48 protein-coding genes are annotated in these 54,213 nt (G+C 53.9%); 41 read left to right on the top strand and 7 right to left on the bottom strand.

Annotation, left to right across the window (positions count from 1 at the left end):
* Positions 1-398 precede the first annotated feature (398 nt).
* From ACLK1G_RS24835 to ACLK1G_RS24855, 5 genes are all read right to left on the bottom strand, one after another.
* The gene (locus tag ACLK1G_RS24835) at positions 399-1,325 is read right to left on the bottom strand and encodes a GGDEF domain-containing protein (protein WP_420767781.1); all 927 of its coding nucleotides are present in this window, start codon (positions 1,323-1,325) and stop codon (positions 399-401) included.
* A 359-nt stretch (positions 1,326-1,684) separates the two neighbouring features.
* Positions 1,685-2,425 carry a YciK family oxidoreductase gene (locus tag ACLK1G_RS24840; RefSeq protein ID WP_420767782.1) on the bottom strand — a complete coding sequence of 247 codons (741 nt, stop codon included), beginning with the start codon at positions 2,423-2,425 and terminating at the stop codon, positions 1,685-1,687.
* 172 nt (positions 2,426-2,597) lie between these two features.
* Positions 2,598-3,269, bottom strand: a complete 672-nt coding sequence (gene mupP, locus ACLK1G_RS24845) for an N-acetylmuramic acid 6-phosphate phosphatase MupP (RefSeq protein WP_420767783.1) — start codon at positions 3,267-3,269, stop codon at positions 2,598-2,600.
* A gap of 4 nt (positions 3,270-3,273) precedes the next feature.
* Positions 3,274-3,972, bottom strand: coding sequence for a bifunctional 2-polyprenyl-6-hydroxyphenol methylase/3-demethylubiquinol 3-O-methyltransferase UbiG (gene ubiG / locus ACLK1G_RS24850; RefSeq protein WP_039588851.1), 699 nt, complete (start codon positions 3,970-3,972; stop codon positions 3,274-3,276).
* 60 nt (positions 3,973-4,032) lie between these two features.
* Entirely contained in the window at positions 4,033-5,364 is a 1,332-nt protein-coding gene (locus ACLK1G_RS24855) for a TRZ/ATZ family hydrolase (protein ID WP_420767784.1), read from the bottom strand.
* 105 nt (positions 5,365-5,469) lie between these two features.
* Between ACLK1G_RS24855 and mtnA the strand changes: the two genes are divergently transcribed.
* From mtnA to ACLK1G_RS25055, 40 genes are all read left to right on the top strand, one after another.
* Positions 5,470-6,546 carry an S-methyl-5-thioribose-1-phosphate isomerase gene (gene mtnA / locus ACLK1G_RS24860; protein WP_420767785.1) on the top strand — a complete coding sequence of 359 codons (1,077 nt, stop codon included), beginning with the start codon at positions 5,470-5,472 and terminating at the stop codon, positions 6,544-6,546.
* 421 nt (positions 6,547-6,967) lie between these two features.
* The gene (gyrA, locus tag ACLK1G_RS24865; RefSeq protein ID WP_420767786.1) at positions 6,968-9,631 is read left to right on the top strand and encodes a DNA gyrase subunit A; all 2,664 of its coding nucleotides are present in this window, start codon (positions 6,968-6,970) and stop codon (positions 9,629-9,631) included.
* A gap of 319 nt (positions 9,632-9,950) precedes the next feature.
* On the top strand, positions 9,951-11,036 hold the full coding sequence (gene serC / locus ACLK1G_RS24870) for a 3-phosphoserine/phosphohydroxythreonine transaminase (RefSeq protein WP_420767787.1): 1,086 nt from the start codon (positions 9,951-9,953) through the stop codon (positions 11,034-11,036).
* The gene (gene pheA, locus ACLK1G_RS24875; RefSeq protein WP_420767788.1) at positions 11,036-12,130 is read left to right on the top strand and encodes a prephenate dehydratase; all 1,095 of its coding nucleotides are present in this window, start codon (positions 11,036-11,038) and stop codon (positions 12,128-12,130) included. The genes serC and pheA overlap by 1 nt, the downstream gene beginning before the upstream one ends.
* A 13-nt stretch (positions 12,131-12,143) precedes the next feature.
* Positions 12,144-13,256, top strand: a complete 1,113-nt coding sequence (gene hisC, locus ACLK1G_RS24880) for a histidinol-phosphate transaminase (RefSeq protein WP_420767789.1) — start codon at positions 12,144-12,146, stop codon at positions 13,254-13,256.
* 28 nt (positions 13,257-13,284) lie between these two features.
* Positions 13,285-15,492 carry a bifunctional prephenate dehydrogenase/3-phosphoshikimate 1-carboxyvinyltransferase gene (locus ACLK1G_RS24885; RefSeq protein ID WP_420767823.1) on the top strand — a complete coding sequence of 736 codons (2,208 nt, stop codon included), beginning with the start codon at positions 13,285-13,287 and terminating at the stop codon, positions 15,490-15,492.
* Positions 15,489-16,178 (top strand): (d)CMP kinase, encoded by a 690-nt coding sequence (cmk, locus tag ACLK1G_RS24890; protein WP_030141014.1) that lies wholly within the window; start codon positions 15,489-15,491, stop codon positions 16,176-16,178. The genes ACLK1G_RS24885 and cmk overlap by 4 nt, the downstream gene beginning before the upstream one ends.
* A 120-nt stretch (positions 16,179-16,298) precedes the next feature.
* Positions 16,299-17,990 (top strand): 30S ribosomal protein S1, encoded by a 1,692-nt coding sequence (rpsA, locus tag ACLK1G_RS24895; RefSeq protein WP_030141013.1) that lies wholly within the window; start codon positions 16,299-16,301, stop codon positions 17,988-17,990.
* 201 nt (positions 17,991-18,191) lie between these two features.
* Positions 18,192-18,470 carry a hypothetical protein gene (locus ACLK1G_RS24900; protein WP_420767790.1) on the top strand — a complete coding sequence of 93 codons (279 nt, stop codon included), beginning with the start codon at positions 18,192-18,194 and terminating at the stop codon, positions 18,468-18,470.
* Positions 18,471-18,615: 145 nt separating this feature from the next.
* Positions 18,616-18,912 carry an integration host factor subunit beta gene (ihfB, locus tag ACLK1G_RS24905; RefSeq protein WP_420767791.1) on the top strand — a complete coding sequence of 99 codons (297 nt, stop codon included), beginning with the start codon at positions 18,616-18,618 and terminating at the stop codon, positions 18,910-18,912.
* A 25-nt stretch (positions 18,913-18,937) separates the two neighbouring features.
* Entirely contained in the window at positions 18,938-19,162 is a 225-nt protein-coding gene (locus tag ACLK1G_RS24910; protein ID WP_420767792.1) for a lipopolysaccharide assembly protein LapA domain-containing protein, read from the top strand.
* A gap of 187 nt (positions 19,163-19,349) precedes the next feature.
* Positions 19,350-20,396 carry an LPS O-antigen chain length determinant protein WzzB gene (locus ACLK1G_RS24915; RefSeq protein WP_420767793.1) on the top strand — a complete coding sequence of 349 codons (1,047 nt, stop codon included), beginning with the start codon at positions 19,350-19,352 and terminating at the stop codon, positions 20,394-20,396.
* Positions 20,397-21,169: 773 nt separating this feature from the next.
* Positions 21,170-22,483 (top strand): UDP-N-acetyl-D-glucosamine 6-dehydrogenase, encoded by a 1,314-nt coding sequence (wbpA, locus tag ACLK1G_RS24920; RefSeq protein ID WP_420767794.1) that lies wholly within the window; start codon positions 21,170-21,172, stop codon positions 22,481-22,483.
* A 16-nt stretch (positions 22,484-22,499) separates the two neighbouring features.
* Positions 22,500-23,450: a Gfo/Idh/MocA family protein gene (locus ACLK1G_RS24925; protein WP_420767795.1), complete on the top strand. Its 951-nt coding sequence runs from the start codon at positions 22,500-22,502 to the stop codon at positions 23,448-23,450.
* Between the two features lie 5 nt (positions 23,451-23,455).
* Complete coding sequence (locus tag ACLK1G_RS24930) at positions 23,456-24,037, top strand: acyltransferase (RefSeq protein WP_420767796.1); 582 nt, start codon at positions 23,456-23,458, stop codon at positions 24,035-24,037.
* Positions 24,034-25,164 carry a DegT/DnrJ/EryC1/StrS family aminotransferase gene (locus ACLK1G_RS24935; protein WP_420767797.1) on the top strand — a complete coding sequence of 377 codons (1,131 nt, stop codon included), beginning with the start codon at positions 24,034-24,036 and terminating at the stop codon, positions 25,162-25,164. The genes ACLK1G_RS24930 and ACLK1G_RS24935 overlap by 4 nt, the downstream gene beginning before the upstream one ends.
* Entirely contained in the window at positions 25,161-26,459 is a 1,299-nt protein-coding gene (locus ACLK1G_RS24940; protein WP_420767798.1) for a lipopolysaccharide biosynthesis protein, read from the top strand. Before ACLK1G_RS24935 ends, ACLK1G_RS24940 begins: the two co-directional genes overlap by 4 nt.
* 130 nt (positions 26,460-26,589) lie before the next feature.
* On the top strand, positions 26,590-27,567 hold the full coding sequence (locus tag ACLK1G_RS24945; RefSeq protein ID WP_420767799.1) for an NAD-dependent 4,6-dehydratase LegB: 978 nt from the start codon (positions 26,590-26,592) through the stop codon (positions 27,565-27,567).
* A 9-nt stretch (positions 27,568-27,576) separates the two neighbouring features.
* Positions 27,577-28,728, top strand: coding sequence for a LegC family aminotransferase (locus ACLK1G_RS24950; RefSeq protein WP_420767800.1), 1,152 nt, complete (start codon positions 27,577-27,579; stop codon positions 28,726-28,728).
* Complete coding sequence (gene neuC / locus ACLK1G_RS24955) at positions 28,725-29,879, top strand: UDP-N-acetylglucosamine 2-epimerase (protein ID WP_420767801.1); 1,155 nt, start codon at positions 28,725-28,727, stop codon at positions 29,877-29,879. Before ACLK1G_RS24950 ends, neuC begins: the two co-directional genes overlap by 4 nt.
* 3 nt (positions 29,880-29,882) lie before the next feature.
* Positions 29,883-30,971, top strand: coding sequence for an N-acetylneuraminate synthase (neuB, locus tag ACLK1G_RS24960; protein ID WP_420767802.1), 1,089 nt, complete (start codon positions 29,883-29,885; stop codon positions 30,969-30,971).
* Positions 30,968-31,627, top strand: coding sequence for an acetyltransferase (locus tag ACLK1G_RS24965; RefSeq protein ID WP_420767803.1), 660 nt, complete (start codon positions 30,968-30,970; stop codon positions 31,625-31,627). Before neuB ends, ACLK1G_RS24965 begins: the two co-directional genes overlap by 4 nt.
* Before the next feature lie 8 nt (positions 31,628-31,635).
* Positions 31,636-32,691, top strand: coding sequence for a nucleotidyltransferase family protein (locus ACLK1G_RS24970; RefSeq protein ID WP_420767804.1), 1,056 nt, complete (start codon positions 31,636-31,638; stop codon positions 32,689-32,691).
* Positions 32,684-33,394 (top strand): acylneuraminate cytidylyltransferase family protein, encoded by a 711-nt coding sequence (locus ACLK1G_RS24975; RefSeq protein WP_420767805.1) that lies wholly within the window; start codon positions 32,684-32,686, stop codon positions 33,392-33,394. Before ACLK1G_RS24970 ends, ACLK1G_RS24975 begins: the two co-directional genes overlap by 8 nt.
* Positions 33,391-34,659, top strand: coding sequence for a hypothetical protein (locus ACLK1G_RS24980; protein WP_420767806.1), 1,269 nt, complete (start codon positions 33,391-33,393; stop codon positions 34,657-34,659). Before ACLK1G_RS24975 ends, ACLK1G_RS24980 begins: the two co-directional genes overlap by 4 nt.
* A complete protein-coding gene (hisH, locus tag ACLK1G_RS24985; protein ID WP_420767807.1) occupies positions 34,656-35,279 on the top strand; it encodes an imidazole glycerol phosphate synthase subunit HisH in 624 nt (207 codons plus the stop codon). The genes ACLK1G_RS24980 and hisH overlap by 4 nt, the downstream gene beginning before the upstream one ends.
* A gap of 16 nt (positions 35,280-35,295) precedes the next feature.
* A complete protein-coding gene (locus tag ACLK1G_RS24990; protein ID WP_420767808.1) occupies positions 35,296-36,054 on the top strand; it encodes an AglZ/HisF2 family acetamidino modification protein in 759 nt (252 codons plus the stop codon).
* On the top strand, positions 36,044-37,171 hold the full coding sequence (locus ACLK1G_RS24995; protein ID WP_420767809.1) for an N-acetyl sugar amidotransferase: 1,128 nt from the start codon (positions 36,044-36,046) through the stop codon (positions 37,169-37,171). Before ACLK1G_RS24990 ends, ACLK1G_RS24995 begins: the two co-directional genes overlap by 11 nt.
* A gap of 117 nt (positions 37,172-37,288) precedes the next feature.
* Positions 37,289-38,374, top strand: coding sequence for a hypothetical protein (locus ACLK1G_RS25000; RefSeq protein ID WP_420767810.1), 1,086 nt, complete (start codon positions 37,289-37,291; stop codon positions 38,372-38,374).
* 52 nt (positions 38,375-38,426) lie between these two features.
* Entirely contained in the window at positions 38,427-39,566 is a 1,140-nt protein-coding gene (locus tag ACLK1G_RS25005; RefSeq protein ID WP_420767811.1) for a glycosyltransferase family protein, read from the top strand.
* On the top strand, positions 39,563-40,687 hold the full coding sequence (gene gmd, locus ACLK1G_RS25010; protein WP_420767812.1) for a GDP-mannose 4,6-dehydratase: 1,125 nt from the start codon (positions 39,563-39,565) through the stop codon (positions 40,685-40,687). Before ACLK1G_RS25005 ends, gmd begins: the two co-directional genes overlap by 4 nt.
* Before the next feature lie 2 nt (positions 40,688-40,689).
* A complete protein-coding gene (fcl, locus tag ACLK1G_RS25015) occupies positions 40,690-41,664 on the top strand; it encodes a GDP-L-fucose synthase (protein WP_420767824.1) in 975 nt (324 codons plus the stop codon).
* Between the two features lie 86 nt (positions 41,665-41,750).
* On the top strand, positions 41,751-43,160 hold the full coding sequence (locus tag ACLK1G_RS25020) for a mannose-1-phosphate guanylyltransferase/mannose-6-phosphate isomerase (protein WP_420767813.1): 1,410 nt from the start codon (positions 41,751-41,753) through the stop codon (positions 43,158-43,160).
* Positions 43,161-43,162: 2 nt separating this feature from the next.
* Positions 43,163-43,912, top strand: a complete 750-nt coding sequence (locus ACLK1G_RS25025) for a glycosyltransferase family 2 protein (RefSeq protein ID WP_420767814.1) — start codon at positions 43,163-43,165, stop codon at positions 43,910-43,912.
* 8 nt (positions 43,913-43,920) lie between these two features.
* Entirely contained in the window at positions 43,921-44,871 is a 951-nt protein-coding gene (locus ACLK1G_RS25030) for an NAD-dependent epimerase/dehydratase family protein (protein WP_420767815.1), read from the top strand.
* A gap of 27 nt (positions 44,872-44,898) precedes the next feature.
* Positions 44,899-45,915 carry an MraY family glycosyltransferase gene (locus ACLK1G_RS25035; protein WP_420767816.1) on the top strand — a complete coding sequence of 339 codons (1,017 nt, stop codon included), beginning with the start codon at positions 44,899-44,901 and terminating at the stop codon, positions 45,913-45,915.
* A gap of 112 nt (positions 45,916-46,027) precedes the next feature.
* Positions 46,028-48,022: a polysaccharide biosynthesis protein gene (locus tag ACLK1G_RS25040; RefSeq protein WP_420767817.1), complete on the top strand. Its 1,995-nt coding sequence runs from the start codon at positions 46,028-46,030 to the stop codon at positions 48,020-48,022.
* Between the two features lie 112 nt (positions 48,023-48,134).
* Positions 48,135-48,470, top strand: coding sequence for a ComEA family DNA-binding protein (locus ACLK1G_RS25045; protein ID WP_420767818.1), 336 nt, complete (start codon positions 48,135-48,137; stop codon positions 48,468-48,470).
* Between the two features lie 149 nt (positions 48,471-48,619).
* Positions 48,620-49,273: a GntR family transcriptional regulator gene (locus tag ACLK1G_RS25050; protein WP_420767819.1), complete on the top strand. Its 654-nt coding sequence runs from the start codon at positions 48,620-48,622 to the stop codon at positions 49,271-49,273.
* A 16-nt stretch (positions 49,274-49,289) separates the two neighbouring features.
* Positions 49,290-50,141 carry an urea carboxylase-associated family protein gene (locus ACLK1G_RS25055; RefSeq protein WP_420767820.1) on the top strand — a complete coding sequence of 284 codons (852 nt, stop codon included), beginning with the start codon at positions 49,290-49,292 and terminating at the stop codon, positions 50,139-50,141.
* 167 nt (positions 50,142-50,308) lie between these two features.
* Here the strand turns inward: ACLK1G_RS25055 and ACLK1G_RS25060 are convergent, their stop codons facing one another.
* Positions 50,309-50,476, bottom strand: coding sequence for a DUF2897 family protein (locus ACLK1G_RS25060; RefSeq protein ID WP_003183831.1), 168 nt, complete (start codon positions 50,474-50,476; stop codon positions 50,309-50,311).
* A gap of 119 nt (positions 50,477-50,595) precedes the next feature.
* A complete protein-coding gene (gene eat / locus ACLK1G_RS25065) occupies positions 50,596-51,960 on the bottom strand; it encodes an ethanolamine permease (protein ID WP_420767821.1) in 1,365 nt (454 codons plus the stop codon).
* Positions 51,961-52,277: 317 nt separating this feature from the next.
* Here eat and ACLK1G_RS25070 point away from each other — a divergent pair.
* Positions 52,278-54,213, top strand: a 1,936-nt coding sequence (locus tag ACLK1G_RS25070) for a DUF6531 domain-containing protein (RefSeq protein ID WP_420767822.1), incomplete at its 3' end; no start/stop codon positions are given.

Genomic DNA, 54,213 nt, shown 5'->3' on the forward strand with positions numbered 1-54,213 from the left:
GGCGCCATCGCGAGCAAGCCCGCTCCCACAGTGGTTTTGTGGTGAGTGAAGATCTTATGTACACCGCCAATCCCTTGTGGGAGCGAGCTTGCTCGCGATGGCGGGCTGGCAGTTAACCTTGTGTTGGCAGGCCCGGCCCCTTCGCGAGCAAGCTCGCTCCCACAGTGGTTTTGTGGGGATCGAAAATCTGATGTACACCGCCAATCCCCTGTGGGAGCGACCTTGCTCGCGATGGCGGTCTGGCAGTTAACCTTGCGTTGGCAGACCCGGCCCCTTCGCGAGCAGGCTCGCTCCCACAGTAGCTTTGTGGTGAGTGAAGATCTTATGTACACCGCCAATCCCCTGTGGGAGCGAGCCTGCTCGCGATGGCGGTGTGTCGGCGTCAAGCAGTTGGGGCTTCAGCCCGCCATCGTCAACCGGTTTCTGCCCTCGCGCTTGGCTACATACAGCGCACTGTCGGCTCGGCGCAAGAGGCTTTCGGCCGACTCGCCCGGCAGCAATGTCGCGCAGCCGAGGCTGACGGTCAGTTCAATCCTTGTCCCGCCGGCGAAATAATCCTGGGTCTGGGCGGCATAACGCAGCCGTTCGCCGACCATGGCCGCGGCATCCCGGCTGGTGTTGGCCAGCAGGATCAGGAACTCTTCCCCGCCAAACCGGAACACCATGTCGACATTGCGCAGATGGCTCTTGATCGAGTCAGCGACGGCCCTGAGCACTTCATCGCCGACACCATGCCCATGGGTGTCGTTGATCCGCTTGAAATGATCGATGTCCAGCATCAACAGCGACAGTGGCTGCATGTGGCGCCGGGCCATGTCGATCTCACGTTCCAGCGTCTGGTCCATCGCGATGCGGTTGCCGGTGCCGGTCAGCGGATCGCGTAGGGCGCTTTGGGTGGCGGCGCGGTAGAGCAAGGCGTTGCGCAGCGGAAAAAACAGCGAAGACAGTGTCGATTCCAGGTCGCTCTGTTCCGACTCGGTAAAGCGCTGATTGCGGCGGAACACCAGCTCACCCAGATGTTCGCCCTCATGGCTGAGGTTGTAGCTGAGGTTGTGGTGTCCGCGTTGGCCGAATTCCATACGCAGGTCGCTGGGCTTGTGCTGATACGCCAGCGCGTCCAAGGGCACCAGCCGTTGCACTTCGCGGAAGAACAAGCCAAGGATCCGTTGCGGTTCCAGGCTGGTCTGCAACTGTTGACCAAGTTGTTGGCGTAGTTGGGACAGGCTGACGGGCCGCGCCACGAGTGGAGACGGCTGGGCCAGGCCCAGGCGCTGCAACTTGGCGCTATCAAAGTCGATCGCGTTGGTCTGTGTGGGCGTTTTCATATGGCGTGAGCCCCTGAACTTTATCGATCCTGACCGGCGGGGGTGAGGTGGCCCTAGGCTACGCGTCGTACTGATCCATCAGTCCCGAAGGACACTGAGTTGAGTTTAGTCCGCTTTATCTGGCAGGCATAAACCCTTCGCAATGTTCGCTACTCGCCGGACACGGCGTGTTTAAAAGGGTTAGAGCGAAACTCGTGCCATTCAGTTCACCTTGATAAAAACCACTATTGAATCAAGGCGTTGATGACTGACGGTGGTCGTAATGCGAGCAAGCGGCGGCGACGGCTTGGCGTTTCGGTTGGGTGGCGCATCGAGGAAGGGTGCGTCGCGACGGTAAACCGCCGCGACGCGGATGGCTGTCACTGCGCGTTGAGCGCCTGGCCATTGACGCCCTGGCTGTCAGGTCCCATGAGGTACAGGTAGACCGGCATGATTTCTTCGGGTGTCGGATTGTTGAGCGGATTTTCTCCCGGGTAGGCCTGGGCCCGCATGCTGGTGCGGGTGGCGCCGGGATTGATGCTGTTGGAACGCACTGGCGCTACGGTGTCGACTTCGTCAGCGAGAGTTTGCATCAGCCCCTCGGTGGCGAACTTGGACACGCCATAAGCGCCCCAATACGCCCGGCCTTTGCGTCCGACGCTGCTGGAAGTGAACACCACGGAGGCATCCCTGGACAATTTGAGCAGCGGCAACAACGTGCTGGTGAGCATGAACATGGCGTTGACGTTCACTTGCATCACGCGCATGAAATTCTCGCCGGAAAGCTGCTCCAGCGGCGTGCGCGGACCAATGATCGAGGCGTTGTGCAGCAGCCCGTCGAGGTGCCCGAACTCGGTCTCGATCATGGCGGCCAGCTCATCGTATTGATGGGGCAGGGCAGTTTCGAGGTTGAAGGGAATCACCGCTGGTTGCGGATGGCCGGCCGCTTCGATTTCGTCATAGACCTGGGTCAGGTTGGCCTCGGTCTTGCCCAGCAACAGCACGGTGGCGCCATGGGCGGCATAAGCCTTGGCGGCAGCGGCGCCGATCCCGCGGCCGGCGCCGGTGACGAGAATGATGCGGCCTTCGAGCAGGTCGGGGCGGGCGGAGTAATCAAACATAAAGAAACCTCAACAATTGAAAGCTGCGCGGAACCTGCGGCAAGTGAGCTGTTGTGGCGAGGGAGCTTGCTCCCGCTCGGTGACGAAGTCGCCGTCGATTGACTCAGGGGACCGCTTCGCGCTCCAGCGGGAGCAAGCTCCCTCGCCACAAGAGCAAGCTCGCCGAATCCATTCAGCAACTGCACAACGCGTTATCCAGCACTTCACGCAGGGCCAGGGGATGGTCGATCACCACATCCGCGCCCCAGTGCTTGGGATTGTCGTCTGGATGGATATAGCCATAAGTGACCGCACAGGTCTTGGTGCCAGCGCCGCGGCCCGACTCGATATCGCGTAGGTCATCCCCCACGAACAGCACGCTGGCCGGGTCCAGGTCAAGCATCTTGCAGGCCAGGGTCAACGGTTCGGGATCCGGCTTGCTGTTTTTCACATGGTCGGGGCAGATCAACACTTTCGAGCGCTCGGCCAGGCCCAGCTGCTGCATGATCGGCTCGGCAAAACGTACCGGTTTGTTGGTGACCACGCCCCAGATAAGGTTGGCCGCCTCGATGTCGGCCAGCACTTCGGCCATGCCGTCGAACAGGTGACTGTGGACGGCGCACCCTTTGAGGTAACGGTCGAGGAATTCCTGGCGCAGTTCTTCGAAGCCCGGCGATTCGGGGTCCATCGAGAACGTCGCCGCAACCATCGCCCGGGCACCGCCGGATATTTCGTCGCGGATGTGCTGGGTGTTCATCGGCGGCAAGCCACGGTCGGCGCGCATGGCCTGGCAGATGGCGATGAAGTCGGGCGCGGTGTCGAGCAGCGTGCCGTCCATGTCGAAGAGAACCGCTTTGAGACGCATCGACTTATTCCTCGCGCAGGGTCTGGATCATGTAGTTGACGTCAACGTCGGCGGCCAGCTTGTAGTGCTTGGTCAGCGGGTTGTAGGTCAGGCCGATGATGTCCTTGACGGTCAACCCGGCCATGCGGCTCCAGGCGCCGAGCTCGGAAGGACGGATGAATTTCTTGAAGTCGTGGGTGCCACGCGGCAGCAGTTTCATGATGTATTCGGCGCCGATGATGGCGAACAGGTAGGCCTTCGGGTTGCGGTTGATCGTCGAGAAGAACACCTGGCCGCCGGGCTTGACCATCTGGAAGCAGGCGCGGATGACCGACGAAGGGTCCGGCACGTGCTCGAGCATCTCCAGGCAGGTGACCACGTCGAACTGGCCGGGCATTTCCTCGGCCAGGGCTTCGGCGGTGATCTGCCGATATTCCACGCTGACGCCGGATTCAAGCTGATGCAATTGCGCAACCGCCAGCGGCGCCTCGCCCATGTCGATGCCCATGACAGTGGCGCCACGCAGGGCCATGGCTTCGCTGAGGATGCCGCCGCCACAACCGACGTCGAGGACTTTCTTGCCCGCGAGGCTGACGCGCTCGTCGATCCAGTTGACCCGCAGCGGGTTGATGTCGTGCAGCGGTTTGAATTCGCTCTCGCGGTCCCACCAGCGATGGGCCAGGGCTTCGAACTTGGCGATTTCGGCGTGGTCGACGTTGCTCATGTGAAGATCCTCGAAAAACTTGAAAAATCAGTGACCCCAAGCCTTGGCTCAAAGGGCGTGCTATTCGTCCTGGCCGCTCACCCGCCGGCCCCAGGCCTGGGCCGTGGCAGTCAGTTGCGACTCGTCCATGCGAGTCAGGCGACCTTCCTCCAGCAATTGTTTTCCGGCCACCCACAGGTGTTTGACGCAATGCCGGCCCGTGGCGTAGATCAACTGCGAAACCGGGTCGTAGATCGGTTGTTGCGCCAGCCCGGACAGGTCGAAGGCCACCAGGTCGGCGGCCTTACCGACTTCCAGTGAACCGACCGTCGCTTCGATGCCCAAAGCCCGGGCGCCGTTGAGCGTGGCCATGCGCAGCGCACGGTGGGCGTCCAGGGCGGTGGCCGAGCCCGCAACGGCCTTCGCCAGCAGGGCGGCGGTGCGGGTTTCGCCCAGCAGGTCCAGGTCATTGTTGCTCGCCGCACCGTCGGTGCCGACCGCGACGTTGACGCCAGCCTGCCACAGGCGCTCCACCGGGCAGAAGCCGCTGGCCAGCTTCAGATTGGACTCTGGGCAATGGATCACGCTGCAGTTGTGTTCTACCAGCAGGGCCTGGTCTTCGTCGCTGACCTGGGTCATGTGCACCGCCTGGAAGCGTGGCCCCAACAGGCCAAGCCGCGCCAGTCGGGCCATCGGCCGCTCGCCGGTATTATCCACAGCCTGCTGCACTTCGAAGGCGGTTTCGTGAACATGCATGTGGATGGCCGCGTCCAGTTCTTCGGCGATCACCCGGATTTTCTCCAGGTTGTCGTCGCCCACGGTGTATGGCGCATGCGGGCCGAATGCGACTTTGATCCTCGGGTGGTGCTTGAGGTCGCCGAATAATTCGATGCCCTGACGAATGGCGTCGTCGGCGCTGGCGGCGCCGGGGATCGGAAAGTCGAGGATGGGAATGGCTATTTGCGCGCGGATGCCGCTGTTATGGACGCGGTCGCTGGCGACCTTGGGGTAGAAGTACATGTCCGAAAAGCAGGTGATGCCGCCCTGGATCTGCTCGGCGATCGCCAGGTCGGTGCCGTCGCGGACGAAATCCTCATCGACCCATTTGCCCTCGGCGGGCCAGATGTGCTGTTCGAGCCAGGTCATCAGCGGCAGGTCATCGGCCAGGCCGCGGAACAGCGTCATCGCCGCGTGACCGTGGGCGTTGACCAGGCCTGGGCTGAGCAGCATGCCGGGCAATTCGCGGACTTCAGCGGCGTCGCACCTCATGGCTTCGGCCCGTGGCCCGATGAACACGATGCAACCGTCGCGAATCCCCAGACCATGATCCTTGAGCACGACACCGGCGGGTTCGACAGGCACCAACCAGGTCGGCAGCAATAATAAGTCGAGCGCAACGGCAGGCTTGGGCATCGTGGAACGGTTCCATGAGTTATAAAGGAGGCGAAGTATACCCGAGCGTCTTCGCGGAGGGATCGCTATAATCGGCGGCTTTTGTTTCTGAGTGCGGGGTGAAGGATGCGCAATCGACTGTTGGCTGCGGAGAAGGTGAAGGCCATCGATTGGCGTGATGGCGCTCTTTATCTGCTCGATCAGCGTGTTTTGCCGTTCGAGGAGAACTGGAACGGCTACACCAGTGCGGCCGGCGTGGCCGAGGCCATCCGTTCGATGGTAGTGCGCGGCGCGCCGGCCATCGGCATCAGTGCCGCCTATGGCGTGGTGCTGGCGGCGCGGGCGCGGTTGGCCGAGGGCGGTGACTGGCAAGATGCACTGGAAGCGGATTTCGCCTTGCTGGCCGATTCCCGGCCGACGGCGGTCAATCTGTTCTGGGCGCTTGACCGCATGCGCGACCGCTTGGCGCGCCTCAAGGAGCATGCCGATCCACTGGCGGCCCTGGAGGCCGAAGCCATGGCGATCCACGAAAGCGATCGGGAGGCCAACCTGACCATGGCCCAGCTCGGCGTCGACCTGATTCGCAAGCATCAGGGCAACGCCCAGGCCATCCTGACCCACTGCAACACCGGCGCCCTTGCCACCGGCGGCTTCGGTACTGCGCTCGGGGTGATTCGCGGTGCATTCCTTGAAGGCATGGTCGAGCGGGTCTACGCCGACGAAACCAGGCCATGGCTTCAGGGTTCTCGGTTGACCGCGTGGGAACTGGCGAACGAAGGCATTCCGGTGACCCTCAACGCCGACTCCGCTGCCGCCCACATCATGAAGACCAAAGGTGTGACCTGGGTGATCGTCGGCGCCGACCGCATCACCGCCAATGGCGACGTGGCGAACAAGATCGGCACCTATCAATTGGCAGTCTGCGCCATGCACCACGGTGTGCGCTTCATGGTGGTGGCGCCGAGCTCGACCATCGACATGAACCTGGCCAGCGGTGAAGACATTCCCATCGAAGAGCGTGACGGCCGCGAATTGCTGGAAGTTGGCGGCAAGCGGGTCGGGGCCGATGCCGACGCCTTCAATCCGGTTTTTGACGTGACCCCGGCAGACCTGATCGACGCTATCGTGACGGAGAAAGGCATTGTTGAGCGGCCAGATGCGGCGAAGATGGCCCAACTGATGTGTCGCAAGCGGTTGCACTAAGGGCTTCGGCGCCTGAGCTGGCCCCATCGCGAGCAGGCTCGCTCCCACATTGGACGGCGTACGTTGCCCTGTGGGAGCGAGCCTGCTCGCGATGGGGCCGGCAAAGCCTGAAAAAACAGCCAAATCCGGCCACGAATCGCCATTCCCAGCGCCTCTGAGCTTCTCTCGTCCCTTTTCAGCCTGTCATCGGTCAACTAACTACGCACCATGCGCATCTGGGGGATAGGTGCGTGGCGGCTCTTGTGATAACATCCGGCGGTTTCCAAGGCTGCCTCGCGAGGTGGCCTTTACTGCGCAGATCCATGGCATAACTCGTTGATTTGTCGTAAGTCGCTGCTCGGCATTTGTCCTGCAGCGGCGAGCTTCGTTCGTCCCATCTGGACGTGACGAGGTTTCACCAGAAAAAGGAATCAGGCTTCTCATGGGCGAACTGGCCAAAGAAATCCTCCCGGTCAATATCGAAGACGAGCTGAAACAGTCCTACCTCGACTACGCAATGAGCGTGATCGTCGGGCGGGCGCTGCCGGATGCGCGCGATGGCTTGAAGCCCGTGCACCGGCGCGTGCTGTTCGCGATGAGCGAGCTGGGCAACGACTTCAACAAGCCGTACAAGAAATCCGCCCGTGTCGTCGGCGACGTGATCGGTAAGTATCACCCCCACGGCGACACTGCCGTGTACGACACCATCGTGCGGATGGCGCAGCCGTTCTCCCTGCGCTACCTGCTGGTGGATGGCCAGGGCAACTTCGGTTCGGTGGACGGCGACAACGCCGCGGCCATGCGATACACCGAAGTGCGCATGACCAAGCTGGCCCACGAGCTGCTGGCCGACCTGCACAAGGAAACCGTGGACTGGGTGCCGAACTACGACGGCACCGAGATGATCCCGGCGGTCATGCCGACCCGTATCCCGAACCTGCTCGTCAACGGCTCCAGCGGTATCGCCGTGGGCATGGCGACCAACATCCCGCCGCACAACCTCGGCGAAGTCATCGACGGTTGCCTGGCCCTCATCGACAACCCGGAACTGTCCGTCGATGAGCTGATGCAGTACATCCCCGGCCCGGATTTCCCGACCGCCGCGATCATCAACGGTCGCGCCGGCATCATCGAGGCCTATCGCACCGGTCGTGGCCGCATCTACATGCGCGCCCGCTCCACCGTTGAAGATATCGACAAGGTCGGCGGTCGCCAGCAGATCGTCATCACCGAGCTGCCGTACCAACTGAACAAGGCTCGCCTGATCGAGAAGATCGCCGAGCTGGTGAAAGAGAAGAAACTCGAAGGCATCACCGAGCTGCGTGACGAGTCCGACAAGGACGGCATGCGCGTCGTGATCGAGCTGCGTCGTGGCGAAGTGCCCGAGGTGATCCTCAACAACCTCTACGCCCAGACCCAGCTGCAAAGCGTGTTCGGCATCAACATCGTCGCGTTGATCGACGGCCGTCCGCGGATCCTGAACCTCAAGGACCTGCTGGAAGCCTTCGTCCGTCACCGCCGCGAAGTGGTTACCCGCCGTACCGTATTCGAGCTGCGCAAGGCGCGCGAGCGCGGCCACATCCTCGAAGGCCAGGCCGTTGCCCTGTCGAACATCGACCCGGTGATCGCCTTGATCAAGGCCTCGCCAACGCCGTCGGAAGCCAAGGAAGCACTGGTCAGCACCCCTTGGGAATCCAGTGCGGTAGTGGCGATGGTCGAACGCGCCGGTGCCGATTCGTGCCGTCCGGAAAACCTAGATCCGCAATACGGCCTGCGCGAAGGCAAGTACTTCCTGTCCCCGGAGCAGGCGCAAGCCATCCTGGAACTGCGCCTGCACCGCCTGACCGGTCTGGAGCACGAGAAGCTGCTGGCCGAATACCAGGAAATCCTCAACCAGATCGGCGAGCTGATCCGCATCCTCAACAGCGCCACGCGCCTGATGGAAGTGATCCGCGAAGAACTGGAAGTGATCCGCGCCGAATACGGCGACGTGCGCCGCACCGAAATCCTCGATGCGCGCCTGGACCTGACCCTGGGGGACATGATCCCGGAAGAAGAGCGCGTGGTGACCATTTCCCACGGCGGCTATGCCAAGACCCAACCGTTGGCCGCCTACCAGGCCCAGCGTCGTGGCGGCAAAGGCAAATCGGCTACCGGCGTCAAGGACGAGGACTACATCGCACACCTGCTGGTCGCCAACAGCCACACCACGTTGCTGCTGTTCTCCAGCAAGGGCAAGGTGTACTGGCTCAAGACCTACGAAATTCCCGAAGCATCCCGCGCCGCCCGTGGTCGTCCGCTGGTCAACCTGTTGCCGCTGGACGACGGTGAATACATCACCACCATGCTGCCGGTGGAGGAATACACCGAAGGTCACTACATCTTCATGGCAACCGCCAACGGCACCGTGAAGAAGACTCCGCTGGAATCCTTCAGCCGCCAGCGCAGCGTCGGCCTGATCGCCCTGGAGCTGGACGAGGGCGATGTGCTGATTTCCGCCGCCATCACCGACGGCGAACGCGAAGTCATGCTGTTCTCCGACGGCGGCAAGGTCACGCGCTTCAAGGAATCCGATGTCCGCGCCATGGGCCGTACCGCCCGTGGTGTGCGCGGCATGCGTCTGCCGGAAGGGCAGAAGCTGATTTCCATGCTGATCCCCGAAGAAGGCAGCCAGATCCTCACCGCTTCCGAGCGTGGCTACGGCAAGCGTACCGCCATCAGCGAGTTCCCCGAATACAAGCGTGGCGGCCAGGGCGTGATTGCCATGGTCAGCAACGAGCGTAACGGTCGCCTGGTTGGCGCGGTCCAGGTGCTCGACGGCGAGGAGATCATGCTGATTTCCGACCAAGGCACGTTGGTGCGTACGCGGGTCGACGAAGTCTCCAGCCTGGGTCGTAACACCCAGGGCGTGACGCTGATCAAGCTGGCCAAAGACGAAAAACTGGTCGGCCTTGAGCGCGTCCAGGAGCCTTCGGAAGTCGAAGGCGAAGAGCTGGAAGGCGAGGACGGCGTGGCGTTCGATGGCGCCCTCGGTGCCGATGTTGACGACGTCGTCGGCGACCAACCGCTCGATGCTGCCGCAGACGAAGAAGAGCCGCAGGACTAAGCGGGCACGCAGGGGGCGGATGAAAATTCGCCCCCTTGTTGTTTGTTCCGTTTGAAAATTTGCGACACTGCGCAATCCCTATGGGGACTGCCCCTCTCTTGAGGCTTGTTTGATTCATTGTGGTGAGGGAGCTTGCTCCCGCTGGGCCGGCTGGCGCTCCAGTGCGCAGCGGCCCCTATTTTTTGTGAGCGCTTCGCACTCAAGCGGGAGCAAGCTCCCTCGCCACGGATTCATCCATGTCTTGATTAAGCGGTAGCCCTGTAGGGCGGTGTGCGGACCAAAAGATTTATGTGACCACCAGATCAGAGCGAGATTGGATGTGAGCAAGAGAGCCTATAACTTCTGTGCCGGCCCGGCGGCGCTTCCCGAAGCGGTCCTGAAGCGTGCCCAGGGCGAACTTCTCGACTGGCATGGCAAGGGCCTGTCGGTCATGGAGATGAGCCATCGCAGCGATGAATTCGTGTCCATCGCCACCAAGGCCGAGCAGGACCTGCGTGATCTGCTGAACATCCCGTCCAACTATAAAGTGCTGTTCCTGCAGGGCGGCGCCAGCCAGCAGTTCGCCCAGATTGCGCTGAACCTGCTGCCGGAAAACGGCTCGGCTGACTACATCGACACCGGTATCTGGTCGCAGAAGGCCATCGAAGAAGCGTCGCGCTACGGTCACGTCAACGTGGCGGCCACCGCCAAGCCCTACGACTATTTCGCGATACCCGGCCAGAACGAGTGGAAGCTGTCCAAGGACGCGGCGTACGTCCACTACGCGCCGAACGAAACCATTGGTGGCCTGGAATTCAACTGGGTCCCGGAAACCGGTGACGTGCCGCTGGTGGCCGACATGTCCTCGGACATCCTTTCGCGTCCAGTGGACATCTCCCGTTTCGGCATGATTTACGCCGGGGCCCAGAAGAACATCGGCCCGAGCGGCATTCTGGTCGCGATCATCCGCGAAGACCTGCTCGGTCGCGCCCGCTCTCTGTGCCCGACCATGCTCAACTACAAGGTCGCGGCGGACAACGGCTCGATGTACAACACCCCGCCGACCCTGGCCTGGTACCTGTCAGGCCTGGTCTTCGAGTGGCTGAAAGAGCAGGGCGGTGTCGAGGCTATCGGCAAGCTCAACGAAGTGAAGCAGCGCACGCTGTATGACTTCATCGATGCCAGCGGCCTCTACAGCAACCCGATCAACAAGTCTGATCGCTCCTGGATGAACGTGCCGTTCCGCCTGGCGGATGATCGTCTCGACAAGCCGTTCCTGGCCGGCGCCGACGAGCGCGGCCTGCTGAACCTCAAGGGCCACCGCTCGGTCGGCGGCATGCGCGCCTCCATCTACAACGCCGTGGACATCAACGCAGTCAACGCGCTGATTGCCTACATGGCGGAGTTCGAGAAGGAACACGGCTGATGTCTGAGCAAGAACTCAAGGCGCTGCGCCTGCGCATCGATGCCCTGGATGAGAAAGTCCTGGAGTTGATCAGCGAGCGCGCACGCTGTGCCCAGGAAGTTGCCCGGGTAAAAATGGCCTCCCTGGCCGAAGGCGAAGTGCCGGTGTTCTACCGGCCGGAGCGCGAAGCCCAAGTGCTCAAGCGTGTCATGGAACGCAACAAGGGGCCGTTGGGCAACGAAGAGATGGCGCGCTTGTTCCGCGAAATCATGTCCTCGTGCCTGGCTCTCGAACAGCCGCTGAAAGTCGCTTACCTGGGCCCGGAGGGCACCTTCACCCAGGCAGCGGCCATGAAGCATTTCGGTCACGCCGTGATCAGCAAGCCGATGGCGGCCATCGACGAAGTCTTCCGCGAAGTGGCGGCCGGTGCCGTGAATTTCGGCGTGGTGCCGGTGGAGAACTCCACCGAAGGTGCGGTCAACCACACGCTGGACAGCTTCCTCGAGCACGATATGGTGATCTGCGGCGAAGTCGAGCTGCGCATTCACCATCACCTGCTGGTGGGTGAGAACACCAAGACCGACAGCATCAGCCGGATCTACTCCCACGCACAGTCCCTGGCCCAGTGCCGCAAATGGCTGGACGCCCATTACCCGAACGTCGAGCGCGTGGCGGTATCGAGCAATGCCGAGGCGGCCAAGCGGGTCAAGGGTGAGTGGAACTCGGCGGCGATCGCCGGCGACATGGCGGCAGGCCTTTACGAGCTGACGCGCCTGGCCGAGAAAATCGAGGACCGTCCGGACAACTCCACCCGGTTCCTGATGATCGGTAACCAGGAAGTCCCGCCGACGGGCGACGACAAGACCTCGATCATTGTCTCCATGAGCAACAAGCCGGGGGCGCTCCATGAACTGTTGGTGCCGTTCCATGATAACGGCATCGATCTGACGCGGATCGAGACTCGCCCTTCGCGCAGTGGTAAATGGACCTACGTGTTCTTCATCGATTTCGTCGGCCACCACCGCGATCCGCTGGTGAAAGGTGTGCTGGAGAAAATCAGTCAGGAAGCAGTGGCACTCAAGGTGCTGGGTTCCTACCCCAAGGCAGTTCTTTAAGGGCGGATAGCAAATGAGTGGCAACTTCCTCGCCCTGGCCCAGCCAGGCGTGCAACAACTTTCGCCCTACGTTCCAGGCAAGCCTGTGGACGAACTGGCCCGCGAGCTGGATCTTGACCCGGCCAGCATCGTCAAGTTGGCGAGCAACGAAAATCCGCTGGGCGCGAGCCCCAAGGCACTCGCGGCAATTCGCGACGAACTGGCCGAGCTGACGCGCTACCCCGATGGCAACGGCTTCGCCTTGAAAAGCCTGCTGGCCGAGCGCTGCGGCGTCGAGCTGAACCAGGTGACCCTGGGTAACGGCTCCAACGACATTCTCGAGCTGGTCGCCCGCGCGTACCTGGCGCCGGGCCTCAATGCCGTGTTCAGTGAACATGCGTTCGCGGTCTACCCGATTGCCACCCAGGCCGTCGGTGCCGATGCCCGTGTCGTTCCAGCCAAGGCTTGGGGGCACGACCTGCCCGCCATGCTCGCCGCCATCGACGCCAATACCCGCGTAGTCTTCATCGCCAACCCGAACAACCCGACCGGCACCTGGTTCGACGCCCAAGCCCTGGACGACTTCCTGCAGGACGTGCCCGAGCACGTCCTGGTGGTGCTGGACGAGGCCTACATCGAATACGCCGAAGGCAGCGACTTGCCCGATGGGTTGGATTTCCTCGCCGCCTACCCGAACCTGCTGGTGTCGCGCACCTTCTCCAAGGCTTATGGCCTGGCGTCGCTTCGGGTTGGCTACGGCTTGTCCACTGCGGTGGTGGCCGATGTGCTGAACCGCGTGCGCCAACCATTCAACGTCAACAGCTTCGCCCTGGCTGCCGCTTGCGCCGCATTGCAGGACGAAGCCTACCTGGCGCAAAGCCGTCGCTTGAACGAAGCCGGCATGCAGCAATTGGAAGCGGGCTTGCGTGAGTTGGGTCTGGGCTGGATTCCTTCCAAGGGCAACTTCATTTGTGTGGACGTTGGACGCGTCGCGGCGCCGGTCTATCAAGGCTTGCTGCGCGAAGGCGTGATCGTGCGTCCGGTGGCCAACTACGGCATGCCGAATCACCTGCGGGTCACCGTTGGCCTGCCGGCGGAAAACAGCCGTTTCCTGGAGGCGCTGAGCAAGGTCCTGGCTCGTGGTTGATGTCACCTTGCTGCAACCTGCGACCCCTATGATCGGTCGCCTGGTGGTGGTCGGCCTGGGGTTGATTGGCGGTTCGTTCGCCAAGGGCCTGCGTGAAAGCGGGCTGTGCCAGGAAGTCGTGGGCGTCGATCTTGACCCGCATTCACGCAAGCTGGCGGTAGAGCTGGGCGTGGTGGACCGCTGTGAAGACGATTTGCAGGTCGCTTGCCAGGGCGCGGATGTGATCCAGCTGGCGGTGCCGATCCTGGCCATGGAGAAACTGCTGGCCCGATTGGCCGGCATGGAGCTCGGGCAAGCGATTCTCACCGACGTCGGCAGTGCCAAGGGCAATGTTGTGCGGGCGGCGACCGAGGCGTTTGGCGGCGTGCCGGCGCGTTTCGTGCCCGGTCACCCGATCGCCGGCTCCGAACAGAGCGGGGTGGAGGCTTCCAATGCCGAGCTGTTCCGTCGTCATAAAGTCATCCTGACGCCGTTGGATCAGACGGACCCGGCGGCGCTGGCGGTGGTGGATCGCCTGTGGCGCGAGTTGGGTGCCGATGTCGAGCACATGCAGGTCGAGCGACACGACGAAGTATTGGCCGCCACCAGCCATTTGCCGCATCTGCTGGCGTTCGGTCTGGTGGATTCATTGGCCAAACGCAATGAAAATCTTGAGATCTTCCGTTACGCTGCCGGCGGTTTCCGCGATTTCACGAGAATCGCGGGTAGCGACCCGGTCATGTGGCATGACATCTTCCTCGCCAACCGTGAAGCTGTCCTACGCACACTCGATACATTTCGCAGCGACCTCGACGCCTTGCGCGACGCGGTCGATGCAGGGGACGGGCACCAATTGCTGGGCGTTTTCACACGTGCCAGGGTGGCCCGCGAGCATTTCAGTAAAATCCTGGCCCGTCGGGCCTATGTGGACGCTATGAACTCCAACGATCTGATTTTCCTGGCACAACCTGGTGGCTCCCTCAGTGGGCGGATTCGTGTACCGGGCGATAAATCGATTTCCCACCGTTCGATCATGCTCGGCTCGCTGGCCGAGGGCGTGACCGAGGTGGAAGGTTTCCTCGAGGGTGAAGACGCTCTGGCGACGCTGCAAGCGTTTCGCGACATGGGCGTGGTCATCGAAGGTCCGCACCACGGCCGCGTGACGATTCATGGTGTCGGCCTGCACGGCCTCAAGCCTGCGCCGGGCCCGATCTACCTGGGCAACTCCGGCACCTCGATGCGCCTGTTGTCCGGCCTGCTGGTCGCCCAGGACTTCGACAGCACCCTGACCGGCGATGCCTCGCTGTCCAAGCGCCCGATGAACCGTGTTGCCAACCCGTTGCGGGAAATGGGCGCGGTGATCGAGACCGCCGCCGAGGGCCGTCCACCCATGACCATTCGTGGTGGCAACAAGCTCAAGGGCCTGACCTACACCATGCCGATGGCCAGTGCCCAGGTGAAATCCTGCCTGCTGCTGGCGGGCCTCTACGCCGAAGGCAAGACGACGGTCACCGAGCCGGCTCCGACCCGCGACCACACCGAACGCATGCTGCGTGGCTTCGGCTACCCGGTCACGGTCGACGGCGCCACGGCGTCTGTTGAATCCGGCAACAAACTGACCGCGACCCACATCGAAGTGCCAGGCGATATCTCCTCGTCGGCATTCTTCCTGGTGGCGGCCTCGATCGCCGAAGGCTCCGACCTGGTGCTGGAGCATGTCGGCATCAACCCGACCCGTACCGGCGTGATCGACATCCTGCGCCTCATGGGCGCCGACATCACCCTGGAGAACCAGCGTGAAGTGGGCGGCGAACCGGTTGCGGACTTGCGCGTACGAGCGGCTAAACTCAAGGGCATCGAGATTCCGGAAGCGCTGGTTCCCCTGGCGATCGACGAGTTCCCGGTGCTGTTCGTGGCGGCTGCCTGCGCGGAAGGCCGCACTGTGCTGACTGGCGCCGAAGAGCTGCGGGTCAAGGAATCGGATCGCATCCAGGTGATGGCGGACGGCCTGCTCGCGCTCGGCGTCAAATGTGAGCCGACGCCGGATGGCATTATCATCGACGGCGGCCAGATGGGTGGCGGCGAGGTCCATGGGCACGGTGATCACCGTATCGCCATGGCCTTCAGTGTTGCGTCCCTGCGCGCCAGCGCGCCGATCCGCATCCATGATTGCGCCAACGTCGCCACGTCGTTCCCGAACTTCCTGGCGTTGTGCGCGCAGGTCGGTATTCGAGTAGCACAAGAGGCACAGTCGTGAACATCAAGGCACCGGTCATCACCATCGATGGCCCAAGCGGATCGGGCAAGGGCACCATCGCCGGCATGCTGGCCAAGCAACTGGGCTGGAATCTGCTCGATTCCGGTGCCCTGTATCGCTTGCTGGCCTTCGCCGCGGCCAACCATGGCGTCGACCTGACCAACGAAGAGCTGCTCAAGGCCCTGGCCGCCCATCTGGACGTACAGTTCATCGCGGCCACCGATGGCCAGTTGCAGCGGATCATCCTCGAAGGTGATGAAGTCAGTGATGTCATCCGCACCGAAAGCGTTGGCGCCGGGGCTTCCCAGGTCGCCGCGCTGCCGGCGGTGCGCGAAGCGTTGCTGCAACGCCAGCGGGCTTTCCAGGAGCCGCCGGGGCTGGTGGCGGACGGCCGGGACATGGGCACGGTGGTGTTCACCGATGCGCCGCTGAAGATTTTCCTGACCGCCAGCGCGGAGGAGCGGGCTCGCCGCCGATATTTGCAGTTGAAGGGCAAAGGCGAGGATGTTAGTCTGTCGAGTCTGCTAGATGAGATCCGTGCACGCGACGAGCGTGATACCCAGCGCGCAGTGGCCCCGCTAAAGCCGGCGGCCGATGCGATACAGCTGGATTCCACGGAGTTGTCCATCGATCAGGTGTTGCAACGCATCATGAGTGAAATCGCGCTTCGCGATATCGCCGGGTGACCAGGAAGCTCCGCAGGGGACCAGTCATAGTCCTGCGGTGCTTCTTATATATGAAACTAACCCACATCGTCTGGGGTGTGGAGATGGGCGTTTACTTCGCCCTAATCAACAGGAATTAAAATGAGCGAAAGCTTTGCGGAACTCTTTGAAGAAAGCTTGAAAACCCTGAACCTTCAGGCAGGCTCCATCATCACCGGCGTTATCGTTGATATCGATTACCAGGCTCGCTGGGTAACCGTTCACGCTGGTCTGAAGTCTGAAGCGCTGATCCCGCTTGAGCAGTTCTACAACGACGCTGGCGAACTGAACATCAACGTTGGTGACGAAGTTCACGTAGCGTTGGATTCGGTTGAAGATGGCTTCGGTGAAACCAAGCTGTCCCGTGAAAAAGCCAAGCGTGCTGAATGCTGGATCGTTCTGGAAGCGGCCTTCGCAGCTGAGGAAGTGGTCAAGGGCGTTATCAACGGTAAGGTTAAAGGCGGCTTCACTGTCGACGTTAACGGCATCCGTGCGTTCCTGCCAGGTTCCCTGGTTGACGTTCGTCCAGTGCGCGACACCACGCACCTGGAAGGCAAAGAGCTGGAATTCAAGGTCATCAAGCTGGACCAGAAGCGCAACAACGTTGTCGTTTCCCGTCGCAGTGTCCTGGAAGCCGAGAACTCCGCCGAGCGTGAAGCTCTGCTGGAATCGCTGCAGGAAGGCCAGCAGGTCAAGGGTATCGTCAAAAACCTCACCGATTACGGCGCATTCGTCGATCTGGGTGGCGTCGATGGCCTGCTGCACATCACCGACATGGCCTGGAAGCGTATCAAGCATCCTTCGGAAATCGTCAACGTTGGCGACGAGATCGATGTCAAGGTTCTGAAGTACGATCGCGAGCGCAATCGTGTTTCCTTGGGCCTCAAGCAACTGGGTGAAGATCCATGGGTCGCTATCAAAGCCCGTTACCCAGAAGGCACCCGCGTCACCGCCCGTGTTACCAACCTCACCGACTACGGCTGCTTCGCTGAGCTGGAAGAAGGCGTTGAAGGCCTGGTACACGTTTCCGAAATGGACTGGACCAACAAGAACATCCACCCTTCGAAAGTCGTACAAGTCGGCGACGAAGTGGAAGTCATGGTTCTGGACATCGACGAAGAGCGTCGTCGTATCTCCCTCGGCATCAAGCAGTGCAAGTCCAACCCATGGGAAGACTTCTCTGGCCAGTTCAACAAGGGCGATAAAATCTCCGGCACCATCAAGTCGATCACCGATTTCGGTATCTTCATTGGTCTGGACGGCGGCATCGACGGCCTGGTTCACCTGTCCGACATCTCCTGGAACGAAGTGGGCGAAGAAGCCGTACGCCGTTTCAAGAAGGGCGACGAGCTGGACACCGTTATCCTGTCGGTTGACCCAGAGCGCGAGCGCATCTCCCTGGGTATCAAGCAACTGGAAAGCGATCCGTTCTCCGAGTACGTTCAAGAGAACGACAAAGGCGCAATCGTTAAGGGCATCGTGAAAGAAGTTGACGCCAAGGGCGCCATCATCACCCTGGCCGACGATATCGAAGCGACTCTGAAAGCCTCCGAAATCAGCCGTGACCGCGTTGAAGACGCGCGCAACGTCTTGAAGGAAGGCGAAGAAGTAGAAGCCAAGATCATCAGCGTTGACCGCAAGAGCCGCGTAATCCAGCTCTCCATCAAGTCGAAAGACGACGCTGAAGAGAAAGAAGCAATCCAGAGCCTGCGCGACAAGCCAGCTACTGACATTGCTGCTGGTCCTACCACTCTGGGCGACCTGCTGCGTGCACAGATGGAAAAACAGAACTGAGTTCTGTCAGACCATAGAAAAAGGGCGACTTCGGTCGCCCTTTTTTGTGCCTGCGATTTCTGGTTTGCCAAGGCATTGTAGGGTTGTCCCAGGCGTTCCCCTCGAAGCGTTGCGAAACCAAACGGCCAGCATGGGTGTCTCTTCTATGACACAGCTGGAAAAATTCGGGACAGGGATGCGTCCCTCTAACGAAGGATCTGAATGAATAAGCTCTTTCTGATGTTGGTTGTTCTGCTGCTGGCAGGCTGCGCCACGAGCGCCAAGACCCACGCCGTGCGAGGTGTCAGCGGTATCGAGATCGATTGCTCAGGGCTGGGCTCCGGCTGGGAGAAGTGCCATAAGCGCGCAGCCAAGGAGTGCAAGGGGGCAGGCTACAAGGTGATCACTCGATCCGATGATGCAAAAGACCAGGATCAATACCCCTTTGGCTTCAATCCGGCGGGTTACCTGACTCGCACCATGCTGGTCATGTGCCGCTAACCTGCAAAATGTTTTCAGTCTGCGCCAAAAAGGGGCGATCAGGGGGCGCTGAAGATATGTCAAGAGTTGGGCTGTTCAAATTCCTCCGGGCATGCTAAAACCTTTGAAGCGATTTTCCTAGCTGCTTGAAAAAGAAGGGAAAAACATGACGAAGTCGGAGTTGATCGAACGAATTGTCACCCATCAAGGGCTGCTCTCATCCAAGGATGTAGAGCTGGCCATCAAGACCATGCTTGAACAAATGTCCCAATGCCTGGCGACCGGAGATCGTATAGAAATCCGCGGGTTCGGCAGTTTCTCCCTGCACTACCGCGCCCCTCGTGTGGGTCGCAACCCAAAAACAGGTCAATCTGTCAGCCTCGATGGAAAATTCGTACCTCATTTCAAGCCGGGCAAGGAGCTCCGAGACCGGGTGAACGAGGAAGAGGGTGACGAGGTCTGAATCGACCCCAAAAAAAGAGGTCTCCATGCGGAACTTTAAGCGCCTTGCGCTTGTCGTACTTGCGGTGCTCGTGGCTTCGGCTATCGTACTGTTCGTGCTTGAAAACAATCAGCCTGTCGCGCTGTTGTTCCTGGGATGGTCGGCACCGCAACTTCCTGTTTCGGTTTTTGTGTTGCTCGCGCTCCTCTCTGGAATGATGATTGGCCCCCTATTGGCGTGGATCGCCGGGAGAGGTCGGCGGCTGAAATAAATGGATGTGTGAGCCCAGTAGTCTCGTAGCAAGGATCACTGCCGCAAATTTCTGACTTTGGGTATGTTGCATTTGTTTAAGTTTAATAAAAAGACCGCTGTGTCCGTCGGGGACTTGCCCGCCTTACCTTTTAATGCGACCCGTGTGTCTGCAAGCGCAAAGCTAAAAAAAGGGAGCGAGGCTATCCATGCAAGATGATCGTATTGCAACGCGCGACGACGATGAAATCGACCTGATCGCTCTCGCTCGCGGGCTTTGGGCTCAAAAATGGCTGATCCTCGCCGTTACTCTTCTGGTCACTGCTGGCGCTGCTGCTTACGCGTTCCTCAGCAAACCTGTCTATGAAGCAAAGCTTTTTATCATGCCGCCGACTCAGAATGATATTGCTGAGTTGAACTATGGTCGTGGCAAAAGTAATGAGCTTGATACTTACTCGATTGGGCATGTGTATGGCGTGTTTACGCGGAACTTGCAGGGCGAGTCAGTTCGACAGAACTTCTTTAGAGAGATTTATCTTCCTTCTCTTCCCGAGCAGGCGCGCCAGGGAGCCATGGATCGATTGTACGAAGCTTTCTCTAAGCAGCTCGTTGTGAAGGGCGGCGGTAAGGATGCTCCTGATCGTTATTCTGTTTCTGTTCAGGGGGGCGATCCCACACAAGCAACAGAATGGATCAAGGCTTATGCGTTGCGCGCCAGCAAAGCTGCTGAATTAGAGCTAATCAAAAACGTCACGACTGAGGCAGCAGTAAGGGCTCGCAATCTGGAGCAGCGGATAGTCAGTTTGCGCGAAAATGCACAGCGCATACGTGAAGACCGTATTCAACAACTGCGTGAAGCGCTGCAGATAGCTAAGTCCATAGGGCTAACCACGCCAGTAATAAACTCTAGCGGTGCAGTTGATGTGATCGTAGAGGGGAGCAATAAATTGGATTATCAGCGTGGAAGCAAGGCGTTGGTTGCTGAGATCGCTGCCTTGGAATCTCGTGCTACGGATGACGCCTTTATACCTGAGTTGCGGCCCTTACAAATGCGATACAACTTCTACAAAAAACTCAATATCGATCCGGAAAGTATTTCTGTCTATCGTCAGGATGGTAGTGTTGAGGTGCCTCAGAGTCCAATAAAACCAAGGAAATTTTTTATTTTGGGGGTTGGTTTAATTCTTGGATGCATACTCGGGGGGTTTGTTGCTTTGATGCGGCTCTTCTTGGGGAAATATGACAGTCATGAGTAATAATATAGAGTCAGATTATTTGATTTCTGTGAGTTAATTAGATTGCAGTTCTCTTTGTTGCTCCCACTGGTAAGTGGATTGAGCTCGTTGTTACGCAAAACAGCCATTCTTAGTTCGTTCCAAAGCGATCAGTATCAAGTAATCACCATAGCCAGAGCTATCATCAGCCGCGCGACTTCTTGGTCGTAGAGGGTCTTGTTTCTCGAGCCGCCCAGTGCTAGGGCGTAACCCTTGCTGAGCGGGCCTTTAGGTTTACCCAGTTGGTTTTTTTTGGGCATCACATACCATAAGCAGAGAGTGCGCCAGTTGTCCACGAATCTGAAGGTTGGTGGTCCAGCTGCGAATTGGTATCTGGTACGATGCAAGCCAGGTTCCAAGGTTGTAGGCGAGGCTCAGCTAAGCAACGGGCAAGGGCGCCTGATAAGTCGGAGAGGCGACCAGTGAGTGATGCTGAAGCCTGCGTCTTCGAGAAGGAAGAGGTACCCTACGCAACGCGTTGTGAGCACCGCCTTCATTTTCTCTGCCCGAATGATGCGGAGGGCGATCGTTTCGATGTTTATCAAGCAGCTCAATTTACGGAAATGGCAATCGTGGGCCGGTAGATTTCCTTTGCTGAACTAGAAAATCATGAAGTCAAATGATGAACAATGGATTGATTTAGAGGTTAATGTACCCAGAGACGATAAAAAGTACGTTTTCAAGGCTGGGAGCAGAAGGGAGATAATTTACCCGCATCCTACCCATGTTGTAATGAATATAAGGAGCAATGTTTGATGTCGAGCTTGAAGCAGGCGAGCGTCGCGAAGTTTAAGAGTAAAGAGGCCGTAATCGGCATCGTGGGCCTCGGTTACGTTGGTCTGCCTTTAATGTTGAGATATAATGCTATTGGCTTCAAAGTCCTAGGTATAGACATTGATGTTGCAAAAGTCGAAGCGTTGAATTCAGGTGTGAGTTATATCGAGCATATCCAGAGTGAGAAAATTGCGCTTGCTTGTCAAAATGGCTTCGAGGCGACGACTGAATTCAAGCGTGTTGCGGAATGCGATGCGTTGATTCTATGCGTGCCAACGCCGTTAAATAAGTATCGTGAGCCGGATATGAGCTTCGTAATTAATACAACGAACGCCATCAAAGCTCATCTCCGTCCAGGACAGATTGTTTCTCTGGAAAGCACAACTTACCCTGGTACAACCGAAGAAGAGCTATTGCCCCGTGTAGAGGAGGGTGGGTTGCGTGTTGGTGAGGATATTTTTTTAGTTTATTCGCCCGAGCGTGAAGACCCAGGCAATCCAAGTTTTGAAACTCGTACGATACCAAAGGTTATTGGCGGTCACACACCGGCATGTCTCGAAGTGGGCGTAGCGCTATACGAAAATGCTATAGATCAAATTGTTTCTGTTAGCTCCACAAAAACTGCGGAGATGACCAAGCTGCTGGAGAATATACATCGAGCGGTAAATATTGGTCTGGTCAACGAAATGAAGGTTGTTGCGGATCGAATGGGTATAGATATTTTTGAGGTTGTTGACGCGGCCGCAACCAAACCATTTGGTTTTACCGCCTATTACCCAGGGCCAGGATTAGGAGGGCATTGCATTCCCATTGATCCATTTTATTTAACTTGGAAGGCTCGAGAGTATGGCTTGCATACTAGGTTTATCGAGCTGTCGGGCGAAGTAAATAAAGCAATGCCGGAATATGTTGTAGGCAAGTTGATGGATGGATTGAATAACAGGGGAAAGGCGCTCAAGAATAGTAAGGTTTTGGTTTTGGGGATTGCTTACAAAAAAAACGTTGATGACATGCGCGAATCTCCTTCCGTAGAGATCATGGAGTTAGTCTCGGCTAAGGGCGGTGTGGTGGCCTACAGCGATCCTCATGTTCCAGTTTTTCCTAAGATGCGAGAGCATAATTTTAATTTGACAAGTGAGATACTTTCGGCCGAAAACCTTGCCAGCTTTGATGCAGTGATTCTGGCGACGGATCATGATGGATTTGATTACGGTTTTATTTCTAAGTACGCGCAGCTGCTAGTTGATACGCGCGGGAAGTATCGCGTTTCTGAAGAGCATATTATTAAGGCTTGATGGCGGAGAAATAAATTTGAAACGTTTTGCTCTAATTGGCGCGGCGGGTTACATAGCCCCACGTCATATGCGCGCGATCAAGGATACAGGCAATAAATTGGTTTCCGCATATGATATTAACGATTCGGTCGGTGTAATAGATAGTATCGCGCCGGAAAGCGAGTTTTTTACCGAATTTGAACGCTTTTACGAACATGCTTGGCGGTTAAAGCGAACGTCCGATCATAAGCTTGATTATGTCGCGGTATGTTCGCCAAATTATCTTCACCAAGCTCATATCGCCGCAGGACTTCGTTTGGGATGTGATGTTATTTGTGAAAAGCCGTTGGTGCCGACAGTTGAGTGTTTGGATGATTTGACGTTCATCGAGCGAGAAACAGGCCGAAAAGTGTACAATATATTGCAGTTGCGTCATCATCAGGCAATTATCAATCTTAAGAATAAAGTTGCCAGTGAGATCGTTGAGCATAAGCATGATGTGGAGCTTACTTATATCACGTCGCGGGGCAAGTGGTATATGGAGAGTTGGAAGGGTGATCCGCGTAAATCATATGGAGTAGCGACTAATATAGGCGTCCATTTCTACGATATGCTCCATTTCATATTCGGAAAGCTCCAGAGAAGTGTTGTTCACTTTAGTAATGAATGTAAGGCGGCTGGGTATCTGGAATACGAAAAAGCACGGGTACGATGGTTTCTTTCGATCGATGCCAATGACTTGCCAGAAGTCATCAAGGGAAAGAAAACCACTTACCGTTCGATTACAGTGGATGGCAAAGAAATGGAATTCTCTGACGGTTTCACTGATCTCCATACTGTAAGCTATAATGAAATACTGGAGGGGAGAGGGTATGGGCTGGAGGATGCTCGACACTGCGTCGAGACCGTTGAGTATATTCGTTCCTCGGTAGTTAGCAGAGTTGAAAATGATGAAGGCCACCCTTTTATTGAAACCTTGAATAGGTGAGCCCTATGAACTTTCAAGTACATCCTTCCGCTATTGTGGATCAAGGCGCTAAGATAGGAAATGGTTCGCGCATATGGCATTTTGTGCATGTATGCTCAGGAGCGCTTATTGGTGAGGGCTGCACGCTAGGCCAAAATGTCTTTGTAAGTAATAATGTCATAATAGGTAATAATGTAAAAATTCAAAATAATGTCTCGGTATACGATAACGTCATTCTTGAAGATGATGTTTTCTGCGGTCCAAGCATGGTGTTTACGAACGTATATAACCCGCGTAGCACGGTTTGTCGCAAAGATGAGTATAGAGATACTTTGGTCAAGCGAGGTGCAACGTTGGGTGCAAATTGCACTATTGTATGTGGTGTAACAATAGGCGAGTACGCATTCGTCGCAGCGGGGGCGGTTGTGAATCGGGATGTTAAACCGTATGCATTGATGGCCGGTGTTCCTGCGAAACAAATTGGCTGGATGAGTCAGCAGGGGGAAAGGGTACCACTCGGCCTTGCGGGGGAAGGTACATATACATGCCCTCGCACCGCTCAAAACTATAAATTAGTTGCTGGTTATCTGGAGTGCAGTGGCGGATGAGCATTCATTTTGTTGATTTAAAAACACAATATGAGGCGCTGAAAGAAGAGATCCAGCACCGGATAAATGGTGTTCTGGAACACGGACAGTATATTATGGGACCTGAAGTGGCTGAGCTTGAGCTTCGGCTTTCTGCCTACACAGGTGCTAAGCATTGTATTACCGTTTCTAGTGGCACTGATGCGTTACTCATTAGTCTGATGGCCTTAGGGATCGGTCCCGGGGACGAAGTATTGACTACTCCGTTTACCTTTGCCGCAACTGCAGAGGTTATCGTACTGTTAGGCGCCAGTCCTGTTTTTGTAGATATCGATCCACTAACTTGCAATGTCGACGTGGAGAAACTGGAAGCAGCGATAACATCTAAAACCAAAGCCATTATGCCAGTCAGTCTCTACGGGCAACCGTCGGATATGGACGAGATTAACTCGATTGCCAGGAGTCATGGCAATATACCGGTTATTGAGGATGCCGCCCAAAGCTTCGGATCGGAATACAAAGGGCGAAAAAGCTGCAACTTGTCCACTATAGGCTGCACAAGTTTCTTTCCAAGCAAGCCTTTGGGCTGCTATGGCGACGGCGGAGCGATATTTACTTCTGACGACATGTTTGCGCAGGCTTGTAGAGAGATCCGTATTCATGGCCAGAGCAAACGATACTGGCATACTCGTATCGGACTGGGTGGGCGTATGGATACTCTCCAATGCGCAATCGTGTTGGCCAAGCTTAAGCGGTTTGATTGGGAAGTAACCGAGAGAATTAAAATAGGAGCTCGTTATAATCAAATTATGGACGAGATGGGCGTTCGACGAGTTCATCAAAGGAGTGATCGGACAAGCGTGTTCGCTCAGTACACGATCATGCTCGAAAATCGTGAAGAAGTGCAAAATTTTTTGAGGTCGGAAGGTATTCCGACGGCTGTTCATTATCCTGTTCCATTAAACGAGCAGCCTGTGTTTAGGCGTTTCGGCTCGTTGAAATCAACACCATATTCCAGTTCTGTGGCTAAGTTAGTAATAAGTCTACCTATGAGTGCAGATGTGACCCCCGTGTTTGAAACTGTGCAATCGGCGTTGCGAAAGGCGATAAACGCTAGCTCAGTTTTTCCTTTGCGTGAGCAGGAATGAATATCAAACGTTTCGGAAAGGCAGGGATCTTCTTGGGCGCAAATATCGTAAGCGCCGGTATCCCTTTTCTTCTTTTACCTTTTCTTACGAAAGCGCTGACTCCCTCCGATTATGGCGTCGTCGCAATGTTTGGTGTGATGGTAAATGTCTTCGGAACATTAACCGGGCTTAGCGTTCACGGGGCAATAGGTGTTCGTTATTTCGAGGTCCCAAAGAATGTTCTAGCTCGGTATGTCGGAGCTTGCGTCGGAATTCTATCGATCAGCACGATAATCATCTTAGGTATAGTCGCTTTGTTTGGAGAATGGCTTGTTGAACCTACAAGTCTGCCTTATGAATGGCTACTTATTGCGGTTCTGGTTTCCGGGATGCAGTTTGTTATAAATATAAAATTAACACTGTGGCGGGTGAGTGGGGCAGCAACGCGGTATGGCATATTCCAAGTATCTCAAGGAGTAGTTAATGCCGGGGTTTCACTGGTGTTCATATTTGCCTTTTTCATGGCTTGGGAAGGCCGAGTTCTTGGGCAGGTAATTGCGACAATTCTTTTTGGTGTGTTGGCTCTGTTGGGGTTGTTTATTAGTCAAGAATTGAGTTGCCCCAAGGCTCGGGAAGGGCATGTTGCAGATGCGTTAAAATTTGGTGTTCCTCTCATTCCCCATGCTATTGGAGGGTTGGTGATCGTTGTTGCTGATCGATTTATAATTGCCAATGTACTTGATGTCCAGTCAGTGGGGATTTATACCTTAGCACTTCAAATTGGCATGATGATAGGATTGATCACTGACGCTTTCGCCAAAGTCTACACACCTTGGTTGTACGGGAAGTTGAAGGCGAACACTAGTAGCGCGCGCTTGGAAATAGTTGGGTTTACATATTTATCTTGGCTTATCTTTTTGTTTTTTGCATTTCTGGCGGCGGGATTCTGCAAATTATTTTTTTCTGCGGTGATCGGAGAGAATTTCGCAGCTGCAAAAGAAATTGTGTTCTGGTTTTTCTTAGGGCAAACATTTAAAGGTATGTATCTCTCCGTTTCAGGGTTGTTTTTCTTCAATTTTCGCACAAGTTCTATTTCGTGGGTTACATTGTTTACAGGGGTGCTTTCAATTTTAATGACTATCGCGTTTGTAAATTTTTTTGGATTACAAGGTGCGGCCATTGCGTATGTGTTTTCCGAAGGACTACTTTTTTTATTGGCGTGGTTGGTATCGCAGCGCATCTGTCCCTTGCCGTGGTCCGAGGTATCTGGGGCGATGCGAATGGCACTGGAGCGAAGTATATGGATGAGAAGTTAATCGTCAGAAGCTGGTTTTTATCACGACTGGATGCGATTCGTAATATGTTGGAATACTATATTTGCAAGCGACCCGAGAGGCTTGCTGTCCAGATAAGACGCTCTGATTTTTTTAAGGAGAGGAATTGCACGTGAAAGCATTAATTACAGGTGCTGATGGTTTTATTGGTTCCCACCTTACCGAGCTACTTGTGCGGGAAGGGTTCGAGGTTAAAGCGCTCTCGCAATACAATTCTTTTAACTACTGGGGTTGGTTAGAGAGTGTTGACTGCTTAAATGGCATAGAGGTGTTGAATGGCGACGTTCGCGATCCACATTATTGCAAGCATATTACAAAAGATGTCGATGTTGTATTTAATTTGGCGGCGTTGATTGCAATTCCCTATTCCTATATCGCGCCCGATAGTTACGTTGATACTAACATTAAGGGTACGCTGAATATCTGCCAGGCATCGTTGGAAAATGGTGTTCAGCGGGTCATTCATACGTCGACTAGTGAAGTGTACGGCACCGCCCAGTACGTACCAATAGATGAAAAACATCCCTTACAGGCGCAGTCTCCCTATAGTGCCTCGAAAATTGGCGCCGATGCGATGGCGATGAGCTTCTATAACTCGTTCGACTTGCCTCTGACTATTGCGCGACCTTTTAATACGTATGGTCCTCGCCAATCTGCGAGAGCGGTCATTCCGACGATCATTACCCAAATTGCTAGCGGGAAGAAGCAGATCCAGCTGGGCGATACCACTCCTACTCGTGATTTCAATTACGTCGCAGACACCTGTCGGGGGTTTCTGGAGTTAGCTCGATGCAGTGAAGCAGTCGGTGAAACGGTAAATATCGGATCAAACTATGAAATATCCGTAGGGGACACGTTAAACCTGATTCGCGAGCTGATGGGGAGTGACGTAGAGTTTCTTACGGATGAGCAGCGGATCCGCCCTGGAAAATCGGAAGTGTTTCGCTTGTGGTGCGATAATACCAAAATACGCGGGCTGACAGGGTTTCAACCACAGTATGATATTCGCCGTGGGCTTCAGGAAACAATCGATTGGTTGTTGCTTCCTGAGAATCTCGCTAAATACAAAGCCGATATTTATAACGTTTGAGGCGCTATTATGTTCGACTCTTTAATTCAGTTCGTGCGTGCGCAATATCGTACGAACGATTTCATTCCACTTCACGCTCCTGTTTTTTTGGGGCGAGAGCGTGATTATGTGGTTGAGACCATCGAGTCGACATTCGTTTCTAGCGTAGGAGCCTTCGTTGATCGATTTGAACGGGACATGGCTTCTTACACCGGCAGCCCTAGAGCTATCGCGACGGTAAACGGTACCGCAGCGTTGCACATTTCACTGTTATTGGCGGGCGTTAGGCGGGGTGATTTAGTGGTGACCCAGCCTTTAACCTTTATTGCTACTTGCAATGCGATTGCATACTGCGACGCGGAGCCGGTTTTTGTAGATGTTGATCGACATACCTTGGGCCTATCGCCCAAAGCTCTCGAAATATGGCTCGAAGGCAACGCGCAGCTGGGGAAAGATGGCTTGCCTCGTTACAAAGCGACTGGGCAGATTATCCGAGCTTGTCTTCCGATGCACACCTTCGGTCATCCTGTAGAGCTGGATGACTTGGTGGACGTCTGTAGCCGGTGGGGATTGATTCTGGTTGAAGATGCGGCGGAGTCCTTGGGCAGCTTGTACAAGGGGCGTCACACTGGTTGTTTCGGCCGCTTGGGCGCTTTGAGCTTCAATGGAAACAAAATCATTACGACAGGTGGTGGCGGAATGATATTAGCTAATGAAGAGCTGGGCGCAAGGGCCAAGCACCTGACAACGACTGCCAAACAGCCTCACCCTTACGAATATGTGCATGATGAGCTCGGTTACAATTATCGGCTACCCAACATAAATGCCGCGTTGGGGTGTGCACAATTGGAACAACTGGAGCGCTTTATTTCTGCCAAGCGTGAGCTCGCGTCTAGCTATGCCCAAGCCTTAGACGGAGGCGATTTGCAGTTTTTCAAAGAACCTGATGGCTGTCGATCTAATTATTGGCTAAACGCGGTCATTTGTGATAATGCGCTTCAAAGAGACGAGCTACTCAAAGCAACTAACGAAAACGGGGTGATGACTCGTCCAATTTGGAAGTTAATGAATCATTTGCCCCTCTACGCTAAGTGCCCCCAAGGTGAATTGAAAAATTCCGAATGGCTGTCCGCTCGTATCGTGAACCTGCCTAGCAGTGTCGTTCCGGAGATCAGTGCATGAAACGTAAGATAGCCGTATTTACCGGTTCAAGAGCGGAGTACGGTCTACTCTACTGGTTAATGAAAGACTTGCAGTCGAGTGGCGACGTTGAACTACAGCTCATTGTGAGTGGTATGCACTTGTCGCCTGAGTTCGGAGAGACATGGCGCCAAATTACCGAGGATGGTTTCAATATCGACGCGAAAGTAGAAATGTTGCTTTCCTCGGATTCCGCCGTGGGGATCGTAAAGTCTATAGGGGTCGGTACGTTGGGTTTTGCTGACGCTCTGGATCGACTACGACCGGACATATTGGTTGTTCTGGGAGATCGTTTCGAGACATTGGCCATTGCACAGGCCGCTTTGATCATGCGTATCCCAATTGCACATCTCCACGGCGGTGAGATCACAGAAGGGGCTTATGACGATGCGATTCGGCACGCCATCAGTAAAATGGCGTACCTTCACTTTGTGGCGGCCGAACCCTACCGTCAACGGGTGATTCAGATGGGGGAAGCTCCTGAGCGCGTTTTCAACGTAGGTGCCGTCGGAGTTGATCATTTACTACGCGCTCCGAAAATGAGTATTGAGCAGCTCCGGGAAAATCTCGGCTTCGATTTACGTTCGCCCTATATGGTCGTTACCTATCATCCGGTCACATTGATGGCTGAAGATCCTCAGGAGAGCTTCACTGCGCTCTTGGAGGCGCTTGATGACTTCCCCGAGCATCAAGTCATTCTTACTTATCCGAATGCGGACAATGGTGGCCGTGCCATTATTCCAATGCTTGAGACATACGCGCGGAGCCGGCCGGATCGGGTTTTGGCTATCCAGTCACTCGGTTTTAAGCGTTATCTATCGGCAATCTCCATGGCGTCAGTTGTCGTCGGAAATTCCTCGAGTGGAATTATAGAAGTTCCGGCTTTCGGCATACCCACCGTCAATATTGGTGTACGACAGAAGGGTAGGTTGGCCGCGGATTCCGTATTGCACTGTGATCCGAGCATCGATTCGATTAAGCGGAATGTTCACAGGGCGTTGACACCAGAGTTTGGGGCGACGTGTAAAATAACTATCAATCCCTATGGGAGCGGCAACGCGTCAGATGCAATCTTCAGAATCTTGAGGGATTATGACGGGACGTTCCATAAATCATTTTTTGATCTGAGCTGACCTATGAAACAGTCCGACACAGACCGGGTTTACATCATCGCTGAAGCCGGCGTGAACCATAACGGTGAGCTCGCTTTGGCGTTCGCATTGATAGATGCGGCAGCCGAAGCTGGTGCAGACGCTGTAAAATTTCAGACGTTCGATGCCTCCAAGCTTGCGTCTAAACATGTGCCCAAGGCAGCCTATCAAAAGAAAGGTATGGATGGGACCGAAAGCCAGCTGTCGATGTTGAAAAAACTTGAATTGCCAAAGGAGTGGCATGCGGAGCTACAGAATTATGCTCATCAAAAGGGGATCGATTTTCTTTCAACTGCATTCGATTTCGAAAGTTTGGCCTTCCTCAACAATCTTGATATGCCTCTTTTCAAAGTGCCGTCGGGAGAGCTGACAAACGGTCCTCTGCTATGGCAGTTTGCCCGTACTGGGAAGAAATTGGTTTTATCTACGGGAATGGCTACGCTTTCAGAGGTTGAGCAGGCCCTGGCCATTGTGGCCCACGCATTAACATACACCTCCGAGCCTAAGGATATGGACGACGTATGGCAGTGCTGGGGAAGCCAAGAGGCACGGAAGAGGGTGCTCGGACACGTTACATTACTTCATTGTACGTCCCAGTATCCGACACCTTGGCCTGAAGTCAACCTCCGGGCGATGGACACGCTGGCCTCCGCTTTTGGACTCGAGGTCGGGTACTCGGACCATACCGAGGGAGCCTTGGTATCCATTGCTGCTGTAGCTCGGGGGGCTCGTATTATTGAAAAACATTTCACTCTGGATAAGTCCATGCCCGGGCCGGATCATTTGGCTTCACTCGAGCCCCATGAACTCAAAGCGATGGTTCACGATATCCGCGCGTTACAACAGGCGCTCGGGAGTGGGGCCAAAGCTCCCCAATCTAGCGAGTGGGACACTCGTACGGCGGCTCGCCAACAGGTAGTAGCCGCTTGTCAGATAGCCGAAGGGGAAATTTTGACGCGGGAACATCTCACTACTGCAAGGACCGGACGGGGTATGCTACCGACCTCCCTCTGGGGGCTTGTAGGCTCTCGTGCTACGAGGGCCTATGTCATTGGTGAGAATATTGAGCCTTGAACAACCGTAAGCCTCTGGTCATTTTGGGAGCCGGCGGGCATGCCAAAGTACTGTTATCCCTTGTTATGTCTGCCGGCTTCGAGGTGCTGGGGGTTTGTGATCCTGCCTTGACGGACCAGATCGGCGGCCAGTGGCGGGGAATACCCATCCTGGGTGGGGATGCGGCACTTGATGCCCTGCCGCCGGGAACCGTGGAATTGGTTAATGGCATCGGCCAGTTGGTCGGTACGTCCGGAAGACAAGGTATTTATCAGCTTATGAAAGAGCGAGGATATCGCTTTCCAGTGCTCTTGCATCCCACTGCTTGGGTAGATGCCACTGCCGATCTGCACGAAGGCGTCCAAGTCATGGCCGGCGCGATCATTCAGGCTGATGTGGTTGTTGGCACTAATTCTATTATTAACACCCGGGCTGGAATCGATCATGATTGCTGGTTGGGGGCGGATGTTCACGTTGCTCCAGGGGCCACGCTTTGTGGCAGCGTTCAGGTTGGTAACGGGGTATTCATCGGCAGCGGGGCCACTGTTATTCAAGGTCTGAAAATCGGAATGGAAGCAGTTGTCGGGGCTGGCGCTGTATTGACTAAAGACCTCGGCAGTCGACAAGTTATGTATGGTCCTGCGGCGCGTAAGAGAGACGCCCCGACGGCTCATTAGGAGTATTTATGCAACGATGGGAATCAGTACTCATAGGTCCGGATACGTCCCTGGAGGATGCGGTCGCGACACTTGACCGTGTGGCCTTGCGAATCGTCTTGATCGTCGATCCTGAGCGCCGGCTATTGGGAACCCTCACAGATGGAGATGTGAGGCGCAGTTTGCTTAAGCATTTACCGCTAAATGTAAAAGTAAGCGAGGTTATGTGTGCTTCGCCACAGACCGTTGAGCGAGGGTGGAGCAAAGAACGTATTCTCGCAGTGATGGAAAAATACCAATTGCTGCAACTGCCAGTGATTGACGCACATCGTCGAGTTGTCGGGCTGGAGACCCTTCATGGGCTGCTGCATAAGAAGCAGCATGATAATCCGGTATTTCTAATGGCGGGGGGATTTGGATCTCGTCTCCGCCCGCTAACCCAACACTGTCCGAAGCCCTTGCTCAAAGTCGGCGACAAACCAATTCTTGAATTGATTCTTGAAAGTTTTATTAGCGCAGGTTTTCACAAGTTTTTTATCTCCACGCATTACATGCCAGAAATGATCTGTGAATATTTTGGTGATGGCAGCCAGTGGGGAGTCAGCATTCGGTACGTCCATGAGGAGGAGCCTTTGGGCACTGGTGGTGCATTAGGCTTGTTGCCTCATGATGAAATCGATTTGCCCGTGTTCATGATGAATGGAGATCTGCTTACTACTTTAAACTTTCAAAATCTTCTTGAATTTCATCTGGAGCATCAAGGAGTGGCGACCATGTGCGTGCGGGAGTATGAGCACTGCGTGCCTTATGGGGTCATTCAAAGTGAGGGCCATCGAATACGGTCTATGGTGGAGAAACCCGTACATCGGTTTTTCATTAATGCCGGTATTTATTTATTGTCGCCTGAATTAGTGAAAGGCGTGATGCCTGGAACTCGGATTGATATGCCTACATTATTAGAAAAACAGATTGCATTAGCCAAAGACGTAAATATGTTTCCTATACATGAGTATTGGCTTGATATAGGCAGAATGGAGGATTTTAAACGCGCGCAGACAGATATAGCAGGGTTGTTTCATGGGTAATTCAGGCTACACTTTGGATATCCTTGCGATAGTACCCGCTCGAGCAGGTAGCAAGCGCTTACCCGGAAAAAATCTATTAGATCTGCACGGTAAGCCCCTAATCCGTTGGACACTTGAGGCAGCTCTCCAGAGTAACGTTGTAGACCGGTTAGTTGTAAGTAGTGACGACGATAAAATTTTGGCGGAGGGCAAACGACTCGGTCTTCAGACGTTGAGACGTCCTGACTATCTAGCTAGCGATAATGCAGCTACGCTCGATGTGCTTCTTCATATCCTGGATACTTTAGCCAAGGAGAATGTAAGGCCAGCTAGAGTAATGTTGTTGCAACCGACCTCACCCTTGCGTACGGCTGAAGATATTTCCCAAGCCGTACGGAAAATGAGTGAAACGGGCGCTGAAAGTATTATAAGTGTATGTCAGTGTGAGCATTCGCCGTTATGGAGCAATATTCTAGGTTTTGACGGAGCGATGGATGATTTTTTGCGGCCGGAAATATTGAATCAACGTAGTCAGGATCTGCCAGTTTACTATCGGTTGAACGGTGCTATATATTTGGCTAAAACCGACAGCTTTTTAAGGTCGCGTGGCTTTTTCATGTCTAATAGTCAAGCACTGATAATGCCAATGGAGAGATCAATAGATATTGATACATGCCTAGATTTTAGGATGTGTAAGTGTTTTTTTGAAGACCTAGATAAATGAAGATTTTATTTTCAAATCTTAGACTATTGATTTTTGCTTTATTTGGTAAAAATGGATGGTCTGCACTTGGAGCATCTGATGTCATGGTCGTTCGACATGACGCGGACTGCGGATATCTTTATGAAGGAAAAGCATATTCTCCGATAATCGACACCGTTACTGATGAGTGTTTAAAAAAAAATCTAGATGTTCAGTCTATCGCTACCCCTGTTAGCCGACTGACAGGCGAGCAGGCCTACAACTCGCCGGCAGCGTTTAATCGGTCGTTTTTAATTGTATCGTTGTGGGTGCGAGTACTTACCATCTTTATAGGTCAGGAAAAAAGTAAAGAGTTCGGAATATCAAGAAAGTCGCTTATTTGGTTGAAGATATTGGATGTGGTTAAGCCCAAAGTGGTGATAGGCATTCAGCCAGACCCAGCCCTCTGTAGGGCATGTCGAGCTTCCAATATTCCTGTTTATGATATTCAACATGGCGTCATTGCTAAAAATAGCAAGTGGTACGGTGATATTTTGCCAAAAAAGTTAGCCACAACGGATCTGCCAAGTGGTTTCTTGTGTTGGGATCAACAAAGCACCGTTCATTTAAGATGGGCTTACGAACGGGGGACGACTATTGATGTGATAGGGCACCCTTGGTTTCACCGATTCCACTATGCGAGCGATAAAGATCTTTTAGTTCAAGAGGCGCTAAGAAACGGGAAAGTTTTTCTTGATGAGAAACCGGTAATTTTGGTGGCTTTGCAGTGGGGATTACACATCCATTACTATCCCGACAGTGATTTCAATAAGGTTATGTGTAAAGCATTGGAATCAGTAATTAAAAGAACTCAGGGAAAATATAACTGGTTACTGCGGTTGCACCCCGTGCAGCTGATGGGGGATGAAGGTAAGTTCTGCGAGGAATACCTGGCGAAAGAATTTGGAAGCTTGACTGGCGTCGAATGGCGGCGAACCAGTCTGCTACCATTACCCGTCGTGCTTGCGCAAACAAACTTGCATATAACTGATATGAGCTCTGTCGTAATAGAAGCCTCATGGTTTGGATTATATTCTGCTTTGCTGAATCCCCATTTAAACAAGGGGGGGATGCTTGAAAGCTTGTATGAGTTTGAGCGTGATATTGGATTCGCGAATGTATTAGAGCAGAATGTCGATATCATAGAGTCGTGGATATATGAAAAGCTATCTTGCGGCCAATCAATGCCAAGCACAGTTCCCCAATGCGGCGTTCAGACTATATTAGACAGAGCGATGAAAAGATGAGTAAAGGCAAAATTTCTGTCATTAATTATGGTGCTGGCAATATCGCCTCAGTGGTTAACATGATCCAACATGTTGGAGGTGAGGCTGAAATAATTTCCTGTCCGAGCAATCTATCGAACGTTCAAAAGCTGTTGTTACCAGGGGTTGGTGCTTTTGGGCACGCTATGGAGTGTCTGAAAGCTGGAGGCTGGCTTCCCGAACTTGATCACGCGGTATTACAGCGTAAGATCCCGACACTTGGCATTTGTTTGGGTATGCAGTTGATGTGTAAGACTAGCGAGGAAGGGCAAGAAGCTGGGCTAGGATGGATTGATGCTCGGGTTAGACGATTTGATTTTACAAAAGATGCGGTCAACTTGAAAGTTCCTCATATGGGATGGAACGTGGTAAGTATAAGCGATGATTCACTAATTTCTAGCGAGTCAATAGATCGACGGTTTTACTTTGTACATTCTTACTATGTGGATTGTGCGGATAAATCAGATGAAATGTTTATCTGCGATTATGGAAAAAAATTCGTTGCCGGTTTTCACCGCGAAAATATATGGGGCGTTCAGTTTCACCCTGAGAAGAGCCATCGGTTTGGCATGGAACTATTCAGAAAATTTCTAGAGGTGTGACTTGCTAGGACATAGAGTGATTCCCGCCCTGCTGTTGCGTGAAGACGGTTTGGTAAAGACCCAGCGCTTTAATAATTCAAAATATGTTGGTGATCCCATCAATGCGATTCGTATCTTCAATGAAAAGGAGGTGGATGAAATTGTTGTTATTGACATCGACGCCACTCGTCTAAAGCGTCCTCCGAATTATGCGCTTATTGAAGAGTTTGCAGCTGAGTGCTTTATGCCTCTCGGTTATGGTGGAGGAATAAATACGGTGGAGCAGGCGAAAAATCTATTTTCGCTTGGCGTCGAAAAGATTATTTTGCAATCTGCAGCCTTTGATAACCCTAAATTTATTACCGAGTTGGCATCCCGTTTCGGTAGCCAAAGTATCGTAATCTCTATTGATGTGAAACGAGACTGGTTGGGGCGGATTAGGCTATGGTCTTCCTCCGCTAGGCGAAAAATTTCCGCTGATTGGCTCGCGGTTATGAAAGAGCTTGCCTCAGCCGGAGCTGGAGAAATTCTTCTGAACTCCGTTGATCGTGATGGGATGCAGAATGGCTATGATTTGGACGTGATAAAATCTGCGGCGTCAGTCCTTGATGTACCACTGGTTGCGTTGGGCGGTGCTGGTAAAATGGAGCATTTGCTCGAAGCTGTTCAGGCAGGTGCGTCTGCGGTAGCCGCAGGGAGTCTATTTGTATTGCAGGGGCCTCATCGAGCCGTATTGATTAGTTATCCAGGTTATTCGGCGCTTGAGTCGTTATTTAGGAGCTCAGATGTATCATAAGAACTACCAGATCTGCACAAGATGCGTGATGGATACCTCCGCATCAGATATATTATTCGACGCTAACGGAATATGTAATTTCTGTACATATTTCGAGGAGCAAGTCAGCAAGGTCGTATTTGTTTCTGAGGAGCAACGAGCGATCCAGCGAAAAATATTTATCGAGAAGGTAAAACAAGCTGGTGAAGGTAAAAAATACGATTGCATAATAGGATTGTCTGGCGGTGTAGATAGTTCGTATGCGCTTGATCTTGCCGTGAAGGAAGGATTAAGACCATTAGCGGTGCATATGGATAACAACTGGAACTCCGAGCTTGCCGCAAATAATATTAAAAACCTCGTCTCCGGGCTTAATGTCGATCTTTACACTCATGTTATCGAATGGCCGGAATACAAGCGTCTTATGCAAGCTTTTTTTGATGCAGATGTTATCGATGTAGAGCTTTTATACGATAATGCTATGCTTGCAGTTAATTATGCGCAAGCACGGAAATATGGAATAAAATATATTCTTTCTGGCAGTAACTCTGCCACGGAAGGTATGCCGATGCCGGAAGGTTGGAATTGGCGTAAATGGGATAAGAAGAATATTAAAGCGCTAGGAGCGCTTGGCGGAGTTAAGCTAAAGACCTTTCCATCCGTTGGTACAATTGACTACGTTATAAATCGGCTAATTCGTAGGATCCAATGGGTTTCCTATCTTGATTTTTATGATTACCAAAAGAATCAGGCATTAGATGAGCTGGAGGCTAAGTATGGTTATAAGCGCTACCCTTATAAGCACTACGAGTCGATATTTACGCGTTTCTATCAGGGATATATATTGCCGGAGAAATTCGGCGTAGATAAACGTAAATTACATTTAGCCACGCTTGTCATGAGTGGCCAAATGAGCCGCGAAGAGGCCTTGACGAGATTGGCGGAGTCGCCGTATCCCTCAACTGAAGGGCTCGAGACGGACAAGAAATATTTTCTAAAAAAGATGGGGTGGGATGAGCCTAAGTTGAGAGCTTATCTTGAGCGACCTGAGAAACGGCATGATGAATACCCGAGTGACCGAGCACTGTGGGATGGAATGAAAAAGATTTATCGTCAGTATGTTAGAAAAAACGGCTAGAGTGTGTGCATGCGGATGCATTCGCTTAATAAGACGGGTCTTAACTGTCTTAATGTTGGATGCGTTTTGCAGTTGAAACGGGTAGTTTGAGGAGCGACATCGCTGCGAGGATTAAGTATGAAGCTGTATGTAAAGAGGTCGACATTTTTATTGTTTTTTTTCTCGGCTTCTGCAGTGTTGTTCTACGCTTTGTGGGGTAGGCATATGCTTAGCGGCGAAATCAATTTTAAGTTTTTTGCGGATTCATTAACTTATGAAAATTTGTATTGGGAGGCGGATTTTGATAGTTTCTCTGAAATGATTTCATGGGACAGTAATTATTTCGGTCCACTGATTATTTTGGAGGCTCTTGGGGGGGATCGCTTTCTTGTAGTATGCCTTAATATATCATTGCTTTTCAGTTCCTTGTGGTTGGTTCGAAGGGGTAATGATTGTAATTGGCTTCTTTTTGTTTTTTTGCTTTTTTTGAGTCCGATTACATTTTCTAGCTTACTTTCTATTAATAAAGAAATAATATCCTTATTGACTGTTTCTTTGCTTGTGGCATGGCTGCTGCGAAGAGGAGGTACTTATCTAATCTTGGCATTTGTAACGTCTTTTTTTGTTCGCTGGCAGTTGGCTTTGTTTGTCTTTGTGGCATTTACTGCGTTTTCCTCTCTTAATCCACTTCGGCATAAGAGACTGTTGTTTGTGGTGGTCTTATTATTAGGAATATCAGTCGCCTATTTATTTGTGGGTGACCAATTCGTCGGTGTAAATAGTAACGCTGACAGAGGGGCTGCTATAGATGACGGTAGCGGGGCATATGTACTACTTAACGAAGCACAACGAAATGGACTTTATTTCCTTGTTTTTATACCTAAGGCGCTCCATGCAATGTATGGTTTGATTTTTAGGGTGGGGAATATTTTTGATTTTAATGATATTTATAATAATTTAATAGTGACAATTCATTGTGTTGTTGCGTTTTGTCTTTTTTTAATCATTTTTTTTAGGCGTCGCTTGAGTTTGCGAGATGACTTGGTTTTTCTTGCTTTGATTTATTGCGCAATTTTTGTCCTTACTCCGATTTACTCGCCGAGATATTTTTATCCGGTATTCTACTTGTCCTGTATGGTTCTTGCTCGTCGCTCCCGACCTGTGAAAGCTATCCAAAATTTGAATTCAAACTCCAGAGTTACTGGAGGCATAGACGGTAATTAGCTTCGATTTAATACTTTAGTGTCACTTTAAATCTAATTATAGTTGGGTTGTCATGCAAGCTAGTACATCGAAGGTTTTAATGGTGAGTCACGTTTCTCCTGATTCGATATATGGGGCGGGTTCGAGCTTGCGCCAGCATATCAGTCTTATGGGAAAGTACAAATTGTCTTTGTTTTCACCGGTGCATCGTGCGGTTTCTAGCTTTAATGGGGTGGATGTGGCCCGCTTCTTGCCCCCAATAACATATAATTACGACGTCAGACTTTCTTTCTTTAGGTCATTTATCCTCTCTGGGTTGTCACGTCTTGCGTTTTGGATTAGTAGCCCTTTTTTGCTATATAAGATTATCAAAATCTCGCCTGATATAGTCCATTTGAATAGTTTGGTTTTGTCGGACTTTTTATTGTTGCTGCGTTTGTATCGTCTTTTTAAAAAAATCAGGGTGGTTTCGCATGTTCGAGAAATGTTGGCTTCTGAGATTTCGCTATATCAGAAGTATCTTTTAACTGGGTGTGATCATTTTATATTTATTGATAGGGCAGTTCAACAGCGGTTTCTTCTAGTGGTCGGCAAGTCATATCCTTTTGATATTGTCCAGAACCCTTTCAAAGGTTCTACACCTAAGGATGCGCTGCCAGTAAATATAAAGACACTGAAAGAAATGGGCAAGGTTGTATTTGCACTAGCTGGCCGAATTGAAAGTGGGAAGGGTGTCCTGGAAGTTTGTAATCAGTTTTTATCCTCTGCTCCAGCTAACGCTGCGCTGGTAATCGTAGGTGGGGGCGCTGGGGGGGAGATTGATCAACTAAGGGCTATGGTAGATAACTCTAATGGCTCCATTTCATATTTGGGCGAGGTTATTGACCTTCAATCCACCGGCTTCTTCGCAGAAATCGACTTCTTAATTAGGGGGGAGTCTTTTTTTTGCACAGGAAGGACCGTTTATGAGTCCCTTTACTCTGGTTCTGGTGTGATTGTCCCGGGAACGGACAAGGATCTTGAGTCGGATGAAGTGCTAGCCGGGTTCAAGGAGAGCGTTTTTTGTTATCCTCCAGGTGATTTTGTAAGCTTGATGGGCCTCGTGGCGACATTGGCTGGTCTCCCAGAGGCGACAAAGGATCGTCGTGTCCACGACAATTATGAACAATATATTGCGTCGTTAGATGCTATTTATTCGAAGGTGATTAAATGAGTAGGAAGAAGGCGCTAATTACAGGTGTTACTGGCCAGGATGGCTCCTATTTGGCTGAGTTGTTGCTTGAAAAGGGATATGAGGTTCATGGGATTAAACGTCGCGCATCATCATTTAATACTCAACGCGTAGACCATATTTATCAGGATCCCCACACAGATAACCGAAATTTTGTCCTTCATTACGGCGATTTGAGCGATTCTTCAAATCTCACTAGAATTATTCAAGAAATACAGCCTGATGAAGTCTACAACCTAGGAGCTCAGTCTCATGTCGCGGTAAGTTTCGAGTCTCCTGAGTACACTGCTGATGTCGATGCGATGGGCACGCTCCGAATTCTAGAAGCCATCCGCCTTTTGGGGTTAGAGAAGAAGACCCGATTCTATCAAGCATCTACTTCAGAATTGTATGGTTTGGTGCAGGAAACTCCACAAAAGGAGACGACTCCCTTCTATCCGCGTTCGCCATACGCCGTGGCCAAGCTCTACGCGTATTGGATCACCGTCAACTATCGCGAGGCATATGGAATGTATGCCTGCAATGGAATTCTGTTCAATCATGAGTCTCCGCGCCGTGGCGAAACTTTTGTAACACGTAAGATTACCCGCGCACTGGCGAATATTTCTCAAGGGTTGGAGCAATGTTTATTTCTTGGCAACATGGATGCTCTACGAGATTGGGGACACGCCAAGGACTACGTACGCATGCAATGGATGATGTTGCAGCAAGAACATCCTAAAGATTATGTAATAGCTACAGGTGTTCAGTATTCAGTTCGTGATTTTGTGCGCTGGTCGGCTGCTGAACTTGGAGTTACGTTACGTTTTGATAAGGAAGGCGTTGAGGAGCATGCAGTTGTTGAGCATATCAGCGGCAACTTGGCGCCGGCTCTGAATGTTGGAGATGTGATCGTTCGTGTGGATCCACGTTATTTTCGGCCGACAGAGGTTGAAACCCTCTTGGGTGACCCAAGTAACGCTAAGAAAGACCTTGGTTGGGTACCTGAAATCACAGTGCAGGAAATGTGCGCAGAAATGGTCCGTGAGGACCTTAAGGCGGCCCAGCGTCATGCCTTGCTCAAGCAACACGGCCATGATGTCCCGGTCGCTTTGGAGAACTAATGATGCCCCGCGAATCGAACCAGACCGTTTTCGTCGCAGGCCATCGAGGCATGGTGGGTTCCGCTATCGTGCGCCGGCTCCAGGCTCTTGGCTATCGCTCTGTTCTCTGTGCTGGTCGGCAAGAGTTGGATTTGCTGGATCAGCAAGCGGTTCATGCATATTTTTTAGAAAATCGGATTGACCAGGTCTATCTTGCGGCAGCTAAGGTGGGGGGAATCCAAGCCAACAATACGTACCCTGCGGATTTTATTTATGAAAATCTGACGATACAAGCGAATGTGATCCAGGCTGCGCACCTATCTAACGTTCAGAAATTACTGTTTCTTGGGTCGTCCTGCATTTATCCGAAGCAGGCTAAGCAACCGATGCAGGAAAACGCTTTGCTTACTGGCTTATTAGAACCGACTAACGAGCCCTATGCGATTGCCAAAATTGCTGGGATCAAGTTATGCGAGAGCTATAATCGTCAGCACGGTCGCGATTATCGCAGCGTCATGCCAACCAATCTGTACGGGCCGCATGATAATTACCATCCTGAAAATAGCCATGTGATTCCGGCCTTGCTTCGACGTTTTCACGAAGCGGTGCGAGCCAGTCAAGCGGAGGTTGTTATCTGGGGAAGCGGCAGTCCAATGCGGGAGTTTTTACACGTCGATGATATGGCTGCGGCTAGCGTGCATGTGATGGAGCTTGATCAAAACACGTATCAGGCCAACACTCAGCCCATGCTGTCGCATATTAATGTCGGGACGGGAGAAGACTGCACCATACGTGAGCTCGCACAAACCATCGCCAAGGTTACTGGTTTTAAAGGACAACTCTCTTTTGATGCAAGCAAGCCTGACGGTGCGCCACGTAAACTAATGGACGTCTCTCGTCTTCGCGCGTTGGGTTGGCAAGCTACGATTGGTCTCGAGGAAGGGCTCAGCGATGCTTATCAATGGTTCGTAGAGCATTGGCTGGAGGCTAGGAAGTAATGGCTGTGTGGCTGGTTTTCGCGATCATTAGCCTTGCAAAAACAGAAATAGCAGCACCCTGATAGCGTCAGTAAGGACAACCTTCAATGTTTCTTCCGGTAATCATGGCAGGCGGCACGGGATCCCGCCTCTGGCCGCTTTCTCGCCAGCTTAATCCCAAGCAGTTCCTGCCTTTGGTTGATGCCGAGCGGTCGTTGCTGCAGTCCACAATTCAACGGCTGGATGGGCTGAATCACGACCTCCCCTTGCTGGTTTGCAACGAACAACACCGATTCCTCGCGGCGGAACAACTGCGGCAGATGGAGATGGACCAAGCCAAGATTTTGCTTGAGCCGGTGGGACGCAATACTGCTCCAGCTATCGCGCTGGCGGCGTTGGAGGCCACCGCTTCCGGAGTTGATCCGGTTCTGCTGGTTCTTCCCGCCGACCATCTTATTAAGAACGTCGGGGCATTTCATGCCAGCGTCGCTTGTGCTTTAGCTTTGGCTGAGACGGGAAAATTAGTCACGTTCGGGATAGTGCCTACCCATCCAGAAACGGGTTTCGGTTATTTGGAGAGGGGGGAAGAGATAGCCGAAGGTGCCTACGTTGTTAGCCGATTTGTAGAAAAACCTGACTCAGCTACGGCTCAGAAGTATCTGGACAGCGGAGAGTATTTTTGGAATAGCGGCATGTTCATGTTTCGAGCCAGTCGTTATTTACGGGAGTTAGAACTCTTCGCGCCGGATATCCTTCGTTCCTGCCAGGCTTCGTTTGCAGGTGCGCAGCAGGATATGCATTTCACTCGCGTCAACGCTCAAGCGTTCAACGAATGTCCCGATATATCAATCGATTACGCCGTCATGGAGCGCACTTCTGATGCGGTCATGGTGCCGCTTGATGCGGGGTGGAGTGACGTGGGATCTTGGTCTGCTCTTTGGGACGTGGCGGACAAAGACTCTGGTGGTAACGTTTTTAAAGGCGATGTACTCACCGAACGGACGACTAACAGTTATCTGCACGCCACTCATCGGCTGGTGTCAGCTATTGGTGTAGATGATTTGGTGATTGTTGAAACCAAAGATGCTGTATTGGTGGCTCATAAAAACGACGTCCAAGACGTAAAGAAGATAGTCGATCAGTTGAAAAGTTGTAAGCGACCAGAATACTCTAATCACCGAGAGGTTTATCGCCCCTGGGGTGTCTACGATTCCGTTGATAACGGACCGCGCTATCAGGTTAAACGTATCACGGTAAATCCCGGCGCTAAATTATCAGTGCAGATGCATCATCATCGCGCTGAGCATTGGATAGTCGTAAGTGGAACTGCTCGTGTAACTAACGGTGAAAAAAGTTATCTGGTAACGGAAAATCAGTCCACTTATATTCCGGTAGGTCAGATACATTCCCTGGAAAATCCGGGCGTCATTCCTTTAGAGCTTATTGAGGTTCAATCAGGAACCTACTTGGGCGAGGATGATATTGTCCGTTTTGAAGATATATACGGTCGGAGTTGATGGTGTTGAAGATTTCAATAATTACTGTTTGCTACAATAGTGTTGAGACTATCAGAGATACTATCGAGTCTGTTTTGTCGCAGCAATACCCTGATATCGAATATATAATTGTGGATGGCGCCTCAAAGGATGGCACGCTCGAACTGATCTCTGAATACGAGGGGCGAATTTCTAAGGTGATAAGCGAATCCGATAAAGGTATATATGATGCCATGAATAAGGGCGTCCAGGCCGCCACCGGGGATTTTGTCGGTATACTGAATTCTGATGACGTATTTGCTGGTAGTGATGTGATTCACAATCTGGTTGCTCATCTGCAAAATAACCCCAGCGCAGATGCCGTCTATGCAGATCTGGTATTTGTACAGCGCAAGGAGATGGATGTTGTGACTCGCAGATATTCTTCTTCTGGCTTCTCGCCTTGGAAAGTCCGTTTCGGATTTATGATACCCCACCCTACTTTTTACGCTCGGCGTGAGCTTTTCGAAAAGTATGGAAGTTATAAATTGGGTTACCGAGTCTCCGCGGACTTCGAATTAATGGCCCGGTTTATGTCAAAAGGCGTGAAAATGATAAGGCATTCCGCTGTCATGGTTAAAATGAGAGAGGGTGGTATAAGCACAACTGGCTTTTGGTGGCGGATACATCAAAATTTGGAAATCGTACGGGCTTGCAGGGAGAATGGCATTTACACGAATATTTTGTTGGTGGCGATGAAGGTGCCGTTCAAGTTGGCAAGTTATTTTAAATAGTGAGAGTTATGAAAAAGGTTCTCCTGACGGGTAGCACTGGTTTTGTCGGAAACGGTCTACGCACAGCTCTGAAACTTAATTATTCTCTTCTGGCCACATCCCGCTTAACGCAAATGATGTCGGATGGCTCCCAAACTATAGGCGTCGGTGCTCTTTCGGCTGAAACCAGATGGACTACATTGCTGAAAGATGTGGATATTGTCGTGCATGTCGCAGGAAGAGCCCATAAGTTAAATGACAGGCATGAGGATCCGTTAGCAGCATTTAGGAAGGTAAATGTTGACGCGACGCTTAATTTGGCGCGCCAAGCTGCTGATCGCGGGGTAAAGCGGTTTATCTTTATCAGTTCAATAGGCGTACACGGCTCAGTCACAAATAATAGCTACCTCAGCGAACGTTCTCCGTTAAACCCCCATGCAGACTATGCCGTGTCAAAGCTTGAGGCGGAAAAGGGGCTTCAGGACATTTCTTCCGGAAGCGCGATGGAGGTGGTTGTATTACGCCCGCCGTTAATTTATGCAGGAAACGCGCCTGGTAATTTTGGATTGTTGTTGAAATTGATCGCAAGCGGTGCTCCGCTCCCTTTTCTCAATGTCGACAATAAGCGTAGTATGGTCGCACTTGAGAATTTTGTTGACCTAGTACAGATTTGTCTTGAGCATGATGCAGCAGCTAATCGCACATTTCTGGTAAGCGACGGGGTGGATGTATCGACAACTCAAATTATTCAATACATCGCCAGAGGGATGGGGCGCGACGCACGATTGTTTTACCTGCCCGACATGTTTGTGCGAATGGGGGCAGCGTTATTAGGACGTAAAACTACATATGAGCAACTCTACGGTTCTCTTGCAATTGACTCTCGCATGGTTCGGGATATTTTATCTTGGTGTCCTCCGATAAGTCCGGAGGAGGCTTTGTTCAAAGCTGGAGAAGATTACGTCTCCCGTGGTCGTTGAATATCCTATTTATGAGCTGGTTTTCCTATGCCTTTTTGGTTGATGTTTTTTTTGGTCGCACTATTGTCGCTTTCATTGACCGGGGCGCTGCGTAGGTATGCCCTTGCCCGGAATCTGATCGACGTTCCCAATATCCGCAGCTCCCATTCCGCCCCAACCCCACGTGGCGGTGGCGTGGCTATTGTGTTGAGTTTCCTGGCGGCTCTGCCAATATTCGCCGCTAACGATTTACTGCCCTGGCACGCTATGTGGTCAATGCTAGGGGCGGGAACTGGAGTCGCTGTGCTCGGTTTCCTCGATGATCACGGTCACATCGCTGCCCGTTGGCGTTTGTTGGGGCATTTCATAGCATCGGTATGGGCGCTTTGCTGGCTAGGCGGGATGCCAGTAATCACAATGTTTAACGTGGAAATTAACCTGGCTTGGCTTGGTCACGTCCTGGCAGTTCTTTATTTGGTGTGGATGTTGAATCTCTACAATTTTATGGACGGCATCGACGGTATTGCCAGTGTGGAGGCTATCTGCGTGTGCCTCGGGGCGTGTCTGCTTTACTGGCTGGGAGGTTTTGGATCTTTGATTGTGGCTCCGTTATTGCTCGCCCTGGCGGTAGCTGGCTTTCTATATTGGAATTTCCCTCCCGCACGCATTTTCATGGGGGATGCGGGTAGCGGCTTCCTCGGGATTATCCTGGGAATGCTGTCGCTACAGGCTGCCTGGGTTTCATCCAAATTATTATGGGTTTGGCTGATCCTTCTCGGTGTTTTTATAGTCGACGCAACCGTCACATTGCTAAGACGGCTGCTTCGTGGCGACAAGGTCTACGAGGCTCATCGCAGCCACGCCTACCAGTTCGCTTCGCGTCAGTTCGGTCGGCATCTACCTGTGACCTTGGCGGTGATGGCAATCAATTTGTTATGGCTGCTGCCGTTGGCTGCATGCGTCGTATTGTTGGACATCGACGGAGCCTTGGCTTTGATAGTGGCTTATGTGCCATTGGTGATTCTTGCTGTCAGGTTTCATGCAGGCGAGCTTGAAAAGGCCTGATTTCACGCTAGGTTCGCTTTTTTCGGTTATGGATTGTCCAACGCACGATGGTTTGCCACCGGCGTAAGAGCGGACGGGGTTTAGGAGCTGGCCAGGGGTGCAGGAAGGATTCATGGATAAATTAAGAACAGTCTTGTTGGGGCTCCCGAGGCGCCATAAGCGAGCAATTCAAGTAGCCATGGATATTGTGCTGGTCTGGATTGCGCTGTGGCTTGCATTTGTCGTGCGACTGGGTGTTGACGCGTTGATAGCACCGATCGAAACGCATCTGTGGCTCTTCGCATCGGCTCCACTGGTCGCCATTCCAATCTTCATCCGCTTCGGCATGTACCGCGCAGTCATGCGTTATTTCGGCAACGACGCACTGATCACCATCTGCAAAGCGGTCAGCCTTTCCGCCTTACTGCTGGCCTTGGTGGTGTATTGGTACAGCAACCACAAAACGGTAGTTCCGCGCTCAATCATCTTCAATTACTGGTGGTTGAGCCTCATCATGATTGGCGGTTTACGCCTGATGATGCGCCAATACTTCCTGGGCGACTGGTTCACCGCGGCCCAGCATGTGCCCTTTACCAATCGAGACGACGGCCTGCCTAAGGTCGCTATCTACGGCGCCGGCGCGGCAGGCAACCAACTTGTCGCCGCATTGCGCATGGGGCGGGTGATGCGGCCCGTTGCGTTCATAGACGATGACAGCAGCATCGCCGACCGTGTCATCGCAGGGCTCCAAGTCTATCAACCCAACCACATTCAAAAAATGATAGACGCGACTGGCGCCCAGGAAATACTGCTCGCTATTCCTTCATCATCACGCGGCCGCCGTCGAGAAATCCTGACCCTGCTCGAAGGCTTCCCACTGCACGTGCGCAGCGTTCCGGGTTTTATGGATCTGGCCAGTGGTCGGGTCAAAGTGGATGACATCCAGGAAGTGGATATCGCTGACCTTCTGGGTCGTGATCCCGTGCCGGCACAGCCTGATCTGCTAGCGCATTGCATTACAGGCCAGTCGGTCCTGGTGACCGGTGCCGGCGGTTCGATCGGTTCTGAGCTCTGTCGACAGATCCTGGCGCTAAAACCCACCACATTGCTGCTTTTCGAGCACAGCGAATTTAATCTCTACAGCATTCTTTCCGAGCTTGAGCCACGAATCGCTCGGGAATCTCTGTCTGTTCGCCTGTTGCCGATCTTGGGGTCGGTTCGCAACCAAGAGAAACTGCTTGATGTGATGAAGACCTGGAATGTTGACACGGTCTACCATGCAGCGGCCTATAAGCATGTGCCCATGGTGGAGCACAACATCGCCGAAGGGGTCCTGAATAATGTAATCGGGACACTGAATACCGCGCAGGCTGCATTGCAGGCGGGTGTATCGAACTTTGTCCTGATCTCGACCGACAAGGCCGTACGCCCGACCAATGTAATGGGCAGCACGAAGCGGCTCGCTGAGCTGACGCTGCAGGCGTTGAGTCGCGAATTGGCCCCGGTGCTGTTCGGTGATCAGGCCAATGTGTCCCGGGTTAACAAGACACGCTTCACCATGGTCCGCTTCGGTAACGTATTGGGCTCATCCGGATCGGTTATTCCGCTGTTCCATAAACAGATCAAATCCGGCGGGCCTTTGACCGTTACCCACCCAAAGATCACGCGTTATTTCATGACCATTCCAGAGGCCGCGCAACTTGTGATCCAAGCAGGGTCCATGGGCTTGGGAGGGGATGTGTTCGTGCTGGACATGGGCGAGCCGGTGAAGATTGTCGAGCTGGCTGAGAAGATGATTCACTTGTCCGGACTGAGCGTTCGCTCTGAAAAGAATCCTCACGGTGATATCGCGATCAAGTTCACCGGCCTGCGCCCCGGCGAGAAGCTTTATGAGGAGCTGCTGATAGGCGACAACGTGGTCGCGACCCAGCATCCAATGATCATGAGCGCCAATGAAGACTTCCTGCCTTGGGATGTCCTCAAGTTAAGGCTGGCAGACTTGCTGACCGCCATCGAAGAAGATGATTACGCCCGAGTTCGCCAGTTGCTTCGCGACACCGTCAGCGGCTACGCCCCGGACGGCGAGATTGTCGACTGGATCTACCAGCAGCGTCACCTTGAGCCTTGATTGTTACACACCTCGTAACGTACACATTTTTGACAGCACACCACCATCGCCTAAGTTTGAGAAGCAGCTTCGGAAAAGCTGCTTCTCTCAACGATGTCATGGAGCGTCACCTATGCGTACAGGCTATTTCTACTCGCTGATTTTTGCCTTCCTCACCAGCGCCTCGATTGCTGTTATTGCGGCTCCAACGGTCAAGCCGGAGTCGGTTGCTTCGCCGCAGACGGTGGAGCAGCCAGCGAGAACGCAAGGCGCCAAGGTGGATTTGAACGGGGCGGATGCCGCAACTTTGCAGCGCGAGCTCTCAGGGATAGGCAAGGGCAAGGCTGAGGCGATTGTTGCCTATCGGGAGAGCAATGGGCCTTTTTCGTCGGTGGACGAACTGCTTGAAGTCAAGGGCATCGGCAAGGCGATTCTCGATAGGAATCGTGACAAGCTGGAGGTGAATTGAGGGTTGTTTAAGGGAGGCCAGTCGAATGACTGGCCTTTTTGCCATTCAACGGATGTGCTTCTTGGTTGATCGGCGAAGCTTTACCGCTGTTGGCACAAATACTGATTAGTTAACGCCAACCGATTGTTCAACAATCCAAGGCCCCACCAATGACCAGCCCCCTTTCCCTAGCCGACCAAATCACCCTCGAACTTCGCGCCGACATCATCGGCGGTCGCCTCATCCCAGGCACGGCGCTGGTGGAAAACAACCTGGTCTGCGCCTACAACGCATCTCGCAACACTATCCGCGAAGCGTTACACCGCCTCGGCCAGGAAGGCCTTGCCCGTTACGTGCGTAACAAAGGGGTAACGGTTAGCAGGTTGGGTGTCGATGATGTGCGGGATTTGTTCAAGGTCCGCCGTACCCTGGAGCTGCGGGCCATTCTGAGCAGCAATCCACTGAGCGAGTATCAAGCCGACCACATGCTCGAAGCCCTGGAGGCCGCTGAGCTGGCTCGGGATCGCGAAGATTGGCGAGCGGTGGGCACCTACAGTCTGGCCTTTCATCAGCACATCGTGGGACTGATGCGCAGTCCGTTGCTCGATGAGTTTTTTACCAACGTGGTCGCGCAACTACGCTTGGTGTTTTGTTCCGCTCCCGACGAAGCGCGCTTTCAGGCGCCGTGGCTTGCCCGTGACCGGCAGATCCATGACTGGCTCGCGGAAGGTGACAAGCCTGCTGCTCACGACGAGCTGAGCGTTTATCTCGACGATTCCGAGCAGTTGCTTGTGCACCTGCTGACTCCCGCCAACCCTCACTGATCAGAGGACCTGCGCCATGTACAAAGACTACCCAGCCGCCTACCAGGTCAGCAAAGGCTCCGCCCTCCAAGTGGACAAACCCTTCTACGACCGCATCCGCACCCAGCAGAACAAACGCACCCTGATCGAGCAGTTCGAAGTCCCAATCCGCACCGGCCGCGCCTGGCATGTGCCGGCCGGTCATGTCTTTCGCGTGACAACCCCGGTCGGTCCGCAAGTCGGGGATTTCAACGTCTGGAACGCCCACGATCCACGTGAACGGCTGTGGGCGGCGCGGACGCGACAGCTGCAGGGCGCTCATGTCAGCACCTATGATCGGTTGTGGTCGAACCTGCCATTCCTGCGGCCATTGGTAACGATCACCGATGACAGCTTGGCCAACTACGGTATCGACGAACACGGCGGGCGTTTGCATGATTTGCTGGGGACGCGATGTGACCCGTACGTGAACAAGATGCTGACCGGCGAAGATTTCCATCATCACTGCCACTCGAACCTGACGCGTGCGGTGTTGCCTCATGGTTTGACCGAGTTTGATGTCCACGATGTGCTGAATATTTTCCAGTGCACCGGGCTGAATCATGACGACATGTATTTCATGAAGGCGTGTCCGGCGCAGAAGGGCGATTACCTGGAATTTTTTGCGGAGATCGATTTGCTGTGTGCATTGTCGACGTGCCCTGGTGGGGATCTGTCGCTGGCGATGTGGGGGCCGGAGGCGCAGGATCCTTTAAGCGTTTGTCGTCCGCTGGGAGTGGAGATTTATCGGTTGGAGGATTCGTTGCTGCAGGGCTGGAGTCAGCCGGAGCGGGCGGCTTACAAAGGGCTGCATGGGTTGCATATTGCCAAGGCGGATTGGGAGAGCTAAATACCGCAACGGCGCGAGCGGCTCTTGTGGCGAGGGAGCTTGCTCCCGTTGGGCTGCGGAGCGCCCCCAGATGCGTTGAACACAATAGAACTGACACACCGGGTCAGCAGGGGTTGGGGGCGCTTCGCGCCCCAGCGGGAGCAAGCTCCCTCGCCACGAAAAGCGGGTCAGCGATCCTTCGCTTCTTTCGCATCCATCTCGGCATTGCGCTCGGCAACACGTTTGCGCTGTTCGTCCGTCAGCTCGACCTTGTTGGCGGTGTCGCGCAGCATCATCAGACCACCCACGATCGAGCCGATGGCGACGATCAGGATTAACCAGGCATACCAGGGCATAGGGCTCTCCTTGAGGGGACAGTGGCCGGGCGAAAGTTTCGCTGGCCATTGCCTCTACCACTTATGAGCGAAGACGGTTCGCAGTGGTTCCATACTACGCCGGTTATGCCGGGTACACCTTATAGCCCGGTCAACATCGCATCGGCCGGGGCATCGGCACGCAACTGTGCGGTCAGCACGAAATACACGAAGCCCACCGCCATGAAGCCGAGGAAGATCAACCCGATCAGGGCGTTGAACCAGGCCATTGCCACCAGGCACACCACCGCCAGGGCCAAGGCGATGCCCGGCACGATCGGATAGCCCGGCGCGCGGAAGGTGCGTTCCAGGTTGGGCTCGGTTTTGCGCAGTTTGAACAGGCTGAGCATGCTCATGATGTACATGACGATGGCGCCGAACACGGCCATGGTGATCATCGCGGCGGTGAGGGTCATGCCGCCGAGGTTGATCAGGCCGTCGCTGTAGATGGCGGCGATGCCGATCACGCCGCCGGCGATGATGGCGCGGTGCGGGGTCTGGAAACGCGACAGTTTGGCGAGGGAGGCGGGCAGGTAGCCGGCGCGGGCCAGGGCGAAGAATTGGCGGGAGTAGCCGAGGATGATGCCGTGGAAGCTCGCCACCAGGCCGAACAGGCCGATCCAGACGAGCATGTGCAACCAGCCGGAGCTTTCGCCGACCACGGTTTTCATGGCTTGGGGCAGCGGGTCGTTGATGTTGGAGAGGGTGCGCCAATCACCGACGCCACCGGCGAAGAACATCACGCCCATGGCCAGCACTACCAGGGTCAGGATGCCGCTGATGTAGGCCTTGGGAATCGTGCGTTTTGGGTCCTTGGCTTCTTCGGCGGCCATGGCCGCGCCTTCGATGGCGAGGAAGAACCAGATCGCGAAAGGGATCGCCGCGAACATCCCGGCGATGGCCGGTGCGCCGAACACGTCGGAACCGGCCCAGCCGTTCAAGGCGAAGCTGCTGAAGCTGAACGCTGGTGCGACCACGCCCATGAACACCAGCAGCTCGGCGACCGCGAGTACGCAGACGACCAGTTCGAAGGTCGCGGCCAATTTCACCCCGAGGATGTTCAGGCCCATGAATACGATATAGGCGCCGACGGCGGCGTGTTTCGGATCGAGCGCCGGGAATTGCACGTTCAGGTAGGCGCCGATGGCGAGCGCGATGGCGGGTGGAGCGAAGACGAATTCGATCAAGGTTGCCAGCCCAGCGATCAAGCCGCCTTTCTCGCCAAAAGCCCGACGGCTGTAGGCGAACGGTCCGCCGGCATGGGGGATGGCGGTGGTCAGTTCGGTGAAACTGAAAATGAAGCAGGTGTACATGGCCGCAACCATGAACGATGTCACCAGAAAGCCCAGCGTGCCGGCCACGCCCCAGCCGTAGCTCCAGCCGAAGTACTCGCCGGAAATCACCAGGCCGACGGCGATACCCCATAAATGCAGGGTGCCAAGCGTGGGTTTGAGTTGTGTGTTCATCGGTGGCTCCCCTCGATAAGTAGCAAAAGCGCTGGGGGAGGGCAGTGCAGTGGGCGTGCCAGTATGGTTTCGGCGGTCGTAATGGGTGGAATCGTGTCGTATCGAGGATGTTCGCTGCCGGATCGCTCGGGTTTGTGCCCCAGTTCGGAGCGTCGGTGCCTGGGTGGGCCTAATCGCGAGCAAGGATGTCAGTGGCTGCTGGGCCGGTTTAGCAAAATTGGGGAAATACCTTACGCGTACTGCTTCTTTTCCTGACTTATTTCCTCCGGCGACACCGGCAAAGTCTCGCGCCTACTTCTGTACCGCGAGATGCCTGCATGAATTTCCTCGTCACGCCCTTGGTCTTGTCCAGCGCCATCGGTTCGTTGGTGATGGCCGCCATGGACCCGGACCAGCCCGATGTCGAGGCGGTACTGAAGGAGTTCCGCAGTTGTTTGGGTGATTACGACACCTGGGCGGAAAACTTCTGGGCAGGACCCGCACTGGACATCAAACAAGTGTTCAAGGTGGGGAAGGAGGTATCGCTCGCGCCTGCAAAAAATGCTGGCACGAAGGTCAGCGCCGTGGTGGCGAGGTGTCCGGCACAAGGCCCGCTGACATTGGTGCACATGTTCCAGGCCTCGCGTTTCGTGCCGATCGGTGAAACGCCCGTGGTGTTGGAACCGATTATCAAGGACGAGTTGGGCAAGGAAACGTTTGGCGATCCGATTCCTCATGTGATTGGCCCCAGCGGCATTTTGGAAGTACCCCATTGCGACCGCGGCCAGCGCTACCGCATCAGTTTTTTTCCGGATCTTACAACTGATCATGTGAGGGCACTGTACGCGTCCTACCAACGCGTGATCGTCGAACTCGAAAGCTGGCTTAAAGCCGAGTGGAACGAGTTCCAACCGTTGTGGAAGGAATTCGCCAACAGCGGTTTTTTCAAGCGCGTCGACTTGTTGCAGCAAGCTCAGTTACGCGGTTTTGAAAACGCCCTGCGTGGGCTGTGGGACGACGTCAAACAGGTCTTCGATCTGCTGGCGGACCTTAAGGCCAACAGTGAAAAGCTCCTGGAATACCTCACCGAGGCCGAGCTTGAGCAACTGCTGGAAACTTCGTCAGAGGCGATCGCCAAAGCGCTGATGATTGTGAGCGATGAGCCCTTGCTCTTCGTTTACACGGCGGCGTTCACCAGTTGGCTGCGGATGTTGCCACCGCAATATTTGGCCGAAGTCCTGGGCGAAGTGCGCGGTGCGGTGCTGATCAACTTCATCCTGGCAATCGTTACCGGCGGCTTAGGCATAGGCCTGCGCCTGAGCGGCAAGGCGCTGCGCTTGGTTCGCTCGGAACGAGCCCGCGCATGGTTGCAGGCCTCGAGCCAACGCCTGGGCCAACTCGGTGGCGACAGCCTTAACGCTCATGCCGATGTGCTCAAGCCGGTCGTGATTGCGGGGCGAGGACCTTCAGTGGGGCCGGCGCCTGTCAGACCCTTGCAAATCACCACGGGAGACTCCCCACCTCTGTCGGTCAGCAATCCTGCCGCGATCGTGCGGGAAAAATCCCAGCCGTCTACGCAACTGAGCAAACAAGAACACCACGACGACGCCCCCGCCCAATCGAAAAACCCCAACGGCGACCCCGCCGACAGCGCCGCCCAGACCCGCACCGACGGTTGCCCGGTGTCCATGGTCACCGGCGAAGAACTGCTCACCCTCGAAGACGGCACCCTCGACGGACGCCTGCCCTTCGTCTTCACCCGCCTCTACCGCACCAGCGCCGCCGACCTGGACATCGGCCTCGGCCGCGGATGGACCCATGCCCTGGCCCATCGCCTGTTGATCGACGGCGAGCAGGTCATCTGGATCGACCAGGAAAACCGCCGCACCACGTTTCCCCGGCCCAGCCTGCAACGTCCAGCCATCCACAACAGCCTGGCCCGCGCGGCGATTTACCTGAGCAACGAGCCGGACGAATTGATCGTCGCCCAGCCCGGCGAAGACGCTCCTTTCCTACATTTTCGCGACGGTCATCTGACGGCCCTGAGCGATCGGTACGACAACCGCCTGAGCGTCCAACGCAACATCTACGGCGACATCAGCCGCCTGGACAACGGTGCTGGCCGCTGTTTGCGTTTGCGCTACGAGCATCGGCACCTGGTCGCCATCGACTACCAGAGCTTTCACCCGGCGCTGACCCTCGACGAAGCCTGGCGCACCGAACAGACCCTGGTGACCTACCGCTACGATGCGCGTTTACGCCTCATCGAAGCGA

It is taken from the genome of Pseudomonas algeriensis, assembly GCF_048847255.1.
Taxonomy (GTDB): Bacteria; Pseudomonadota; Gammaproteobacteria; order Pseudomonadales; family Pseudomonadaceae; genus Aquipseudomonas.

What these genes read in the sequence shown, in the direction of transcription:
- neuC (WP_420767801.1), top strand. Translation starts at nt 28,725, where the DNA reads ATGAAACGTAAGATAGCCGTATTTACCGGTTCAAGAGCGGAGTACGGT.
- ACLK1G_RS24930 (WP_420767796.1), top strand. Translation starts at nt 23,456, where the DNA reads ATGAACTTTCAAGTACATCCTTCCGCTATTGTGGATCAAGGCGCTAAG.
- ACLK1G_RS25050 (WP_420767819.1), top strand. Translation starts at nt 48,620, where the DNA reads ATGACCAGCCCCCTTTCCCTAGCCGACCAAATCACCCTCGAACTTCGC.
- ACLK1G_RS25020 (WP_420767813.1), top strand. Translation starts at nt 41,751, where the DNA reads ATGTTTCTTCCGGTAATCATGGCAGGCGGCACGGGATCCCGCCTCTGG.
- ACLK1G_RS24855 (WP_420767784.1), bottom strand. Translation starts at nt 5,364, where the DNA reads ATGCCCAAGCCTGCCGTTGCGCTCGACTTATTATTGCTGCCGACCTGG.
- gmd (WP_420767812.1), top strand. Translation starts at nt 39,563, where the DNA reads ATGAGTAGGAAGAAGGCGCTAATTACAGGTGTTACTGGCCAGGATGGC.
- mtnA (WP_420767785.1), top strand. Translation starts at nt 5,470, where the DNA reads ATGCGCAATCGACTGTTGGCTGCGGAGAAGGTGAAGGCCATCGATTGG.
- ACLK1G_RS24970 (WP_420767804.1), top strand. Translation starts at nt 31,636, where the DNA reads ATGCAACGATGGGAATCAGTACTCATAGGTCCGGATACGTCCCTGGAG.
- ACLK1G_RS24840 (WP_420767782.1), bottom strand. Translation starts at nt 2,425, where the DNA reads ATGTTTGATTACTCCGCCCGCCCCGACCTGCTCGAAGGCCGCATCATT.
- wbpA (WP_420767794.1), top strand. Translation starts at nt 21,170, where the DNA reads ATGTCGAGCTTGAAGCAGGCGAGCGTCGCGAAGTTTAAGAGTAAAGAG.
- mupP (WP_420767783.1), bottom strand. Translation starts at nt 3,269, where the DNA reads ATGCGTCTCAAAGCGGTTCTCTTCGACATGGACGGCACGCTGCTCGAC.
- ACLK1G_RS25035 (WP_420767816.1), top strand. Translation starts at nt 44,899, where the DNA reads ATGCCTTTTTGGTTGATGTTTTTTTTGGTCGCACTATTGTCGCTTTCA.
- ACLK1G_RS25040 (WP_420767817.1), top strand. Translation starts at nt 46,028, where the DNA reads ATGGATAAATTAAGAACAGTCTTGTTGGGGCTCCCGAGGCGCCATAAG.
- hisC (WP_420767789.1), top strand. Translation starts at nt 12,144, where the DNA reads ATGAGTGGCAACTTCCTCGCCCTGGCCCAGCCAGGCGTGCAACAACTT.
- ACLK1G_RS25000 (WP_420767810.1), top strand. Translation starts at nt 37,289, where the DNA reads ATGAAGCTGTATGTAAAGAGGTCGACATTTTTATTGTTTTTTTTCTCG.
- ACLK1G_RS25055 (WP_420767820.1), top strand. Translation starts at nt 49,290, where the DNA reads ATGTACAAAGACTACCCAGCCGCCTACCAGGTCAGCAAAGGCTCCGCC.
- ACLK1G_RS24980 (WP_420767806.1), top strand. Translation starts at nt 33,391, where the DNA reads ATGAAGATTTTATTTTCAAATCTTAGACTATTGATTTTTGCTTTATTT.
- ACLK1G_RS24950 (WP_420767800.1), top strand. Translation starts at nt 27,577, where the DNA reads ATGTTCGACTCTTTAATTCAGTTCGTGCGTGCGCAATATCGTACGAAC.
- ACLK1G_RS24910 (WP_420767792.1), top strand. Translation starts at nt 18,938, where the DNA reads ATGCGGAACTTTAAGCGCCTTGCGCTTGTCGTACTTGCGGTGCTCGTG.
- pheA (WP_420767788.1), top strand. Translation starts at nt 11,036, where the DNA reads ATGTCTGAGCAAGAACTCAAGGCGCTGCGCCTGCGCATCGATGCCCTG.
- ACLK1G_RS24835 (WP_420767781.1), bottom strand. Translation starts at nt 1,325, where the DNA reads ATGAAAACGCCCACACAGACCAACGCGATCGACTTTGATAGCGCCAAG.
- ACLK1G_RS24885 (WP_420767823.1), top strand. Translation starts at nt 13,285, where the DNA reads ATGATCGGTCGCCTGGTGGTGGTCGGCCTGGGGTTGATTGGCGGTTCG.
- ubiG (WP_039588851.1), bottom strand. Translation starts at nt 3,972, where the DNA reads ATGAGCAACGTCGACCACGCCGAAATCGCCAAGTTCGAAGCCCTGGCC.
- fcl (WP_420767824.1), top strand. Translation starts at nt 40,690, where the DNA reads ATGCCCCGCGAATCGAACCAGACCGTTTTCGTCGCAGGCCATCGAGGC.
- rpsA (WP_030141013.1), top strand. Translation starts at nt 16,299, where the DNA reads ATGAGCGAAAGCTTTGCGGAACTCTTTGAAGAAAGCTTGAAAACCCTG.
- eat (WP_420767821.1), bottom strand. Translation starts at nt 51,960, where the DNA reads ATGAACACACAACTCAAACCCACGCTTGGCACCCTGCATTTATGGGGT.
- ACLK1G_RS24935 (WP_420767797.1), top strand. Translation starts at nt 24,034, where the DNA reads ATGAGCATTCATTTTGTTGATTTAAAAACACAATATGAGGCGCTGAAA.
- ACLK1G_RS25045 (WP_420767818.1), top strand. Translation starts at nt 48,135, where the DNA reads ATGCGTACAGGCTATTTCTACTCGCTGATTTTTGCCTTCCTCACCAGC.
- gyrA (WP_420767786.1), top strand. Translation starts at nt 6,968, where the DNA reads ATGGGCGAACTGGCCAAAGAAATCCTCCCGGTCAATATCGAAGACGAG.
- ACLK1G_RS24940 (WP_420767798.1), top strand. Translation starts at nt 25,161, where the DNA reads ATGAATATCAAACGTTTCGGAAAGGCAGGGATCTTCTTGGGCGCAAAT.
- ACLK1G_RS24995 (WP_420767809.1), top strand. Translation starts at nt 36,044, where the DNA reads ATGTATCATAAGAACTACCAGATCTGCACAAGATGCGTGATGGATACC.
- ACLK1G_RS24975 (WP_420767805.1), top strand. Translation starts at nt 32,684, where the DNA reads ATGGGTAATTCAGGCTACACTTTGGATATCCTTGCGATAGTACCCGCT.
- hisH (WP_420767807.1), top strand. Translation starts at nt 34,656, where the DNA reads ATGAGTAAAGGCAAAATTTCTGTCATTAATTATGGTGCTGGCAATATC.
- ACLK1G_RS24915 (WP_420767793.1), top strand. Translation starts at nt 19,350, where the DNA reads ATGCAAGATGATCGTATTGCAACGCGCGACGACGATGAAATCGACCTG.
- neuB (WP_420767802.1), top strand. Translation starts at nt 29,883, where the DNA reads ATGAAACAGTCCGACACAGACCGGGTTTACATCATCGCTGAAGCCGGC.
- ACLK1G_RS25005 (WP_420767811.1), top strand. Translation starts at nt 38,427, where the DNA reads ATGCAAGCTAGTACATCGAAGGTTTTAATGGTGAGTCACGTTTCTCCT.
- ACLK1G_RS25060 (WP_003183831.1), bottom strand. Translation starts at nt 50,476, where the DNA reads ATGCCCTGGTATGCCTGGTTAATCCTGATCGTCGCCATCGGCTCGATC.
- ihfB (WP_420767791.1), top strand. Translation starts at nt 18,616, where the DNA reads ATGACGAAGTCGGAGTTGATCGAACGAATTGTCACCCATCAAGGGCTG.
- ACLK1G_RS25030 (WP_420767815.1), top strand. Translation starts at nt 43,921, where the DNA reads ATGAAAAAGGTTCTCCTGACGGGTAGCACTGGTTTTGTCGGAAACGGT.
- ACLK1G_RS24900 (WP_420767790.1), top strand. Translation starts at nt 18,192, where the DNA reads ATGAATAAGCTCTTTCTGATGTTGGTTGTTCTGCTGCTGGCAGGCTGC.